Origin of the sequence: Tenacibaculum sp. 1_MG-2023, from assembly GCF_030547425.1 — a bacterium.
Lineage (GTDB): Bacteria > Bacteroidota > Bacteroidia > Flavobacteriales > Flavobacteriaceae > Polaribacter.
This window is the reverse complement of the sequence record NZ_JAUORH010000020.1, coordinates 1-53,911: the sequence shown is the minus strand read 5'-3', so window position 1 is coordinate 53,911 and position 53,911 is coordinate 1. Positions and strand designations below refer to the sequence as shown.

Genomic DNA, 53,911 nt, shown 5'->3' with positions numbered 1-53,911 from the left:
TTTACCTTCAAATTGTTCCATTTATCAGTATTTTAAAGCAAAAAAATACAGATTTTAAATTAATAAGTCAATAAAATGATTTTTGGAGGAAAAGGGAGAATTGTAGCTTTAAAAAGTATTGAAAGAACAGGTAGAGCTGCTTTTTCTTTTGGAGTTAACAAAATTAGAGACGGGAAATTAAAAAAAACTAGATCTTCTAGATATATTTATTTACACAAACCAAAAGGAAGTGACAAATTAGAAATTATAAGGTAATGCACAAAGCGTTTTTATATAGTGTTTATTTGTTTTGTATGTTACTGGTGCTTACAGCTTGTGGGCAAACAACAGAAATGAGACCCATAGACAAACTATACAGCAACATAAAACCTTTACAATACAAAAGCATGCCTCAATATTTTATAGAAGCAGACCAAATAGGCTGTTTTTATGAGCTGTATGTAAATGGAAGATTGATGTTTGAACATTTTGAACAAACTGGTTTAATGGGGCATGCCACCTGTATTAACGATGCCATTTTAAAAAGTGGAGAGCAAGAAGTTACTGTAAAGCTATACCCTTTAGGACAAACCGAAGTAGAAAGGTTTGATACTTTTACTAAAAATGCAAAGATAAATATTGAAATAACTAAATGGGATAAAGCATTGGAGGATAAGCCGAATAGTAAAGAATACGAAAATTACGATGATCATGTAGCTACGTTTAATATTCCTAATACAGAAGATAAAAATAATAGCATTCGTATAAAAGGGTTACCTTATTATGAGCATACTTTTACGTTTTATGCAGAAGTTCCTTATGAAGTAACAGGCTGGAGCGAGTCGCAAGATTTAACTAAAATGAATCAAAAACAGTTAGAAAAAGAAGTAGTAGCTTTTTATAATAATTTATCTGATGTTATTTATAATCAAGATGAAGCTAAATGGGTAGAGCTAATTAAAAACAGAGAACGAGAAGTATTAATTTCTGAAGCATATTGCGATGTTAAAGAGAAAAGCATTAAGGATAGGAAAAGGAAATTTAAACAAGTTTTTGATTCTAAGTTCAAAAAGAAAGAACCATTAGACGAGTATAAAATAGTTTTTGGAGGAAATGGTAAAATTATAGCTTTGAAGAATTTAACTAAAGATGGCTACAGTGCTTTTTCTTATGGTTATGAGAGAACTTATGATGATGGACGTAAAAGAAAGATTAGAAATTACGCTTATATCTACCTACACAAACCAAAAGGAAGCAATAAATTAGAAATTATAAGGTAATGCACAAAGCGTTTTTATATAGTGTTTATTTGTTTTGTATGTTGTTGGTGTTTACAGCTTGTGGGCAAACAAAAGAAATGAGACCCATAGACAAACTATACAGCAACATACAACCCCTACAATACAAAAGCATGAATAGATATTTTATAGAAGCGAACCAAAGTGGTTGTTTTTATGAGCTGTATGTAAATGGAAAATTGGTTTTTAAGCATTTTAAACAAACTGGTTTAATGGGGCATACTACCTGTATTAACGATGCTATTTTAAAAAGTGGAGAGCAAGAAGTTACCGTAAAGTTATACCCTTTAGGACAAACAGAAGTAGAAAGGTTTGACACGTTTACCAAGAATGCAAGAATAGAAGTAAAAATAGAAAAATACGATATACAGGTAGAAGACAGTGATGAAAAAGTAGTAACATTTAAAATTCCGGAGGCAAGTACTAGAAGTAAGAATGATATTAAAATAGAAGGGTTGCCTTATTATGAACATACTTTTACGTTTTATGCAGAAGTTCCTTACGAAGTAACAGGCTGGAGCGAATCGCAAGATTTAACTAAAATGAATCAAAAACAATTAGAAAAAGAAGTAGTAGCTTTCTATAATGAGCTTTCAAATATAGTAGATCAAAGAGATGAAGAGAAATGGATTAAGTTAATAAAAAATAGAGAAATAGAGTATTTTAAATCAGTAGCTTACAATAATATAAAAGCCTCTAGTATAAAAGGAAGAATAGAAGAACTAAAAGAAATTTTTGATTCTAAGTTTAAAAAGAAAGAACCTCTAGACCCATATGAGATGATCTTTGGAGGTGATGGTAGAATAGTTAGCTTAAAGAGTACCAGATCAAAAGGGAATTCAGCTTTTTCGTTTGGAATTGAGTCAAAAGAAGATGGTGAATTCATTAAATATAGGTATTATTATTATGTCTACCTACACAAACCAAAAGGAAGTAACAAATTAGAAATTATAAGGTAATGAACAAAGCGTTTTTATATAGTGTTTATTTGTTTTGTATGTTGTTGGTGTTTACAGCTTGTGGGCAAACAAAAGAAATGAGACCCATAGACAAACTATACAGCAACATACAGCCTTTACAATACAAAAGCATGAATAGATATTTTATAGAAGCGAACCAAAGTGGTTGTTTTTATGAGTTGTATGTAAATGGTAGGATGGTATTTAAGCTTTTTAAACAAGTTGGTTTAATGGGGCATACCACCTGTATTAACGATGCTATTTTAAAAAGTGGGATGCAAGAAGTTACTGTAAAGCTATACCCTTTAGGACAAACAGAAGTAGAAAGGTTTGACACGTTTACCAAGAATGCAAGAATAGAAGTAAAAATAGAAAAATACGATACACAGGTAGAAGACAGCGATGAAAAAGTAGTAACATTTAAAATTCCGGAGGCAAGTACTAGAAGTAAGAATGATATTAAAATAGAGGGTTTACCTTATTATGAGCATACTTTTACGTTTTATGCAGAAGTTCCTTACGAAGTTACTGGCTGGAGCGAATCGCAAGATTTAACTAAAATGGATCAAAAACAGTTAGAAAAAGAAGTAGTAGCTTTTTATAATAATTTATCTGATGTTATTTTCAATCAAGACGAAGCTAAATGGGTAGAATTGTTTAAAAACAGAGAGTTAGAGTTTTTAAAATCTGAAGCCTATAATGATGTTAATGAAAAAAGTATTAAGGATAGAAAAAGGAAATTTAAACAAATTTTTGACTCTAAGTTTAAAAAGAAAGAACCTTTAGATAAGTATGAAATGATTTTTGGAGGGAATGGTAGAATTGTAGCGTTAAAAAGCATAATAAAAAAAGGTTATGGAGCATTTTCTTATGGATATGAGAAAACTTATGATGATGGGAGTAAAAGTAAAATAAGAAATTACTCTTACATATACCTACACAAACCAAAAGGAAGTAACAAATTAGAAATTATAAGGTAATGCAAAAAGCGTTTTTATATAGTGTTTATTTGTTTTGTATGTTGTTGGTACTTACTGCTTCTGGGCAAACAAAACAAATGAGACCCATAGACAAACTATATAGTAACATACAGCCTTTACAACACAAAAGCATGCCTCAATATTTTATAGAAGCGAACCAAAGTGGTTGTTTTTATGAATTGTATGTAAATGGTAGAATGGTATTTAATCTTTTTAAACAAGTTGGTTTAATGGGGCATACCACCTGTATTAACGATGCGATTTTAAAAAGTGGAATGCAAGAAGTTACCGTAAAGCTATACCCTTTAGGTACAGTATAAGCTGAATAATTAAGAATTTATTTCATGCTCTTTCAGTTTATTATACAAAGTCTTTCTAGTAATATTTAAAAGCTTTGCAGCTTTAGTTTTGTTGTTTTTAGCCTCATGTAAAGCCCTAATAATAAGTTTTTTTTCATTTTCCTTGGTAGAAAATTCATTAGGGATGCTGTATTGATCTTCAGTGTTTTTTAATTCTTCAGGCAACACTTCTTTTTCTATAATTTCTGTCTGAGATAAAAGTGTAGCTCTTTTGATAACATTAGATAACTCTCGTAAGTTTCCTGGCCAGCTATATTGTTGAAATAAAGTGAGTACTTCATGAGAAAAGCCAGCGATTGATTTATTGAGTTGTTTGTTGGCTTTTTCTAAAAAGAAATCGGCATAAAGAATTAAATCGTCTTTTCTATCATTTAGATTAGGGACTTTAATAGAAAACTCATTTAAACGATGATATAAATCTTCTCTAAAATTACCTTTTTCAACAGCAGATAATAAATCTTCATTAGTGGCAGTAATTAAACGAATATCTACCATAATTTCCTTACTGCTTCCTACAGGTTTAATCTTTCTTTCTTGTAAAGCACGTAAAAGTTGTACCTGACTTTCGTAATTTAAATTTCCAACTTCATCTAAAAAAAGAGTACCTCCATTAGCTGCTTCAAAATGTCCTATTTTATCATTTATAGCTCCTGTAAATGATCCTTTTTGATGCCCGAAAAATTCACTTGAGGCAATCTCTTTAGGTATAGCTCCGCAATCCACGGCAATAAAAGGCTTGTCTTTACGTAAACTTTGGGTATGAATTGTGCTAGCAACAACTTCTTTACCTGTACCACTTTCGCCTGTAATAAGAACAGACATGTCAGTTGGAGCTACTAAATGGATATGCTCATAAAGGCTTTTAGAAGCCGCACTTATACCAGTAACAATATTAGAATTAGAAACCTTCTTGTCTTCTTTTTTAGGTTCAGTAATTTGTTCGGTTTTAACTTCTAGAGCATTACTAATTACTTCTAAAACTTCATCAGGATTAAAAGGTTTAGAAATATAATCAAAAGCACCTTGTTTCATCGCTTGAACTGCTGTTGAAACTTCAGCATAACTCGTCATTAAAACAACAGGGATGTTACTATTAGTGTTTTTACTTTGTTTTAATAAATCAATACCATTACCGTCAGGAAGACGTAAATCAGTAAAAATTAAATTGTATGAATTTTCCTTCAATAGGGTAGAGGCATTTTTAATGGTATAGCTAACCTCAACAACATATTTGTGTCGCTCTAAAAAATGTTTTAGCATATTAGAAAAAGTAACATCGTCTTCTACCAATAAAATATTTTTCATAAAAATGGCTGCTCTAAATTGTTTGTATAAAAATTCTCTGTAAAAATAAAAAGAGCGTTTTAAATGAAAACGCTCTTTTGTCAATAAAATTGAGGAGGGAAATAAAAAAATTACTTTTTAGTATTGTTTACTTCTTTTTCTTCTAACAAGTTACCTTCTTTGTCAGTATAAATAGTCTTACTTACTTTTTCTGCGCTAATTTCTAATTTGTACTGCTCTTTTTCGTTTACAAAAGCTTTGTTTACAGTAGCTTTTGGAAAGCTTTCTTTAATAGAGTTTACTAATGCTGCAGGTAATTTATCTAAAGAGATTTCTTGAAACCCATCAGCTACAACTGTATGAATTGGAGTAATAGGAGAAATAGTATTGTTTACTGTTGCGTAAGTTGAAACACCTGCTAAGATTGCTACTGCTAAGATTAATTTTTTCATGATATTAAGTTTTTAAGTTATAATTATTTATTATTGTAATACTACAAGGGAAATATGTGTAAGTTATTTTACTTCTTTTGCATCTAACCAATTCCCTTCTTTGTCAGCAAAAAGAGTTTTACTCTCGTTTTCTAAAGTAATTTCTAATTTGTACTGCTCTTTTCCGTTTACAAAAGCTTTGCTTAATTTACCTTTAGGAAAACTCTCTTTAACAGATTTTGCTACCGCTGCAGGTAACTTATCTAAAGAAATTTCTTGAAAACCGTTCTCTACAACTGTATGAACTGGAGTAATAGGAGAAATAGTGTTGTTTGTTGTTGCGTAAGTTGAAGCTCCTGCTAAGATTGCCGCTGCTAAAATTAAATTTTTCATGATATTAAGTTTTTAAGTTATTTACATATTTGCTTGTTGTATTGAAATAAATATGCCATCAACTTTAATTAAAACACTAAAAGGTATAACTTGCTGATTGTTAAGTGATTGTTGTTTTGTAAAGGTTAAAAGGATAATGTTTTTATGTGTAAAAAGTGTGTAATTAAAGAGTAAAAGTGTGTAAAAATTACACTATTTACCCAGAAGAGGAACAACAAATAAATCTGTTATCTTTGAAAAAAATCATCCCTAATGAAGTTATTAAAGAAATCTTTAAAAATTGTTCTACTACTTTTAGTGTTACTAAGTGTTGGAATTTGGCTATTTACAAAAACTCTGCATCCAACTTATGAAGGAGAGTTAGAACTTAACTCAATTTCAGATAAAGTTACGGTATATTATGATGAGGTTGGAGTGCCGCATATCAATGCCGAAAATCAACTAGATGCTTATACTGCTTTAGGATACGTGCATGCTCAAGACCGATTGTGGCAAATGGAACTCATCAGAAGAATTGCTGCTGGAAGATTAGCAGAAGTTTTTGGTAAAGACTTGGTTAGAGTCGATAAATTTTTTGCTGGATTAGGAATTGAAGAAGCTGCTGAAAAAACGATTCAGGAATTAGATAAAAATTCAGAAACGTATAAATTAACGGAAGCGTATTTAAATGGAGTTAATCAGTTCATAGAAGAAGGGGCAACCCCGTTAGAATTTTATTTGGTAGGGCTGGATAAAGAAAATTATACAATTAAAGATGTGTATAATGTTTTTGGTTATATGGCATTTAGTTTTGCAATTGCGCATAAAACCGATCCGTTGTTAACTGAAGTAAAAGAAAAGTTAGGCGAGCCCTATGTAAATGAGTTGTTGAATTCTTTCGATAAAAATTTAACACTGAATAAGACAACAAATAAAGGTACAATTAAAGCAGAGATGTCTATAGCGGTAAGCAAGATTATAAATCAGTTGCCAGTTGCACCTTTTATAGGAAGTAACTCATGGGTAATTGCACCACTTAAAACCAAAAACGGTAAGGTAATTTTTGCGAACGATCCACATATCGCATTTTCTCAACCATCGGTTTGGTATCAAAATCATATAAAAACTCCTGATTTTGAAATTTACGGATTTAATCTAGCTTTGATGCCGTTTCCGTTGTTAGGACATAATAAGGACTATGCTTACGGATTAACAATGTTGGCAAATGACGATTTGAACTTTTATGTAGAAGAAAATAACCCAGAAAATTCAATGGAGTACAAAACACCTAATGGATACCAGAAATATGAGTTATGGGACAAACGTATAAAGGTTAAAGGGGGAAAAGATACCACATATCAAGTTAAAGTTAGTAAACATGGTCCGATTATGAACGGATTAATAGAGCATGTAACAGATGAAAGACCAATTGCAATGAACTGGATTTATACGCAGTTGCCTAATCAATTGTTAGAAGCGTCACACAAAATGTCACATGCAAATTCGTTACAAGACTTTAAAACTGGAACTGCAAAGATTCACGCACCAGGATTAAATGTAATGTATGGAGATGCGAAAGGAAATGTAGGTTGGTTTGCATCAGCTAAACTATATAGGTTAAGAGATAGCCTATCTTCTAAAGTGTATTTAAACGGAGCTTCTGGGAACGATGAGATTGTAGCGTATTTACCTTTTGAAGAAAATCCGCAAGCTGAAAATCCTAGTTGGAATTATGTGTATTCAGCAAATAATCAACCCGATTCCGTGAGAGGTAAATTATATCCGGGATATTATCAACCAGAAGACAGAGCGAAGCGAATTGTTCAGTTATTAGAACCTAAAAATGATTTTACAAAAGAGGATGTAGCTGAAATGATTTATGATGTTACTTCACCTGTTGTGCCAGAAATAGGAAGAGAGTTGTTAGCAAGTGTAGATAAGTCGTCATTATCTCCTTCAGCTAAAAAAGCATATTCGGTGTTAGAAAAGTGGAATGGAGAATATTTAAAAACCAACGTAGCTCCGACTATTTATAATCGATTTTTGTATGAATTTTTAACTGCTACTTATAAAGATGAGTTAGGAGATAGCTTTCAGTTGTTTATTGATACGCAATTACAAGATCAAGTATTAGCACAACAAGCTAAAAGAGAACAATCAGTTTGGTGGGACGATATTTCAACAACTAATAAAGTTGAAACCAGAAATGAAATAATTACCACAGCTTTTCAAAAATCCATCACATTTTTACAAAATCAATTAGGAGAAAATGTAGAAAATTGGACGTGGAATCGCGTGATTTCAGTGGAGTATGAACACGCTATTGGTAAAGCGGGAGGTTTGTTGCGTAAATTCTTTAATGTAGGTCCGTTTGAAACCATTGGAGGAAATGAAGTGATAAACAATCAGATTTTTAAGTTGGATAGTACAGGAATGTATAAGATTCACGGAGGGCCTTCAACACGTAGAGTAATTGATTTTTCTGATGTTGAGAATAGCATTGCGATTTTACCTACAGGACAATCAGGAAATGTGTTTAGTCCTTATTACAAAGACCAAGCACAAAAATATGTAGATGGTGAGTTTGTAAAAATGCTTCTCAATGAAGCAGCTATAAAGAAGAGTAAAAATAAATTGGTGTTTTTACCGAAGTAGTACAATTGTTTATGCGATAGCCGAGTATCTTACTAGTGACAGTACGAGTAAGAAAGAGTATAAAGGAAAAAGAGATAGAAAAATATGTTAATAGAAAGGAGTTTAAATTGCAGAGCTGTAGATAGCACAAGCGAGACACTTGCGCCAGCAGGGGTTGAAAAGGCAATGAAAGTTTATTATGTTGATTTTAAACAAATTTAAAAGAATGAAACGTATCAAGCCTAATGAGATTTCAGAAAATTTAAGTGAGGAACAGTTAGAAACTTTAGCGAAAATGGCTAATGAAATCACAGTTTCAAATGACTGGATTGAATGCTCTAAAAAACTAAATGAAAGACAAAAGTGTCTAATTTATAATAAACGAAGAGAGTTGAGAGATGAAAAGGAGAAAAAGAGGTCGATGGAAATGACGAAAGAACAAAGAGCAGAAGAGGATAAAAAATGGCAATTATGGTATAGTAATATTGATGCTGATAGTTTTTATGGAAACATGGGGCAACCTGAAACTCCTGAAGAATTTAGGAGGAGATATGGGGTTTGGCCATCAGGATACGAGGAAGAATGAATTAATTAATGAGGTCTAGATATGAAATTTATAGATTACATATTAAAGTTTAGTTTTGGGATTACTTTAGGGGTGGTACTTGTCTTTAAAGGGAGTCCAAAACTTTTTAAACAAGCAAAAGAGTTAAAAAATGAGACGTTAAAAGAAGAGAAGCTAGAATTTTTTGCTTTGGAATGCTTAACCCCTAATGATTACAGTTATTTAAGACTTAGAATTGTTTTTTCAAGTGGTATGGATATTAAACAAATCTATGATGTCTCGGAGAGCACCTCTTATCATAATCTAATCAATTTATTGGAAACAAAAAATATAGTAAATAGTAGGGATTTAGAAAGGGAATTACCCATTGATTTGACTGTTAGTGATTTAAAAGGGTTAGGGAAAGTTGAAGCAAAATTCAATAAAAAAAATAACGATATAGAAAAATTAGTAATTAATAATATATATATAATTGGTTCAAAACCTTCAATTATAAGAATATGTTTGATTTACTTTTTAGGGGGAGTGATTTTTATTTTAGGCTTTTCAAGCCTAATTGTAACATTAATTATGTTGTTCAAAAATCTAAATATTTATAATAAAACGGATAAGTTACCAGAGTTACCTAATACTATAGAAAGTAAAATTAAAGGATTAAAATTTTAGCCAAATGGTTCAGAAGAAATAATGGGCAGAAAATATAAATTTCATAACTAATCAGTAGCATGCTTTATAAATTTTGGACTATTCACAAAATTTGATATATTTTTTGATACTACCCAGGTTTTTATTAATCAACCTAAGATAGTTGGTTTTTACACTTTCCTATAAACCTCTTCAAAAGGAATTCTAAAACGTTCTCCATACACTCCTTCGGGTTTACGAATACCACAAGAAACAATCATATTAATTTCTGCACCAAAAGGTAACCCCAGCAAACGTTTTACACGCCAAGTGTCAGAACCTTCCATAGGGCAAGTGTCGTAACCTTCAGCAGCCATAGAGAGCATGAATGTTTGTGCTGCTAATCCACAGGTTTTATGTGTCACTACGCGCATATCACTATTGCGAACTTCACGATACATAGGTCGAAAAAGTCCAACAATAAGAACCATTAAATATTTAAGCCAGCCAAAAATTCCTAAGAAATCAAAATATGTGAAAGGAATTAACTTTCCGTAGTAGTTACGAGCTACTTTTTCTCTACTTCGTTGCTCCGATTTCGGATTGTTTTTTCCAAAAACTCTATCCATAAAAGCTAAGTTGGCTTTAGCACGTTTACGCCATAAATCTTTACGAACTACAAAAACAACCAATTGTTGTGCAGTTTTAGCAGCATTTTGATTAAAACATAAAGGAGCTATTTTATCGATTGTTTCTTTTGAGGTGATATGATAAAACTCCCACAGTTGCATGTTGCTACTGGTAGGAGCTAAAATAGCTTGCTCTAAACATTTTTTTACAACAGCAGTGTCTATCGGTCTTTCAGGATCGTATACTCTTACTGAACGACGATAGTTAACTGCTTCTGATACGGTTTTTTCACTCATTTATAGGTGTCTTGATTCTTGTGTCTATTTGTCTTTTATCTAATTTATCCTAGTTTCATTAAGGTTTTTAATTGTTGTAGTTTTCCTTTGTATGGAGCATATCGAGTAGGAACATCTAACCAAGTACCGCGAGAAACCACTCCTTTATGATGAGAAAACGTATCAAAAGTTTTTTTCCCATGATAACTGCCTATACCGCTTTCACCCACGCCACCAAAAGGCAACCTATGATTAGCAAAATGTACAGTGGTATCGTTTATGGTTCCACCTCCAAATGAATAACGTTGAGTTATCTTTTTAGCAAATGAATTTCTATTAGTAAATACATATAAAGCTAGAGGTTTGTCGTATTTAGTAGTGATTTTTTCAATGTCAGCTTCATTTTCGTAAGAAATTAATGGGAAAATAGGTCCAAAAATTTCACCTTTCATTACTTCACTATCCAAACTAGGTTCGTTAATTAATGTTGGGGCAATGTAGCGATCGTTTCTATCAGTTTGTCCGCCAATTACACATTTTTCATTTTCAAGCATCAAAGCTAAACGATCAAAGTTTTTAGTGTTTACGATACGTGGGAAGTCAAAGGAATTTTGAGGATTTTCGCCGTAAGCTCTAAAAATTTCCTCCTTAAACTCTTGTATAAACTGCTCTTTTACTGATTTGTGAATTAATAAATAATCAGGAGCAATACAAGTTTGACCACCATTAATGAACTTCCCCCAAACCAAGCGTTTTGCAGCTAATTTAATATTGGCAGTTTCGTCAACAATACATGGACTTTTTCCTCCCAATTCTAAGGTAACAGGAGTTAAATTATTAGCAGCGGCTTTGGCGACAATTTTACCAACAGGAACACTACCTGTAAAGAAAATATAATCCCAACGTTGCGCTAGTAATTCTGTAGAAATATCAACGCCACCTTCAACTACAGCGACGTGTTTTTTGTCAAAAACAGCTTCAATAATTTCTGTGGTAATTTTACTCGTATGCGGTGTTAATTCTGAAGGTTTTAAAACAACCGTATTTCCTGCTGCAATAGCACCTAGTAGAGGGGCAAATGCGAGTTGGTACGGGTAGTTCCAAGGAGCAATAATTAAAACTGTACCATAAGGCTCTTTATAAATTTTTGCAGAGGAAGGAAAGTTTAATAAAGATGGTAATACACGTTTAGGTTTGCTCCAGGAATGAATGTTCTTTATTGCCATTTTTAATTCAGCTAAAACAATAGAAGTCTCAGTCATCACCGCTTCATATTCTGGTTTTTTAAAATCATCATGTAAAGCTTTGATAATATCTTGTTCTCTTGTAATAAGCTCTTTTTGTAGTCTTTTTAAAGCACTTTTTCTAAAGGAGATACCTTTGGTTTGTTGTGTTGCAAAATAGTTTTTTTGCGACTGAACCAATTCGGGAATATTCATAAGTTATATATCTTGTAATTTTTTATTCATTATTGAAAACCATAAAGGAGGCACCAAAGCTACGAGCATCATACCTGGATATCCTGTTGGCATTTGCGGACTTTCAGGTAGGGATTTTAAGAGTTGATAATGTTTACTTCCGTTATAGTGATGATCAGAATGGCGAGATAAATTAAACAGCATTAACATGCCAATTCTGTGATCAGAATTCCATGAATGAGTTCTTTTTACACGTTCATAACGACCTTTTTCGTTTTGTTTACGTAGTAGTCCGTAATGTTCTATATAGTTTACAGTTTCTAGTAATAAAATTCCAAAAATAGCTGCTGCTGTAAAAGCAAGTAGAGCATTTAATCCAAAGAGAAAGAAAGTACCTGCTAATAACAGTATGTTGCAAATCGTATATATGAGCATTCTGTTTTGTAGATGAAGCCAATTTCTACCAGAATTTTGTAGGCGTCTGTTTTCTGTTTCCCAAGCTTGATAGTAGCTTTGAAAATGAGAACGGATCCAGAATAGATATACTATTTCATTTTTTCTTGCGGTTGCAGCATCTTTAGGTGTAGCTACATTAAAATGATGTCCGGCATTATGATAGGGTAAAAAGTGAGTATTTAAAGATGTTAATAATAAAACCTCACCTAAAAACTCATCAAAACGGTTGTTCCGATGACCTAATTCATGTCCTACATTAATGCCAATTACACCACATAGTAAGCCCATAGCAGAGATTCTTCCTATATATTCTATGGTGGTTAATTGTGCATCTTTCATCATCCATAAAAACCATCCTAAAAAAAGTAATTGAACAGGTACTGTTGTGTATAAGATATAAGTATAAATCTTGTTTTCTTTTTCTTGCTCTTCCTGTTCTTTACTAAGGTTTTCTTTGTCTGGGTTAAAAAGCAGTTCAAGTAGAGGAACAAACCCAAAAAATACGACTAAAGGTAATAATGTTAACCAACCCATACTTGTAAACGAAATGTATACGGTTATAGGGAGTATTAAGATAGTTAAAAATTTAAGAGCTTTCATCTTATGTGAAATTTGTCTAAATATACAAATTACAAGCAAGCATCCCAAACTGGTTCAGAAGGAGTTGGGGCAGTGATTTTAATAAGTTCTTTACTAACTGGATGTGTAAATTCTATTTTTCGAGCATGTAAATGAATACTTCCATCTTTATTACTTCTTTTAGCGCCATACTTTAAATCACCTTTAATAATAGCACCAATGTTAGAAAGTTGTACGCGAATTTGATGATGACGACCTGTTTCTAAGTCAACTTCAAGTAACGAATAGTTGTCTAATTTTTTTAGTGTTGTGTAATGTAAAATAGCTTTTTTACTGCCGTTAACTTCTTTGTTGTAGGCTGTAGACTTATTGTTCTTAGGATTCTTTTTTAAATAATTTGTTAAAGTGTCAGCAGCTTTTTTAGGTTGTTGTTGCACTACTGCCCAATAAGTCTTTTTTATGGTTTTGTCGCGCAACATTTTATTTAAGCGCTCCAAAGCTTTTGAAGTTCGGGCATAGATAACAATACCTGAGGTAGGTCTGTCTAAACGATGAACAGTTCCTAAAAAAACATTTCCTGGTTTGTTGTGTTTTTTTTTGATGTACTCTTTAACTACGTCAGAAAGTGGTTTGTCACCAGTTTTGTCACCTTGCACAATATCACCTGCACGTTTGTTAACAACTATAATATGGTTGTCTTCATGTAAAACTTGTAAGTTTTCTTTAGTAGAGTGCATAATAGGTGTTACCTTAAGCTCAGAAAGATTATTTGAAGTTTTCTGCTACGTCCTCGTTTACTTGATCAATAAAGTTTAAAAACTCATCACGTCCCATTCCTGTAGATGAAGAAGTAACGAAGCTCATTGGTAATTCCTCCCAATAATTTAATAGCTTTTTTTTGTAAGTAGTAATTTGTTTGTTTAACTTAGAGCTACCGAGTTTATCAGCTTTTGTGAAAACAATACAAAAAGGAATGTGATTTTCTCCTAAAAACTGCATAAACTCTAAATCTATTTTCTGTGGATCGTGGCGGGAGTCAATTAAAACAAAGGTGCAAACAAGTTGCTCACGTTCTTTAAAGTAATTCTCAATAAAATATTGAAAGATAGTGCGTTTCTTTTTTGAAACCTGAGCATAACCATATCCTGGTAAATCTACTAAAAACCATTCACCGTTAATTTTAAAGTGATTGATAAGCTGTGTTTTTCCTGGTTTTCCAGAGATTTTAGCTAAATCTTTACGCTCCATTAACATGTTGATTAAAGATGATTTACCAACATTTGAACGCCCAATAAAAGCATATTCAGGTATTCTGTCTTTAGGAGCTTTGGTAACATTGCTGTTACTCATTACAAATTCAGCAGATTTTATTTTCATACTATACTTAAGCTAGTTTAGCTGTTATATTTCTCGTTTGGAAAGCCAGTTTTCTAAAATTTCGTTAAACTCTTCTGGAGTTTCCATCATAGCTGCATGTCCACATTTGTCAATCCAGAATAAATCAGCGTCAGGTAAGAGCTTTTTGAAGTCTTCAGCAACTTCTGGTGGAGTAACACTATCTTGTTTTCCCCAAATTAGACAGGTAGGTTGTTCCATGTTGGGTAAATCTTTGGCCATGTTATGACGAATAGCACTTTTAGCAATGGCTAAAGTTCTAATCAAAGTATTTCTATCGTTAATAACATCATATACTTGATCAACAAGTTCGTCTGTAGCTATAGCTTTATCATAAAAAACATCTTGTGCTTTTTTTCTAACAAACTCCTTATCTCCTCTTTTAGGATAACTGTCTCCCATGGAATTTTCGTACAGTCCTGAACTACCTGTTAAAACTAATGCTTTAACATCTTCAGAATAATGTTTTGTATAATATAAAGCAATGTGTCCGCCTAAAGAATTTCCTAATAAAGTAACATTTTTAAGTCCTTTGTATTCTATGAAATCATGTAAAAATTTGGCTAAATTTTTCACGTTAGTTTTAAGGAGAGGTAAGGTGTATAAGGGCAATTCTGGTATAAAAACTTGATATCCTTTTTTTGAAAGATGATTAAAAGTGGAACCAAAATTACTAAGAGCTCCCATTAATCCGTGAAGGATGATAATTGGGCTTCCTTCTCCTGCTTCAGCATATGTAAATTTGTCTTCTTTCTTTAAAAATTCAGTCATATATGTTTCTGATTTGACTTTACCACAAATGTAGTTCTTTTTTATCACTTTTTCATTTTTATTATTTCGTGTATAAGGGTAGTGTTGAAGTGTTTTAGTATCAGTTTTTTAGCTTGAAAAACAAAACTTATTAACAAAGTGGTAAAAAGTGGTAAAAAGTGGTAAATATTTTTTATTTTTGATGCAAACTATAGTTTCTTTACGTGGTAAATTTAATTGGAACATATGAGTGTAAGGTAGATGCTAAAGGAAGGTTGATGATGGCATCAGCGTTCAAGAAGCAGTTGTCTTCTGTGTTGCAAGAGGGTTTTGTGATTAAACGGTCTGTTTTTCAGTCTTGTTTGGAGTTGTATCCGATGCAAGAATGGAATTTGATGATGGCAAAAATCAATAAACTAAATCGATTCGTAAAGAAAAATAATGATTTTATCAGAAGGTTTACAGCTGGTGTAAAAGTAGTAGATGTGGATGCTTCTGGAAGGATATTGGTTCCGAAAGATTTATGTCAGTTTGCAGGGATTGAAAAGCAAGTAGTGCTTTCTTCTGCAGTGAATATTATTGAGATTTGGGATAAGGATAAGTACGAAAAAGTAATTGATGATGCTGTTGTTGATTTTGCTGATTTAGCAGAGGAAGTGATGGGTAATACAGAAGCAGATGAGTTATCATAATCCAGTTTTGTTGAAGGAAAGCGTAGATGCGCTAAATATAAAAGAAGATGGTGTGTATGTGGATGTGACCTTTGGAGGAGGAGGGCACTCTCGAGAAATATTAAGTCGTTTAGGAGAAAAAGGAAAATTGTTTGCTTTTGATCAAGATCCGGACGCACAGCAAAATAAAATTGACGATTCACGCTTTGTGTTGATTGGTGAGAATTTTCGATTTATATCTAGGTTTTTGCGTTTTTATGGTGTAAAGAAGGTTGATGGTGTGTTGGCTGATTTAGGAGTGTCGTCACATCAGTTTGATGAAGCAGAAAGAGGGTTTTCAACTCGTTTTGATGCAGATTTAGATATGAGAATGGATCAAAAGTCTAATCTCTCAGGAAAAAAAATTATCAATACATATAGTGAAGAAAATTTGGCGGATGTGTTGTTTTTATATGGGGAGTTACGAAATGCGCGAACCTTGGCGAAAACTATTGTTGAAGCAAGGGTTGATAGAGAAATTAAAACAAGTTTTGAGTTAAAAGAAGTGTTACAGAAGTTTCTTCCAAAAGCAAAGGAACATAAAATATTAGCACAAATTTTTCAAGCAATACGTATTGAGGTAAATCAAGAGTTGGAAGTATTGAAAGAGTTTTTAGAGCAAATGCCAGGTTTATTAAATGAAGAAGGAAGGCTAAGTGTGATTTCATATCATTCGTTAGAAGATAGGTTGGTGAAGCGATTTATAAGAACAGGGTTGTTTAGTGGAGAGCCAGAAAAGGATTTTTATGGTAATACTAGCGAGCCGCTTAAAAAAGTTGGTAAAATGATTATACCAACAAAAGCAGAGATAAAAGAAAATAATAGGGCACGAAGTGCGAAATTAAGGATAGCAACATTGAAATAATGTCTAAAGTAAGAAATAGTATATATGATCTTTTAAGAGGAAGTTTTCTTACGGATGAAAGTTCGTTTAAAAATTGGCGGATTCTGATTTTTGTGGTGCTGCTGTTGTTGGTAATGATTTATAGTTCGCATAGTGCAGATGCAAAAGTGGTGGAAATAGCAGCACTGAATAAGAAAAAAAGAGAGTTGCGGGCTGAAGATGTAGATACGAGTACTCAGCTAATGCGAATGAAGTTAGAAAGTAGTATTCGAGATAAAGTAAAGAGTAAAGGGTTGTACCCTGCAAAAAAACCGCCTCAAAAAATAAAAGTAACATATAATAAAGAGTAATATAAAATGGTAATAAAAAAAGGCATATTAAACAAACTCTATGTGATAGTTGTTTTAATGACGCTTTTCTTTGTAGTTATCATTTTTAGACTTTTTAAACTTCAATATGTAGAAGGGGATAAGTATAGAAAGCTTTCTGAAGAAAAAACAGTTAAAAACGATACTATTTTTGCGAATAGAGGAAATGTATATGCAGCAGATGGAAATTTACTGGCAACTTCTATGTCAAAATTTACCATTCGTATGGATGTGGTGTCGGTAGACTCTGAAGTTTTTGAAAAAAATATTCGAGCACTTTCTGAATCACTTTCTGGGTTGTTAGGAAAACCAGCAGGCTATTATCAAAAGAAATTACGTAATGCAAAAAAGCGTAGAAACCGATATTTGTTAATAGCTCGTAATGTAGGGTATAATGACTATGTGAGGATGAAAAGCTTCCCGATTTTTAACCGAGGAGTATATCGAGGAGGTTTTATAGCGGAACAAAAAACAGTTCGTGTACATCCTATTGGTAAAATAGCAGAACGTACTATTGGGTATGATGACTATAGGGGAGGGGCAGGAATTGAAGGTGCTTTTGCAGATTATATGCAAGGAGAAAATGGTTGGCGCTTAAAGCAAAAAATTGCTAAAGGACAATGGAAGCCAATTAATGATGTAAATGAGAAAGAACCAATAGATGGAAGTGATGTAATTACTACAATAGATGTAAATGTTCAAGATATTACGCATCATGCTCTGTTAAGACAGATGGAGTATTTTGAAGCTGACCATGGTTGTGCTGTAGTGATGGAAGTAGAAACAGGAGAGATTAAAGCGATCTCTAATTTAGGGAGGACTTCTAAAGGGAGGTATTACGAAAAAAGAAATTATGCTGTTTGGGAGAGTCACGAACCAGGGTCAACCTTTAAGTTAGCTAGTTTAATGGTGGCTTTAGAAGACAAAGTTGTAGATACTTCAACAGTGGTAGATTGTGAAAAAGGTAGAATTTATATTAATAACCGTAAAGTAGAAGACAGTAAAAGAGGAGGGCACGGAAAAATATCATTAGGAAGAGTATTTGAGGTTTCTTCAAATGTTGGAATTGTAAAAACAATCCAAAAATACTACGATAAGAACCCAAAAAAATTCACGGATAGAATCAAATCTTTTGGATTAGATCAATTAACAGGTGTTAAAATAAAAGGAGAAGGGAAGCCTTATATACCAGAGCCAACAGAGAAAAGTTGGAGTCCGATTTCGCTAGAATGGATGGCTTGGGGGTATGGGATTCATCTTACGCCATTACAAACATTGGCGTTTTATAACGCAGTTGCAAATGACGGTAAATTGGTGAAACCATACTTTGTTAAAGAGTTAAGAGTTGGAGGTAAGGTAGAAGAAAGCTTTGGAACAGAAGTGTTAAAAGAAAAAATAGCATCACAAGAAACTATAAATAAAGTTCGAAAAGTGATGGAGAATACTATAAAATACGGAACAGGTAAGAGGATATATTCACCAAACTTTTCTATGGCAGGAAAAACTGGAACAGCAAAAAAATATATTCCAAGAACTAAGAATGCTAAAGGAGAGTACGAAGGAGGGTATTACTCAAATCAAAAATATGTAGCTTCTTTTGCAGGGTTTTTTCCCGCAGATGAACCAAAATACTCTTGCATTGTAGTAGTTCATAGTCCAAAAAAAGAAAAAGGATATTATGGTGCAATAGTGGCGGCACCTATATTTAAAGAGATAGCTCAAAAGATTTACACATCAACAGCAATTAATAACCAATTTGTATCTGATGAGATTTCAGAAGAAGCTCTTGGTAAAGAGTATCAAGAATACTATCAAAAATTAAGAAAATATAAAACAATCATGCCGAAAGTAATAGGTATGAGTGGAATGGACGCAGTTGCACTGCTAGAGAACATGGGGCTAAAAGTTAAATTCTCAGGAGTAGGAAAGGTAACGGAACAATCTGTAGATAGAGGACTGAAAGTCTCAAAAGGTGCAACGATATATTTAAAACTATCATAGTTGAAAAGATTAAAAGACATATTATATAAGGTAGCTGTAAAAGAAGTTTACGGAAATATAGATATTACTATAGGAACAATTCATTTTGATAGCAGAAAGGTGGGGAGTGGAGATGTTTTTGTAGCTCAAAAAGGCGTAACGGTAGACGGACATCAGTTTATAGAGAAAGCAGTATCGTTAGGTGCTGAAGCTATTATTTGTGAAGAAATGCCGAACGATAGAAGTGAAGAAGTAACTTATATTATAGTAGAAGATTCAAATGCTGCTTTAGCAATAATGGCAGCAAATTATTATAACAGCCCGTCAAAGAGCTTGCGATTAGTAGGAGTAACAGGGACAAATGGTAAAACTACTATTGCAAGTTTGTTGTATCAACTGTTTAAAAAAGCAGGATATAAAGTAGGGCTGTTGTCAACTGTGAAAGTGATGGTTGATGAAGAAGAATTTAAAGCGACACATACAACGCCAAATTCAGTAGCGATAAATCAATATCTATCAAAAATGGTTGAAGCAGGAGTTGACTATTGTTTTATGGAAGTAAGTTCTCATGGAATTCATCAAAAACGTACGGAAGGGATGGAGTTTTCAGGAGGAGTATTTACAAATTTATCACACGATCATTTAGATTATCACGAAACATTTGCAGAATATCGTGATGTAAAAAAATCGTTTTTTGATTCGTTACCAAAATCAGCATTTGCCTTGGTGAATATTGATGATAAAAATGGGCAAATAATGCTACAAAACACAAAGGCGAATAAACAAACTTATGCGCTTAAAACATTAGGAGATTTTAAAGCAAAAGTGTTAGAAAAACGTCTATCAGGAACCTTGTTAACAATCAATGGAATAGAAGTTTGGACAAAGCTAATAGGTGAGTTCAATGCTTATAATTTATTAGCAATATATGGGGTGGCTGAGTTATTAGGGCTAGAGAAAATAGAAATTTTACGAATTGTAAGTGAGTTAGAAAGTGTAAGTGGACGGTTTCAGTACACGGTTTCAGATGATGGAGTTACGGCCATAGTAGACTATGCACATACACCAGATGCATTAAAAAATGTATTACAAACCATTAATGATATCCGAACAGGAAATGAAACAGTAATTACAGTTGTAGGTTGTGGAGGAGATAGAGATAGATCAAAGCGTCCAAAAATGGCGTTAATTGCTTCTCAATTAAGTGATCAAGTTGTTTTTACTTCAGATAACCCTAGAACAGAAGATCCGCAGTCAATAATTGATGAAATGGAAACAGGAGTTGCGGCAGAAAATTATAAAAAAACACTATCAATTGTAGATAGAAGACAGGCTATAAAAACAGCATGTAAGCTAGCAAAATCAGGAGATATTGTACTCATTGCAGGAAAAGGACATGAAACCTACCAAGAAATAAATGGTGTTAGGCATCATTTTGATGATTTAGAAGAAGTAACCAACTATTTTAATCAACTAAAAAAATACTAACGAATGCTGTATTATTTATTTCAATATTTAGAAAGTGAATTTAGCTTAACAGGAGCAAGTGTGTTTCAATTCATCACATTTCGATCTGCAATGGCATTCATATTATCTCTGTTGATTTCGACCATTTTTGGTAAAAAAATTATCAATTATTTAAGAAGGCAACAAGTTGGAGAAACAGTAAGGGATTTGGGTTTAGATGGGCAAGTGCAAAAAGCAGGAACACCTACTATGGGAGGTGTAATTATAATTCTTGCCACATTAATTCCTGTATTATTCTTAGCCAAACTAGAAAATATATACATTATCATTCTATTGATAACCACTGTTTGGATGGGGCTTATTGGTTTTACGGATGATTATATAAAGGTCTTTAAAAAGGATAAAGCTGGATTAAAAGGGAAATTTAAGGTTTTAGGGCAAGTAGGACTTGGTGTAATTGTAGGTTCTATGTTATATTTTCATCCAGATGTAACTATAAAAGAACAACTACCAGTTTCAGAGCAAGTTGTACAAGTAGACGGTAAAAAGAAAGTGTTTGGAGAAGCACATAAATCAACAAAAACAACAGTTCCTTTTTTAAAGAATAATGAACTAGACTATGCAAAAGCATTAAGTTTTTTAGGAGATGGATACCAGAAATATGGATGGATAATCTTCATTTTTGTTACTGTTTTTATTGTTACAGGAGTTTCAAATGGGGCGAACTTAACAGATGGGATTGATGGTTTAGCAGCGGGTTCATCCGCAATCATGGTAATAACGCTGGCAATTTTTGCATGGGTATCTGGTAACATCATTTTTGCAGATTATTTAGATGTAATGTACATTCCAAAGTCAGGAGAAATGACAGTGTTCATCTTTGCTTTTGCAGGAGCGTTAATAGGGTTTTTATGGTATAATACCTACCCAGCACAAGTATTCATGGGAGATACAGGGAGTTTAACCATTGGAGGTATCATAGCAGTAATAGCAATTGCTATAAGAAAAGAATTGTTACTACCAGTTTTAGCTGGAATATTTGTAGTAGAGAATTTATCAGTAATACTACAAGTTTCATGGTTTAAGTACACAAAGAAGAGGTTTGGAGAAGGAAGACGAATATTTAAAATGTCACCTCTACACCACCATTATCAAAAACTAAACTATCACGAAAGTAAAATTGTAGTACGCTTTTGGATTGTAGGAATTTTATTAGCAGTATTTACCATAGTAACATTGAAGTTAAGATAAAGGAGATTTTGGAGTTGTGATTTAAGATATAAGATTGAATGAAAGAACAGATTAAAAATAGAACTAAACAATTTGCTATTGATTGTTGGAGGTTATGTGAAGAATACCCTAAAACAAGAGAGTTTGATGCTTATTGTAGACAATTGATAAGATGTTCTAGTTCGGTTGGAGCTAATTATAGAGCTGCTTGTAGAGCAAAATCTTCAGCCGACTTTATTCATAAATTAAAAATTGTTGAAGAAGAAGTAGATGAAAGTATGTTTTTTTTAGAGATTTTCATGTCGATTCATGAAAATAATCAAGAAGAATTGAAAAGACTGCATAAAGAAGCGAATGAGTTGACCTCAATTATAGTAACTTCCATAAAAAAAGTAAAAAGTAAATCATCTATCAATAAATCTAAAGTCGTTAATTAAAAAATGAAAAGATTGGTTGTGCTTGGTGGGGGAGAAAGTGGTGTAGGAACAGCACTTTTAGGGAAACAAAAAGGATATGAAGTTTTTGTTTCAGATAAAGGAAGTATAGCAGAGCGATATAAAAAAGTTCTTTTACATAATTCAATCGATTTTGAAGAAAATCAGCATACAAAAGATAAAATCCTAAATGCTGACGTGGTGATGAAGAGTCCTGGGATTCCAGAAAAAGTAGCATTGGTGCAAAAGTTAGTTTCAAAAGGAATTAAAGTGATTTCAGAAATAGAATTTGCTTCAGAATTTACTAATGCAACTATTGTAGGTGTTACAGGTTCAAACGGAAAAACAACTACAACCATGTTACTACATTATGTATTAAAAAAAGCAGGCTTAAATGTAGGGGTTGGAGGAAATATAGGAGATAGTTTCGCTGAACAAGTGGTTGATGATAAGTATGACGAATATGTGTTGGAATTAAGTAGTTTTCAGTTAGATGGAATCGAAAAATTTAAACCACATATCGCAATAGTAACAAACATAACACCAGATCATTTAGATCGATATGAATATGAATTTGATAACTATATAAACTCAAAATTCAGAATTACAAAAAATCAAACAAAGGATGATTTTTTAATATACGATGCCGATGATGAAGCAATTCAAAATTGGTTAAAAAATAATAAAACAAAAGCAACGCTAGTGCCATTTTCAGTAGAGAAAGAATTGGAATACGGGGCTTTTTTAAGACAAGATACGATAATAATGAAATTTAATACAGAAGAAAAATTAATGAAGGTTTCTGAGCTAACATTACAAGGAAAGCATAACACTAAAAATGCAATGGCTACATCAATGGCTGCAAGGTTGTTAAAAGTAAGAAAAGAAACAATTGCAGAAAGCCTATCTGATTTTGAAGGTGTAGAACACCGTTTAGAAAAAGTGCAAAAAGTAAATGGAATTGAATTCATTAACGATAGCAAAGCTACGAATGTAAATGCGGCTTTTTACGCATTAGAGTGTATGGATAATCCGACAGTTTGGATTGTAGGAGGAGTTGATAAAGGAAATGATTATACTGATTTATTGCCTCTAGTGAGAGAAAAAGTAAAAGCGATAGTTTGTTTAGGGTTAGATAATCAAAAAATCATAGACACTTTTGCAAATGTAGTAGATGTTATGGTAGAAACTGCTGGAGCAGAAGAAGCAGTAAAAGTAGCTTATAAAGTGGCACAAAGAGGAGATACAGTACTGTTGTCGCCAGCATGTGCTAGTTTCGATTTATTTGAAAGCTATGAAGATAGAGGAAGAAAATTTAAAGAAGCTGTAAGAAATATATAAAGCACACTAAAGATTGATGAAAAACATCTTTCGACATATAAAAGGAGATCGAGCCATTTGGGCTATAGTTGCAGTATTGGCGATATTTTCGTTTATGCCAATATACAGTGCGAGTACCAATTTGGTGTATGTAGTTGGTAACGGTTCTACCTTAGGGCATTTGGTAAAGCACATTGTATTATTAATTACAGGGTTTGCAGTAATTTATGGAGTGCATAAAATTCCATATAGGTACTTCAGTGGAGGTTCCGTTTTAATGCTGCCTGTTGTTGTTTTGCTGTTGGTTTTTACCTTAGCGCAAGGAACTACCATTGGAGGGGCAAATGCGAGTAGGTGGATTCGTATTCCATTTGTAGGTATTGGGTTTCAAACCTCTACACTAGCAGGTTTAGTGTTAATGGTATATGTTGCACGATACTTAGCAAAAAATAAAGAAAAAGTAATTTCTTTTAAAGAAAGTCTATTGCAGTTGTGGCTTCCGGTAGGTTTAGTACTGGTGTTAATTTTACCAGCAAACTTCTCAACGACAGCTATGGTGTTCTTTATGATTTTAATGGTTTCTTTTATAGGGGGATACCCGTTGAAATATATAGGCTATATATTAGGAATAGGACTTTTTGCTTTCCTTTTTTTTATTTTAGTAGCGAAAGCATTTCCAGATGCAATGCCCAACCGTGTAAACACTTGGAAAAGTAGAATTGAAAGCTTTTCCCAATCAGACGGAGAAGAAGATTACCAAGTGGAAAAGGCCAAAATAGCTATTGCTACAGGAGGAGTAATAGGTAAAGGACCAGGTAAAAGTGTACAGAAAAACTTTTTACCACAATCTTCATCCGATTTTATCTATGCAATTATTGTTGAAGAATACGGTTTTGCAGGAGCGATAGTGGTAATATTTATTTATTTCTTATTGCTTTTCAGAATTTTAATAACCGCCAAAAAAGCTACCACCATATTTGCAACTTTATTAGTCGTGGGGGTGGGAATTCCCATTGTTTTTCAAGCAATGATAAACATGGCAGTAGCAGTGAATATTTTACCAGTAACAGGACAAACACTTCCGCTAATTAGTAGTGGAGGTACCTCTATTTGGATGACATGTTTCGCATTAGGAATGATTTTAAGTGTAAGCGCTTCTAAAAACGAAACTGAAGAAACAATTTTAGATGATAACCCTTTAGATATTTTACATGAAACGCTGGACTAAAAATACAGATATACGGGTTGGAATTATTATGAGTGTTACATACAACACTGTTAACATAAAAAAGACTGTATGAAACAATCGATTAATATCATAATAAGCGGTGGAGGTACAGGAGGTCATATTTATCCTGCAATAGCAATTGCTAACGAAATAAAAGTTCGTTACCCGGAAGCTAACATTTTGTTCGTTGGAGCAAAAGATAAAATGGAAATGGAAAAAGTTCCACAAGCAGGATATGAAATCAAAGGATTGTGGATTTCAGGAATCCAAAGAAAACTAACTTTAAAGAACTTAATGTTTCCTTTTAAACTAGTAAGTAGTTTATGGAAAGCATATCTAATTATACGAAAATTTAAACCAGATGTTGCTGTTGGAACAGGAGGTTTTGCAAGCGGACCAACATTAATGGTTGCTAATAAGAAAGGAATACCAACCTTAATACAAGAGCAAAATTCATATCCTGGAATAACCAATAGATTATTGGGGAAAAAAGCACAGAAAATATGTGTTGCATACGATAATTTAGAGCGTTTTTTCTCTGAAGATAAAATAGAAAAAACAGGGAACCCTGTTCGTCAAGACTTGTTATTTATCCATACAAAAATAGAAGAAGGCAAAGAGTTTTTTGAGTTAGATACGTCTAAAAAAACAATTTTAATATTAGGAGGAAGTCTTGGAGCTCGTAAGATAAATCAATTGGTAGAAGAAAATTTAAACTTCTTTAAAAAGCAAGGAGTTCAATTAATATGGCAATGTGGTAAGTTGTATTTTGAAGAATATAAAAAATATGATGAATTAGAGAATGTACAAGTGCATCAGTTTTTAAATAGAATGGATTTAGCCTATGCTGCTTCAGATTTTATTGTATCAAGAGCAGGAGCAAGTTCAGTATCAGAATTATGTATAGTAGGTAAACCAACTATTTTTATTCCTTCACCAAACGTTGCCGAAGACCATCAAACAAAAAATGCAAAATCTATTGCAGATAAACACGGAGCATTAGTAGTTAAAGAGAATGAACTAGATACCTTTCCTGTTGTGTTAGAAACCTTGTTGAAAGACAAAGGAAAACAAGAAAGTTTAAGTGAAAATATTAATGAGTTAGCGTTGCCAAATGCAACAAATCATATCGTTAACGAAATAGAAAAATTAATCAATTAGTGAATTTAAAAACGATACATAACGTTTATTTTATAGGTATTGGCGGAATAGGAATGAGCGCCATAGCACGATATTTTTCTGTGAATGGAAAAGTAGTTGCAGGGTATGATAAAACACCAACACCTATCACTAAAAGTTTAGAAGAAATAGGAGTAGAAGTCCATTTTGAAGACGCTGTAAAGAATATTCCTATTTCATTTTTAAATAAAGAAAAAACATTGGTGGTATATACACCAGCAGTTCCTAAAAATCATCAAGAATTAAATTATTTTATAGATAACGGATACACAGTTTTAAAAAGAGCAGAAGTGCTGGGAGAAATAACCAAGAGTACTTTTTGTTTAGCAGTGGCAGGAACTCACGGAAAAACAACAACATCTTCTATTTTAGGGCACATTATGCAACCTGAAAAAGCTACTTCGTTTTTAGGAGGCATTGCAGAAAATTATAATTCTAATTTAATTTTAGGAGAAGATAAAGTTTCGGTAGTTGAAGCAGATGAGTTTGACCGTTCGTTTTTAAAGCTATCACCCAATATAGCTTGTGTAACCTCTATGGATGCTGATCATCTAGATATCTATGGAGAAAACGAATTTTTACAACAATCATTTAGAGATTTTGCAAGTAAAGTTTCTGATACTTTGATCGTAGCAAAAGGATTGCCCTTAAAAGGTTTAACATACGCAGTTAATGAAGAAGCAGATTACAAAGCTTATAATGTAAAAATAGAAGAAGGTAAATATGTTTTTGATGTAAAAACACCAACATCAGAAATTAAAAATGTAGCATTTCATTTACCAGGAAATCATAACATGATGAATGCTTTAGCAGCATTAGCTATTGCGGATGTTTATGGAGTGTCTTTAGAGAAAGTTAAAAAGCAATTAAGCAGTTTTAAAGGGGTACAACGCAGGTTTTCTTATAGGTTAAAAACAGAAGATATTGTGTTGATTGATGATTATGCACACCACCCAACTGAAATAAAAGCAGTAGCGCAATCTGTTAGAGAGATGTACCCCAAAGAAAAGGTGTTGGCTGTATTTCAACCACATTTGTTTAGTAGGACCAGAGATTTTGTGGATGATTTTGCAAAAGCCTTATCGTTGTTTGATGAAGTACTTTTATTAGATATTTATCCAGCCAGAGAATTACCAATAAAAGGAATTACCTCTAGTTGGTTGTTAGAGAAAATTACCATTGATGATAAAAAGCTAATATCAAAGGAAAAATTAAGTGACGAAATCATAAAATCTGAGTCAAAAATTGTAGCAATGTTAGGTGCAGGAGATATTGGTTTATTGGTTGATGAAGTAAAAGATAAATTAAAAGAAAAACACAAAAAATAGAATGAAAAAATTAGCAACATATCTGTCTTTTTTCTTGCTGTTGATGTTTTTGGTGTTTTTGTATGGTTTTACAACCAATAGAAATGGATTAAAAAAGGTGAAAAATACGGTGGTAGAATTTGCTGCTGGAGATAATAACTTTTTGACACACAGTATGGTTGATAAATTGTTAATACAAAATAATGAATTTGTTAAAAATCAACCAAAAAGATTGGTAGATTTACACTTTCTAGAGGCTAATGTTTCGGCGAATCCGTATGTTGAAAAAACAGCTGTGTTTTTAACTGTAGATGGGGTGTTAAAAACTACGATAAAACAACGAACACCGATAGCTCGAATTGTTGATAAAGATACATCTTTTTATGTTGATAAGTATGGAGTTGAAATTCCGTTATCAACAAATTTTTCAGCAAGAGTACCATTAGTTTTAGGAGTAAGGGGGGCAAAAGAAATCAAAGAATTAACGACGTTAATAAAGAACATAAATAGTAATAGTTTTTTTGCTAAAGAAATTATTGCTATTCAAAAAGACGCCCAAAACGAATATACATTTACAGTTCGTAGTGGTGATTATAAGATAATTTTTGGAGAGTTAACAGATGCCTCAATAAAGTTTAAAAAGCTAACAGCATTTTATAACAAAGCATTTACAGACAAAACCATTAATAACTATAAAGCGATAAATGTAAAATACCACAACCAAGTTGTGTGCACAAAACAAAATCAAGATGGAAAACAATAAAATAGCAGTTGGTTTAGATATTGGTACAACCAAGATTGTTGCCATGATTGGTCGTAGAAACGAATACGGTAAGCTTGAAGTTTTAGGTATTGGTAAAGCGAAAAGTTTAGGTGTAAAGCGAGGAGTAGTTAATAACATTACGCAAACTATTCAGTCTATTCAGCAGGCAGCTGAAGAAGCAGAAAGTATTTCAGGGCATAAAATAGAAAATGTTGTAGTAGGTATTGCTGGTCAACATATACGTAGTCTACACCATAGTGACTACATAACAAGAGAAAAATCAGAAGAGGTAATTGATGCAACAGATATTGAAAATTTAGTAAGTCAGGTACATAAATTGGTTATGCTACCTGGTGAGGAAATTATTCACGTATTACCACAAGAGTTTAAAGTAGATAGCCAGCCAGATATAAAAGAACCTATAGGGATGTATGGAGGAAGATTAGAAGCTAACTTTCACGTAGTAGTAGGTCAAGTTTCTTCTATTCGAAATGTAGGCAGATGTATTAAGAGTGCGGGGTTAAATCTATCAGATATTACTCTTGAACCTTTAGCGTCAGCATCAGCAGTATTAAGCCAAGAAGAAAAAGAAGCAGGTGTAGCATTGATTGATATAGGTGGGGGAACTACAGATTTAGCCATATTCAAAGACGGAATTATTCGTCATACAGCAGTCATACCTTTTGGAGGCAATGTAATTACTGAAGATATAAAAGAAGGTTGTTCAATAATTGAAAAACAAGCTGAATTATTAAAAATTAAGTTTGGTTCTGCGTGGCCTGGAGAAAATAAAGAAACAGAAATTGTTTCAATTCCTGGGTTAAGAGGAAGAGAACCTAAAGAAATTACGCTAAAAAATTTATCAAAAATAATTCATGCTAGAGTTCAAGAAATTATTGAACATGTGTACTTAGAAATTAAGAACTATGGGCATGAAACTCAAAAAGGAAAACTAATTGCAGGTATTGTATTAACAGGAGGTGGAGCTCAATTAAAACATTTACGCCAGTTAGTAGAATATATTACTGGAATGGACGTTCGTATTGGGTATCCAAATGAACACTTAGCGGGAGATTCAGATGAAGGATTATCAAGTCCAGCATTTGCAACTGCTGTAGGGTTGTTAATGGAAGGTTTACAAAAGGAAACTGAAGAAAAAGTAATTGTAAAAGAAGTGCCAGAAGCGTTAGTAGAAGAAGCTATTGAGGAAGAAAACGAGATTGTAGAAGAAGTTCGAGAAGAGAAGGAACACAAAGCGAAAAAATCTAAATCATTTTTTGACAAGTTTACTGAACGATTCAAAGAATTTTTAGATAACGCAGAGTAATTAGTATATATAAGAAAACTCCTGATTAATCCCCTAAAAAGGAGTGTAAAATTGAATAAGAATTAATAAAAAAGAAAAGTTATTATGAGCGCAGAATTTGATAACATTTCATTCGACATGCCAAAAACACAATCGAATGCCATTAAAGTAATCGGTGTTGGTGGGGGAGGAAGCAACGCAGTAAACCACATGTATAGTAAACAAATTCACGGAGTAGATTTCGTAATTTGTAATACAGACGCACAAGCATTAGAAAACAGCCCAATACCTAATAAAGTTCAGTTAGGAGCACATTTAACTTCAGGGTTAGGTGCAGGCGCAAATCCAGAAGTTGGAGCACAAGCAGCGGCTGAAAGTATACAAGAAATTCAACAAATGTTGAGTACACATACCAAAATGGTTTTTATTACCGCAGGTATGGGGGGAGGTACTGGTACAGGTGCGGCTCCAATCATTGCTAAAATAGCTAAAGATATGGATATTTTAACGGTAGGTATCGTTACAATGCCATTTCAGTTTGAAGGAAGAATGCGCTCAAAGCAAGCTCAAAAAGGGATTGATGAGCTACGTAATAATGTAGACTCATTAATTGTTATCAACAATAATAAACTGCGCGAAGTTTATGGTAACTTGGGGTTTAAAGCAGGGTTCTCTAAAGCAGACGAAGTATTAGCAACAGCAGCAAAAGGGATAGCAGAGGTAATTACACATCACTACAAACAAAATATTGATTTACACGATGCAAAAACGGTATTGTCAAATAGTGGTACAGCAATTATGGGATCTGCAAAAGAAACTGGAGCAAACAGAGCTAAAAATGCCATTGTAAAAGCATTAGATTCACCATTGTTAAACGATAATAAAATTACAGGAGCTAAAAATGTATTATTATTAATCGTTTCTGGAGGAAATGAAGTTACACTAGATGAAATAGGTGAAATAAATGACTACATTCAAGATGAAGCAGGGTACGATGCCAATATTATTATGGGTATTGGAGAAGATGAGTCATTAGAAGATGGAATAGCAGTAACAGTTGTAGCTACGGGTTTCGCCGCTGATCAGCAAGGGAATATTACCAATACAGAAGTAAAAAAAATAGTTCATACTTTAGAAGATGAACAAAAGGCAACGTATAACTTTGGTGATCAGAAAGTGCAAACGTCTCCAGCAATTGACGAGCCAATAAAAAACAAGCCATCAAATAAGGTTGTTCATGTTTTAGAGGAAGAAAAACCTGAGTCAAAACCGAAAACTATTCCTACAACAGAAGCAATAAAAAATATTGATGTAACGTATGATGAAATAGAAATAGAAACTGTTTCTGAAGATGATTTTATCATTACCAATATAGCTGAACCTAAAGTTGAAGAAAGAAAAATAAAGGAACAACCGACACAACAAGATTTGTTGTTTGATTTGCCGTTAAACTCTTATGAAGAAATAAAGCCAACCTCTCATTTAGTAGAAACTACTAATGAGATTAAAAATATAGAAGTAAAAGCTGAAGAAGTAAAGAGTCATAAAGTTGAAAAACGATATGTGTTAGACGATTTTAGTGCACAACCAACAATTGGCAAAAGTTCTACTCCTACAATTAAAGAAGAGGTAGAAAAAGAATTACAATTTGAGGTGAAATCTAAAACACAAGAAGAAATTAATGGAATAGATACTTCAAGTGAGGAAGTTTCTCCGTTAGACTTAACAATTTCTGAGTTGCAAAAAAGGGCACAGGAAAGAAGGGAGAAGATGAAAGGTTTTAACTATAAGTTTAACGATCAAGTTAGTAAAAATATAGATGAAATTGAACGTCAACCGGCCTATAAAAGATTAGGAGTTGATATTGAAGCAGGATCGGATATTAGTAAATCAGATACGGCATTAAATACTGATAATAACGATTTATTACGTTCTAATAATTCGTTTTTACACGATAATGTAGATTAATAAAAGAATAACACTTATTTTTAAAATCCCGATTTATCGGGATTTTTTAATATTTTAAAAATATAAGATTATGAGTTTGCAAAAACAGGTAATGGATAAAATGAAAGAAGCTATGAAGTCTAAAGACACGGTAGCTTTAACGGCTTTAAGAGCATTAAAGTCAGCATTTATGTTGGCAAATACTGAAGCTGGAGCAGGAGAATTGTCTGAAGCAGAAGAGTTAAAGATTATTCAAAAACAAGTCAAACAACGTAAAGATAGTGCAACTGTGTTTACGGAGCAAGGACGTAATGATTTAGCGGAACCAGAATTAGCGGAAGCGGCTATTTTAGAACAATTTTTACCAGAAGCTTTAAGTGAAGAAGAAATAGGTAAAATTATAGAAAAAACTATTACAAATGTAGGAGCAGAAGGAATGAAAGATATGGGGAAAGTAATGGGAATTGTTTCTAAACAGTTAGCAGGACAAGCAGATGGAAAAACAATTTCAGCAATTGTAAAAGCAAAGTTAGCTTAATAGAATGTAACGGCTCAGTAGTTCAACTGGATAGAACATCAGATTTCGGCTCTGAGGGTTGGGGGTTCGAGTCCTCTCTGGGTCACAAAAACATAAAGCAGCAGATACAATTGTATCTACTGCTTTTTTTTGGGAAAATGATTAGAAAAAGTTGCTTAACTGAGGCAATATTACAAAACGGAAATTTGAAGTAATGTAACTAAAGTTACATAAGCCATATTTGAATTTTAAAAATTAAAATGAAACCTTTTTTTCTTATAAAATATACCGCTTTCTTTTTGGGGTTTATAGCTGTTGGAGTTAACGTAATAGAATCTATTTATGTGTACATATTTAATAAACCTATTTTTGTGCACTTTTATCTTGTAAAGAAGAAGTTGCCTAAGAAGAAGAAAGAGTTTTTAGTTGAAAATATAGCTTTTTATCAGAGGTTAAATGAAAAGCAAAAAGTATATTTTGAACATCGATTAACTAAGTTTATTAGAACCTATGACTTTATTGAAAGGGATGATTTTGAGTTAACCCCAGAAGCAAAAGTTTTAATAGCTACATCGTATGTCAAATTAACTTTCGGTATGCGAAGATATCTCACAGCTACATTCGATAAAATTATCGTATACCCAACCAGTTTTTATTCAACAATAACTAAACAATATCACAAAGGAGAGTTTAACCCTAGGCTAAAATCTATAGTGTTTTCTTGGGAAGATTTTTTGTTAGGAGATATTGTGTTAAATGATAACATAAACTTAGGAATTCATGAGTTTTCACATGCGTTAACTTTTCATGGAAGAAAATCGAAAGATGTAAGTTCTCGAATTTATTATAGATTGTTCGGAGAAATAACAAGTTTTATGAATGACAAAGCAAATATTGAAAGAATCAAAACATCAAGTTATTTTAGAGCATATGCATTAACAAATAAATTGGAATTTGTTGCTGTAATTATGGAGCACTTTTTTGAAACTCCAGAAGACTTACAGCAACAATTTCCACAATTGTATAATAAGATTCAACTCATGTTGAATTATTCCATAGAATAAATTAATCTTTTACTTTAAAAACCTTGGTTAAAATATCATCTAGTAAACACCATTTGGTTAATGATGATTGTAATAAGTTGGCTCCTACAAAAGCAGTGAACCATAACCAATTACTATTTACTTTGATTGCTAGGGTTAAACTGATAAGTATAAAAGCTCCTGCAATACCGCGTACAATTCTATTTTTCATGTTACTTATAATTTTTACGTTCAATTAAATAATATACCAAAGGCACTACTAATAAGGTAAGTACTGTAGCTGTAATTGTTCCTCCCATTAAAGAGATAGCCAATCCTTGGAAAATAGGATCGAATAAGATTACAAATGCCCCAATAACTACAGTACCTGCAGTTAGTAGAATAGGAGTAGTACGTACTGCACCAGCTTCTATAACAGCTTGTTTTAACGGAATTCCTTCTGCTAAACGTAAATTAACGAAGTCAATAAGTAAGACAGAGTTTCGTACCATAATTCCTGCTAGGGCAATCATTCCAATAAATGAAGTAGCTGTAAAATAAGCCCCCATCATCCAGTGTCCTAAAATAATTCCTACCATAGATAATGGAATTGCAACCATCATTACAATTGGAGCTTTAAAGTTTTGAAACCACCCTACAATCAACATATAAATAATAATGATTACTCCTAAAAAGGCAATACCTAAATCTCTAAACACCTCTAAGGTAATTTGCCATTCACCATCCCATTTTACGGTGTAATCATCTTCAAAATCGGGTTGTTTAATATATAATTCGTTCAATTCATATCCCTTTGGAAGTGGAATTTCTTTTAACTTTTCTTCCATTCCTAAAATAGCATAGGCAGGACTTTCCAATTCACCAGCCATGTCTGCCATCACATAAACTACACGCTTTTGATTTTTTCGATAAATACTTTTTGCGCTGTTTTTTTCTTCCACAGAAACTAAATCGCTTATAGAAACCATAGTGCCGTGTTGCGATTTAATTTGTAACTGAGCAATATCTTGAACAGAAGATTTCTCTTTTTCATCCAAAGCAAACACAATTCCTACTTGATTAGAGGCGTCTTCATCATATAAGGTTGAAACCGTTCTGTTAGACAATGCCATGTTTAATGTATAAGCAATTTGCTGAGGTGCCACACCATACAACATTGCTTTTTCTTTGTCGATTATAAACTCGTACTCAGTTTGATTGTCTTCTACCATCCAATCGATATCTACTACATCGGTTGTATTGTGTAAGATATTTTGAACTTCGCTGGCAATTTCAATTTGCTTTTCATAATCTGGCCCGTACACTTCTGCAACAATGGTAGATAATACAGGAGGCCCTGGTGGAACTTCTACTAATTTTACATTTGCTTTGAACTTTTTAGCAATGTTTTGAATGTCACCACGCATTGACTTTGCGATATCATGACTTTGTATGCTTCTATCTTTCTTGTCAACTAAGTTTACTTGAATGTCTGCCATATTATTACCACCACGTAAATCGTAATGACGCACTAACCCGTTAAAGGTAATAGGAGCAGAAGTACCCACATAACTTTGGTAGTTTACTACTTCTGGTCGTGTAGCTAAGTACTGTGCAATTTCTTTGGTTACTGCATCGGTACGTTCTAACGTGGTGCCTTCAGGCATATCAATTACTACCTGGAATTCATTTTTATTATCAAAAGGCAACATTTTTACAGCTACCGATTTGGTAAAGAACAACGACATAGAACCTAATAATAAAACAATCGTGATTCCTAAGAATGCCCAACGCTTGGTTTTGTTTTCAATCAACGGACGTTCGAATCGCTCATACAATTTATAGATTAGCGTGCTTTGCATAGCTTTGGTTTCGTCTTCTTCTGCCTTTTCCTCCGCACCGTGCTTGTCTTTTTCACGTAAGAAAATATATCCTAAATATGGAGTAATCGTTAATGCAACAAATAATGATAAAATCATAGCGATAGAAGCTCCAATAGGCATCGGACTCATATAAGGTCCCATTAATCCAGAAACAAATGCCATTGGTAATACCGAAGCAATTACGGTAAAGGTTGCCAATATGGTTGGGTTTCCTACTTCGTTAATAGCATATAAGGCAGCTTGTTTAAACGGCAGTCGCTTCATTTTAAAATGCCTGTGCATATTTTCGGCAATAATAATGGAATCGTCTACCACAATACCTGTTACAAATACCAAAGCAAACAAGGTAATTCGGTTTAAGGTATAATCTAACATGTAGTAACTTAACAAGGTAAGCGCAAAAGTGATGGGTACTGATAAGAATACAACTAAACCACCACGCCATCCCATGGCTAACATTACCACTAACGTTACTGCGATAATTGCACCGATTAAGTGTAATAATAATTCCGATACTTTTTGAGAGGCTGTTTCACCATAATTACGTGTAACTTCAACATGTACATCATCAGGGATTAAGTTGGCACGTAAATAATTAACCTTCGCTAAAATTACATCGGCAATTTGCATGGCGTCAGCTCCTTTTCGTTTTGCTACTGAAATGGTTACCGCTGGATATTCTGATTGATACGTGGAAGCATTTTTACTTGCTTGTCCGTACCCAAAACTTACATAGTTTTTAGGGATTTCTGGACCGTCTAGTACGTTCGCAACTTGTTTTAAATAAATCGGTTGATTTTGTTGTACACCAACGACTAAGTTTTTTACATCTTCAGCAGATTGTAAAAACTTTCCTGTAGTTACTAAAAACTCGATATCATTTTTATCATAACTTCCAGCACTTAGTTGCTGATTGCTGGCTTTTAGCATTTCAGTAACCGATAAAAAGTCTAGCCCACTAGCGGCTAATTTATCTTTATCTACGACCACACGTACTTCACGATTTCTACCTCCAATTTTTTGAGTAATCGCTACATCGTTTACCTTTTCGATTTCGTTGGTGAGTTCTTGTGCCATTTGTTTTAATTGATAGTCATCATAGTTTTCACTCCATAATGTCAACCCTAACATAGGTACATCATCAATTGCACGTGTTTTTACCAAAGGCATCGTAACACCTTTCGGCATTTGATCCATATGTTTGTTAATCTCATTGTATAGTTTTACAAACGAGCGTTCGATGTCTTCTCCCACATAAAACTGAACAATGACCATTCCTTGTTCTTTCATCGAAGTAGAGTATACGTACTCTATTCCTTTGATGTTAGAAATTATTTTTTCTAAGGGTTTGATAACTCTTGATTCTACTTCTGTAGGGCTCGCTCCTGGGTATCCTACAAAAATGTCAGCCATAGGCACATCAATCTGTGGTTCTTCTTCTCTCGGAATTAAAAAAGAACTGTACACACCAATTACCATAAACACTACCATTAGTAAGATGGTAAGTTTAGAGCCTATAAACCCTTTGGCTATTTTTCCTGCTAAACCTTCTTTCATTTTATATAATTTGAAAATTTGTTGATTTGAAAATGGGGTGATTGATTTATTTTCAAATTGATTTTATTGAATTGTAATGTTCGCTCCGTTGTAAAGTTTACCTTCAGAAGAAACAATGTAGCTTTCATTGGTTGATAAGCCTGATAAAACTTCTACTTGGTTTCCAAAAGTTCTTCCTAAGCGTAACCAACGCAACACAGCAGTATTACTTTGACTTACCGTATAAATTCCTGATAGTTGTCCTTTGTGTACTAAAGCTTCTGAGGGAATTAAAACCATATCAGTACTTTTTTGTGTTTTTTCAATAGGAAACTGTACCGTTGCAAACATTCCTGATAATAATTTGATATTGGTTTTATCTAGGTTAATTTTAACTAAGTATTGTCCACCAGTATTTTTTGCTGAGGTACTAACTTCCGATACGTTACCTGTAACTGTTTTGTTGATTGATTTGATAGTTACATCAACCTTTGTATCCTTTTTAATTTGAGAAATATCACTTTCTGGTACTAACGCAGTTACTTCAAATCCACCTTTTCCTTCTACAGAAATTAAGGGCATTCCAGGATTCGCCATTGCACCTTTATCAATAAATTTGTTCGTTACTACTCCTGAAAATGGAGCTCTAATATTAGTATAAGCAAACTGAGAGTTGATTTCATTTCTTAGCTGTTTTGCTGCTTCTAAATTCGCTTTGGCAATATTGTAATGAACAGTGATATCGTCAAATTCTTTTTGAGAAGCACTGTTCTGTTCAAATAAGTTTTTAAAACGATTGTAATCTTTTTCAGCACTTGAAAATCCTGCTTTTGCTTTAATAATATTGGCTTCTACTTGTGCTTTTTTGGCTTGTAAATCACTGTTATTGATAGATATTAATAATTGACCTTTATTTACCTTATCACCAACTTTTACATGTATGTTGGTTACATAGCCCATCATACGAGTACTTAATTCAGCACTATTGGTAGCTTCCACTTTTCCGCTTGCTGTTATAAATGGATTGGTATCATTAGCGGTTACTTTAGTAATTTTTACAGCTACCGTTGGTTTGTTGCCATTATTTGTTGTTTCTTTTTTACCACAACTTATTGCTAAGAGTGATGTGGTAAGAGCGATTGTATATATGGTTTTCATTTGTTCGTTTTTACTATTGATTATTTTTTAGTTTACTACCTCAAAGCAAACCTACGAGGTGTCCAAAGGAAATTGATTTAAAAAAATCGACACAAGTGTCGGAGCATTTTAAATCTCACTTAGTGAGTTAAAAAATGTAAATAAGCTTTGGTATAGTTATATTGATATACAGTTTGGTAATATTCTAATTGTTTTTGAGCGTATTGTGTTTCAGCAGTTAATAAATCGGCCGTTTTCTCTAATCCTTCTTTAAATCTGTTTTTTCTGATTCGTAAGGCTTCTTCTGATTGTTTTAAAGCTAATTCGGTTAACTTTAATTGTTCCTTAGCATCGTTTAACAATCGTTTAGTGTTGTTTAACTCTAATTGACTTTTAGATTTGTACTGTTCGTATTCTAATCTTGATTTTTCATACTGAGCTTTACTTTTTTGTGCTTTTCCGTAGCGTTTAGAGCCTTTGAAAATATCCCAAGTTAATTGTGCTCCAACTACATAACCACTTGCATCTGCATTAAAAATTTTATCATCGTATAATTCGTAACTACCAAAAGCATTTAAGCGTGGAAGAAAATCCATTTTATCGGCTTTGTGCATTTTTTGATAAGCCTCAGAAGCTAATTCCATAGCTTTAATATCTGAACGTTTTTCAGAAATAGTAACGTCAGCTAGTTGATTCGTTAAGTGTACTTGCAAACTATCTGAAGGTTCATAAATGTTGTTTTGTGTTTCATTCATTAAAAAAGACAAATAGTTAGAAGCATTTAGTACATTGCTTTTTGCTGTTTGTAACTGGTTTTTTACTTCAGTAACTCTAACTTCAACAGCTAGTACATCTGCACGTTGTAAATATCCCTGCTTAAAGCTGTTTTCTGCCATTTGTTGGTTTGCTTCTGCAGCTTTTAATGCTTTTTCTAATACTGAAACTCCCTTGTGAGCTAATTGCAATTGCATGTATGCTTTTTCTACTTCAAGTAATAAGTATTCTTGAGTACGTTGTGTTTGCAAGTTGGTTGCTTCCATTTTAGTTTTAGCAGCCTTACGTTGGTAAATACCGTCTAAATTCACTAAAGGTTGTTGTACTTCAATTTTAGTAGCGAAGTTTTGTGTTCGTTTCGGGTTATTTAATAAATCAGGATTGAAATCTGCCTGTGTTAAAATTTCCTGATTCAACTTACTACCAAATGTCATTAGCGGATTCGTAGTTATAATTCCTGTATGAGAAGCAGTAATATTTGGCAAGAACACAGCGTTGGTTTGCTTGTAATCGGCACGTGCTTGCTGATAGTTTTGTTCAGCTATTTTTAAAGAGGTATTATTTTCCTGAACTCTTTTCAAAACCTCACTTTTGGAAATGGAAGTTTTAGTTTGAGCTAGGGTAGTAGCAGTTATAAAAAGTGCTAGCGTAAATAAACGAATATATGATGTTTCCATTTTTACTGTTTTATAACAGCAAATTTAGTGGGAACATATACGGTAGTCAGTAACTTTAGTTACAGAGTCGTATGGTTTTAAAAGGTATGCCTTAAGTAAGCTTATGTTAAAATAGGCTAATGTTCGCCATAGTCTACATCATCCATTTTTCCTTTAAAAACTTTATACTGAATAACAAAATAAACAACTACTAGTATCGCAGCTATAAAAAACCAATTTAAACCTACAGACAAACCATACTCGTTAGCAGCTACATTGTAAATTGTTAAATCAGGATTGATGCTATTGGTTGAAGGTAAAACTTTAGGGAAAATTGATGCTACTGTAGTTGCTAAACCTCCCAATAAAAACAAAGAAGAATATAAAAATCCAGTGATGTGTTTTGTGTACTTTTTTACGTTGAATAAACCAAATAACCCTACAAAAGTTAGTAGAGGGAAAATCAATAGAAAAGGGTGCTCTATGAAATTATGAAATGGTTTAGGTTCTATAACATGCCAAGCGATTAATGAAATAATTACTAAGCCTAATAAAACAAAAGAAAGAGCAAAAATAACTTTCTTTAGCTGGTTGTTAATACTAGCATTGGTTTTGAAAATAACCCAATTGGCACCATGGATAGTTAGTGATACCACTGCAATAATTCCCAGAAGTAAAGTAAACCAGTCTATAACACCAAGTGTTTCAGAATGAGGAGAGAATTCAGAATTCCATAAAGGGAGGAAAAAGTAATGTGCCTCATGAGTAGAAACACCATTTACAACGTTACCTAGATTAACACCACGTACAACATTTCCTAGTGCCACTCCAAAAAATAAGGCGAGAAGTAGACTGGCAATTCCAAAAGCTTTGTCCCAAATGCTTTCCCATATTCTATTGTGTATTTGTCCGCGTAACTCTAAACCAATAGCTCTAAAAATTAGTAGCCATAAAACCATCATTAAAGGAAGATAAAAACCACTAAATGAAGAAGCATATAAAGTAGGGAAAGCAAAAAAGAGGACACCTCCCGCAGCGATTAACCATACTTCGTTCGCATCCCAAAAAGGACCTATTGCTTTTACGACTTTCTTTTTATCTTCTTCTTTTTTAGCAAAGAATAAGTGAATAATTCCTGCTCCAAAATCATAACCATCTAAAATAACATAAATGGCCAACATCGTAACTAATACTATATACCAAAAAAGTTCCATAATTTAATGTGTTGTTTGAGGTCCTTTGTTAATGATTTTTCCTACTAAAATTAGAAATAACATTCCTAATAGTAGATATAATCCGATAAATCCTAAAAGAGTAAATAAAGTGTTTCCTGAGGATACTGTAGGAGATGCTCCAGCAGACGTTCGTAGTAAATTATAAACTAACCAAGGTTGACGGCCAAGTTCAGCAGTATACCAACCAGTAGTGTTGGCAATATATGGGAATGGAATCATGAAGAGTAAAGACCATAAAATCCATTTTGTTTGATATAATTTTTTTCTGAATAATTGTACAATGCTAGCTAACATTAATGCAATAAAAATAGTTCCTAAACCTACCATTATATGATATGCATAATACAAACCCGGTATGTTTGTTGGGTAGTTTTTTTCATCAAACTCATTGAGTCCTTTAATCTCTGCATTCCATTCTTGATAGGTTAAAAAGCTCAGGATGTTAGGCACGGCTATTTTATTATCTAATTTTTTTTCCAGCATATTTGGTTGTCCAATTAGCACTATTTCAGAGCCTCCTTTTTCTGTTTCAAATATTCCTTCCATAGCGGCAAAGGTTATAGGTTGATATTTGACAACATTTTTAGCGGCTAAATCACCTGTAGGAAAAGCAACCAGAATAGATGCTATAACTCCAAAAATAACTCCAGTTTTTAAAAATAATTTTCCAAATTCAACATGCTTTTTATTTAAAAGATAAAGAGCTCCAATACCAGCTACTACGAAAGAACTTGTTACCAAGGAAGCAGCCTGATTGTGCAAATAAGAAGGCCATAACCATGGGTTTGAGAATAAGGCTGAAAAGTTATTTAATACAAACTTACCGTTGGCCAGTATTTCATATCCTACAGGGTTTTGCATCCAAGAATGTGTAGCTATAATTAGAAAACCACTTGCCCAAGAGCCTAAAAAGACAAGGAATCCAGTTAAAAAGTGAAGTTTGTGTCCTAGTTTTTTCTCTCCAAATAAAAATAGCCCTAAAAAGGAAGATTCTAAGAAGAAAGAAAACATTCCTTCCATGGCTAATGTTTGACCTATAATACCACCAGTAAGTTCAGAGAATTTTGCCCAATTAGTTCCAAATTGAAATTCCATAGGGATTCCAGTGACAACTCCCATAGCAAAGTTTAATGCAAATATTTTCATCCAAAATTTAGCAGCATCGTTGTATTTTTCAATTTTAGTCCTTAAAAATTTCCATTTGAAGAAAACGATCATGAGTGATAGTCCCATGGTTAATTGCGGAAATAAGTAGTGAAAGGTAATGGTAAAAGCAAATTGCATTCTATCATAAAAGAGCATGTCTTCCATTTTGAAGATAGTTTATGAGATTATTAAATAAGAACGTTTTTTGTAGTAGATAAAGTGTTATAAAAATAACGATATTATTTCATATAACCGTTAATAATAGTACCCAAATCGTTTTATATAACATTCCCGATTGTTGCCATAATAGCTTATTTTCTTTAAAAAAGTATAAAAATGGGAACTCCTTTGTTTATTTTAGAAAATTTACTCATCGTTTTAATATTTACCATAAAGGTAGAACGATCCTCTTAAAAAAAATGTAACTTAAGTTACAAGATTAAAGTTCTAACACTTTAACTTGATTTCTATTTAGTTCTATTTTATCTTGCTTTTCTAAGGCTTTTAAAAGTCTTGAAATAACTACTCTAGAAGTGTGTAAATCGTTAGCTATTTGTTGGTGTGTTACGCTAATTGTTTCATTTTGATTTACTAAGGCTTTGTCTTTTAGGTATTTTAATAAACGTTCATCCATGTTTAAAAAAGCAATAGTGTCAATAGCATCAATGAACTCTTGTAATCTACTATGGTAGCTATGCAAAATAAATTCTTGCCAGTTTTTATACTTGCTTAGCCATTCACTCATTTTTTGTTTAGGAATCATCAATAGTTTTACATCGGTTTCAGCCACAGCTTTGATTTTACTTTTAGTTTGCCCCATACAGCACGAAAGGGTCATGGCGCAAGTGTCTCCCTTTTCTATATAGTATAAAACTAAGTCGTCTCCTTCTTTATCCTCACGTAAAATTTTTATGGCACCACTTAATAACAGAGGGATAGAAGTAATGTAACTGCCAATATCAATAATAACTTCATTAGCTTTTACTTCTTTAGCTATAGCAACATCAGCTATTTCTTTTAATAATGCTTCCTCAAATAAATAACCGTAGTATTTCTGTAAATCTTCTATCAAGATAAAATGTTTTTGTAAAAATAGTTAAATAATTACATTTTTAGATAGAAATAAAATAGATGAAAATCTATGATTTTAATCAGGTTTATACTTGTTTTTATTACTGAAATTTGAAGTAAATAATAACATAAAACCTTACAAAGATGAAAAAAAGAATACCAGTTTCAGTTATAATGACTAAAGATGTAATTACATTAAGTAGTACTGATGATTTAATGACGGCAGAGAAAATATTTAAAAAAGAACATATACGACACATTCCAGTAGTTAGTGGAAATGAAATAAAAGGAATGTTAAGTTATACAGACTTATTACGAATAAGTTTTGCAGATGCAGTTGATGGAAATGAAACCGACGTTGATACTGTAGTGTATAACATGTTTACAATAGACCAAGTAATGGCAAAAAACCTGGAAACTGTAAATTCTAGTACTACAATTAAAGAAGTTGCAGAGATTTTAGCAAAAAAAGAGTTTCATGCTTTGCCAGTTGTTGATAATAATGAATTAGTAGGGATTGTAACTACCACTGATTTAGTTTATTACCTATTAGAGCAGTTTTAGCTTTGGTAGAAGGAGATTAGTAAGGTTAAAATTATGGATAAACCTTACTTTTATTACGGTTTTTTATGAGTTAAATCCTGATTAAGGTCTTGTTTTTTGAGAAGATTAAAACATTTTGTTGTGTTGAAAAATATTACAAATTTAGGTTTGATTCTAAATAAGTCAGAGCAAAAATCCATTCAAGGTGGATGGACTTACGTAATGTGTACTAGATGTGAACCTCTTCCTTCAGGTTATATTTGTATGAATGAGATTTTTTGCGAGCCTAATTAAAAAAGTAAAAAGCTATATAATTTATGTTATATAGCTTTTTTAGTTAAAAAATAGTGTAGTTTAGACACGATTGTTTTTTAAAAGTAGTCTTAATTTATAATAGCTTTTAAATTTTCAATTGTTTCGGTAGGGTTATCACTTTTGAAAACAAAACTACCAGCAACTAACACATCAGCACCAACTTCTACAAGTTTATTAGCGTTTTGGTCAGTTACACCACCGTCAATTTCAATTAGAGTAGAAGATTCACTAAATTGAATTAAGTTTTTTAACTGTTGAATTTTTTTGTAAGTATTTTCAATGAATGATTGTCCTCCAAATCCTGGGTTTACACTCATAATACAAACTAAATCTAAATCTTTAATAATATCTTCTAAAACTGCGATAGGTGTATGTGGGTTTAAAGCAACCCCAGCTTTCATGCCAGCTGCTTTTATTGCCTGAATAGTTCTGTGTAAGTGTGTACAAGTTTCATAGTGTACCGTTAAAATGTCGGCACCCAAATCTGCAAAAGTCTGAATGTAGCGATCAGGATCTACAATCATTAAATGTACATCAATTGTTTTAGTAGCGTGTTTTGTAATTGACTTTAAAACGGGCATTCCAAAAGAAATATTTGGAACAAAAACACCGTCCATAATGTCAATATGAAACCAATCTGCTTTACTATTATTAACCATTTCAACATCACGTTGTAGGTTTCCAAAATCAGCCGCTAAAATTGATGGGGCTACAAGTTTTTCCATTAATATATAAGTTGTTGTGTTGTTATTATGTGCAAATATAGTTAAAACTAAGGGCATTAAAATCAAAAAGAAAGCTCTCATATTTGAGAGCTTTCATTCATTAATCAAAAACTAATAGTTACGATAACTATTTGTTGTTGTTTATATTATTAGCCTAAGTAGGTCATTAAAATCTTACTACGTGATGTGTGTTTTAATCTTCTGATAGCTTTTTCTTTAATTTGACGTACACGTTCACGAGTTAAATCAAATGTTTCACCAATTTCCTCTAAAGTCATTGGTTGGTGCTCTCCTAAACCAAAGTATAATTTTACTACATCAGCCTCACGAGGTGTTAACGTTTCTAACGCACGATTAATCTCAATACGTAAAGATTCGTGTAGTAAAGTTTTATCAGGATTTGGTGATTCACCCGAGTTTAATACGTCATATAAGTTAGAATCTTCGCCCTCTATTAAAGGGGCATCCATTGATACGTGACGACCTGAGTTTTTCATTGACTCTTTAACATCATTAACAGTCATGTCTAATTTCTTAGCAATTTCCTCAGCACTTGGTGGGCGCTCGTTTTCTTGCTCTAAGAAAGCATACATCTTATTAATTTTGTTTATGGAACCAATTTTGTTTAATGGTAAACGTACAATACGAGATTGCTCAGCTAAAGCTTGTAAGATAGATTGACGAATCCACCATACTGCGTATGATATAAATTTAAATCCACGAGTTTCATCAAAACGTTTCGCAGCTTTAATTAATCCTAAGTTACCTTCGTTAATTAAATCAGGTAATGTTAATCCTTGGTTTTGGTATTGTTTTGCAACTGATACAACAAAACGTAAGTTAGCCTTGGTTAGTTTTTCAAGGGCTCTTTGGTCACCAGCTTTAATTCTTTGTGCTAATTCAACTTCTTCATCAGCAGTAATTAAATCTACCTTTCCTATTTCTTGCAAATATTTATCTAAAGACGCGGTTTCTCTGTTGGTAACCTGTTTTGTAATTTTAAGTTGTCTCATCTACTTCAAGTGTATTTTTAATTTATCAATCAGTCTACATTATCTTATACGTATGCAATTAAAATAATGTTACAAAGTTTTTTGTATTTCTTGAAAAATTTCGTCTCTTTGTTAAAGAAATGTTAAAATCTGTTGTTTGAGCAATAATTGAGTGACCATCTGGTAGAGTAGGTGTCTAAATTAATGTGTAACTAAGAAGGAAACTAACTGTACTGCCCCTTGGAGAGTATTGATGTAAAAAAAATAAGCGACGAAGATTTAGTTCGTAAAATAGTAGAGAAAAATGATACTCATTTGTTTGCTGTTTTATACGATCGTTACGCTGGTGTGGTGTATAATAAGTGCTATGGGTTTTCCAAAAGTAAAGAAGAGGCTCAAGATTTAACACATGATGTATTTATTCGTTTATTTGTTAAATTGAGAACTTTTAAAGGAAAATCTAAGTTTTCTACTTGGTTATATTCTTTTACTTACAATTTTTGTGTTAATTATGTACAGAGAAATAAAGAGAAGAAAAAAGAAAGAGTAACGGTAGTAACAGATGAAATAAGAGAGGAAAGTAATATTGATGATATAGATGACGCTACACTGTTCGAGTTAAAGTCAGATAAATTAGCTAAAGCACTAGAAATGATTTCTCCTTTAGAGAAAATGATTTTATTAATGAAGTATCAAGATGAAATGAGTATTAAAGATATTTCAATAGGATTAGATTTAGGGGAAAGCGCAGTAAAAATGCGATTAAAAAGAGCTAAAGCGAAAGTGGTGAAAGCGTATAACGAATTGTAATAAATTATGGATAATCCATTTAAAAAAATATTACATAACGAAGAATTGCCAGAAGTACTAAAAGATAAGGTGCTTAATGATGTGGCAATGATAAAGCTATCAATAGATATGGCTGATTTATTCGTGGTTAAATACCCCAGTGCAATTGTTGATTTAATTGGGGGTACAGAACCAAACGGAAAAAAGAAGTGAAGTAATCCAGACTAACCAAATATACCACTATACATAAAAGTTATGAGTTTTTTAAAGATAGATTTTTTAACCCCTTTTAAGAATATTTTTCAAGATATAGTAGATTCACTACCAACAGTAGCGGGTTTTTTAGCTTTTGTAATCCTCTCTTGGCTTATTATAAAGGTCTTTTTATACCTTGTTAGAAAAGCATTAGCAAAAACAAAAATAGATGAATGGTCAAAGAAACTTAGACAGACAGAAATTTTTGGAAGTAGTACGATAAACATCGTGCTTACCAATGTTATCTTGGCTGTGCTAAAGTGGTTTTTGATTTTTGTTTTTGTAATGGTCGGTGCCGAAATGTTTGGTTTAACTGTAGTATCCGATGGAATTAGAAGTTTTTTTGCGTATTTACCAAACCTATTAACAGCGGTAGGTATTTTTGTAGGTGGAACTTACTTAGGAACTATGGTGAAAAAAGCTATTCAATCCATGTTTAAATCTATTGAAGTTTCTGGAGGAAACCTAGTAGGCAATATTGCTTTTTATCTTATTGTTGTATTTTTATCTATAACAGCACTAGATCAAGCAGGAGTAGATACATCAGTAATTAAAAGTAATTTAACTCTTTTAATAGGGTCTGTGCTATTAGCTTTTACCTTAGCTTTTGGGTTTGGTGCAAGAGATGCTGTTTCAAGATTACTTTTTGGTTATTATTCTAGAAAAAATATTTCAATAGGAGAAAAAGTTATAATTAATGATATAGAGGGAGTTGTTGTAGCTATAGATAATATATGTATTACAATAAATACAGAAGCAGGAAAGGTTATTTTACCTATTAAAGATGTGGTTAACAATAAAATAGTTGTAAAAAAGTGATGAGATTAACATTTTTTTATATCTTTGAAAACGCTAAAAACAATGTTTTTAACAGTACGATAGATTTCGGGGGACTTCTATCCAACTAATAAAGAGTAATCTTTATGAAACAAGACCGCATTTTGCGGTCTTTTTTTGTGAGTTTTTTTTAAAAAAAATGTGACCTTAAAAAATAAAGTGTGTCTAATAGGTATAGAGTAATAAGATTTCGGGGGACTTCATATTATTTTTAAATGTAAAAAGGCTTTCTAAATTTAGAAAGCCTTTTTTTATTGTATGTGTTTTAGATAAAAATATTACTCAAAAGCTAAATGTAAAAACACTCCTCTAGTTCCTAGGAAATTAATAGGATCCGTCCATTGAGAAGAAGGTTTGTTGTCATATTTAACTTCATTGTTAATAGCAAAAACACCTCTTATTGAAGGAGAAAACTTAAAATAACTTAAATAAAAATCTACACCAATGCCAACTTCATACATAAAATTATTTGTTGTAGTCCTGAACTCACCAGCAAAGTTGTCATCACTATTTCTCTCATTGCTTGAAAAGTTATGGTCGTATGAAAGCCCTCCAATAACATAAGGTCTCATGTTATTAAGTCTGTTTGTGCTTAATTTTAAAAGGAGAGGTAAATGTAGGTAAGTGGCGCCTACTTCACGAGTGTTTATGTTATCTGCACCAGGAATATGTTTAAAACGCAATGTTTTCGTGTTAGACATTAATCCAGGTTCAAAACGAAGGTTAATGTTGTTATGTAGTCTTAAATCGGCAATTAAACCTACATTAAAACCAATAGATGACTCAATTTCAATTTCGGCATCGTCAAAATCACTAGGAGCATAGGAAATTTTGTAACCATTATTATTTGCACCTAGGTAGAAACCATAATGAAAAAGAGGTTTATCAAAACTAGGAAGTTTTAATATTTTTTCTCTTTGAGCTTGTGATGATAATGACACTACTAAAATTCCGAAAAGTAAAAGCTTTTTTAACATACTATTTTAAAGCGGTATAAATTGATGCAACACCAAATGTTACAGGTATATTCTTTGCATTCTTAAACCCGTTTTTTTGTAAAATATTGTTGAAAGCCTTTCCAAAAGGAAAAGTATTTGCTGTTTCTGATAAATATGAGTATGCAACTTTATCTTTTGAAAAGAGTTTACCAATAATAGGTAAAATATAATTGGTATACAATTTATATCCTTGCTTAAAAGGAAATTTGGTTGGGTTAGAGGTTTCTAATACCACAAATTTACCTCCAGGTTTTAATACCCGTAATATTTCGATTAAACCTTTGTCTAAGTTTTCAAAGTTTCTAACTCCAAAAGAAACAGTAATTGCGTCAAAAGTATTATCAGGAAAAGGGATGCTTTCACTATCACCAACAATCATCTTAATTTTATTTGATAAGTTAGCTTTAGCTATTTTTTGTCTTCCTACTTGCAGCATTCCTTCAGAAATATCTAAGCCTACAATCTTTTCAGGGTTTAATTCAGACATCATCAAAGCTAAATCACCTGTACCAGTTGCTATATCTAAAATTTGTTGCGGATTATTTTCTCCTACTAATTTTACTACTTTTTTACGCCAACTAACATCAATTCCTAAAGAAATAACACGGTTTAATCCGTCGTAATCTTCAGAAATATTGTCAAACATTTGAGCAACTTGCTCTTTCTTTCCTAATTCAGAATTTTTATATGGTTTGATCTTTTCAGACATGTGTTTTATTTGGTTTACGGTTAACTACCCGTTAATAGCAACGACTTCATTAATTTGGTTAGGTAACATTTCTTTAAGCATGGTTTCAATACCATTTTTTAATGTTACTGTTGATGATGGACAACCACTACAAGCCCCTTGTAAAACAACACTTACTCTTTTGTTGTCGGCATCGTATGATTGAAATGCGATATTACCACCATCAGAAGCTACTGCAGGCTTTATATACTCATCTAAAATATCAACAATTTTAGCTTCAGTATCGGTTAAACTCTCTTTAGGAACTTCAACGTTTTGCGTAGTTTGTTGTTTAGGTAGTTCAGTAATGATTTTTTTACCTTCTTGTATATAGCTGCGAATAAAGGTACGTACTTCTTGGTACACTTCATTCCAATCAATCATGTCATACTTTGTGATTGATATGTAGTTTTCAGAAATGAAAATTTCTTTTACAAAAGGAAAGCTAAATAATGCTTGTGCTAAAGGAGAAGATTTGCTTGCTTCTTCAATGTTTTTGAATTCAACATCAGTTTGTGTTAAAGCTTTGTTGGTTCCAAATTTCATTACTGCTGGGTTTGGAGTAACCTCTGCATATACTTCAACAGCATCTTTCTTAGTAGTTTCTTCTTTTACTACAGAACTACCACTTTGTATATAAGCTTCTATTTGCTCGCGAACCTCTTCTTCAACATCGCTCCACTCAACAATATCATATCGTTGAATAGCAATGAAGTTAGCTGTAACTAATACTTTTTTCACAAAAGGAAGATGAAATAGCTGTTGTGCTAACGGAGAGTTTTTAGCCTCGTCTATATTATTGTATTCATAACTACCACCATTGACTAAAATTTTGTTACTAACAAACTTTAGAATGGTTTCGTTATTGGTTTCTTGTATGTTTATTTTTGTTGAACTCATAAGTTGTAAATAAGAAGCAAAATTACGGTAAAAAACTGAGAAATGGATATATAAAAAGTCCTGCATATAGCAGGACTCTTCTTCTATGTTTTTTATGAATTATAAACTGAAAGTAATTGTTCCAGAAATTCGTGATGTATCAGTTGTTAGTTCGATAGGATTCACATCAACAGCTGGTGAGTTGTATATATGATACGGACTGTTGTTTTCTGAATTAGTGTAAGATAAATCAAATTTAATGTTTCCAAAGTTATAACCAAGTCCTAATGAAAATCCAGAAATGTTATCATCGTCTAAAGCATTTTTATAAGGACTTTGCTCATAATGATAACCACCACGAACACTCATTTTGTCAAAACGCCACTCAGTACCAATATTTAAGGAGTGGGTACCTTTAAAGTCATTATCAAAGTTTTGATTAGTTTCTGTAAAAAAAGGATCGTTTTCTCTATATTTTGTACCACTGTAGTCTTTGTATGTATAATCAGCACTTATTAAACCTTGTTTGCCAAAAACAAATGCTGTACTAGCTGTAAGTTTACTTGGAGTTCGTAGTCTGAAAATGTTTGAGTTAAATTCTTCACCGCTATCTACATCAGTGTTTTGGTTTGTTGCTGAAATTTCTGTATAGCCTACCCAGTCATCATATCTAGAATCATTTGGGTCGAAAACATTCAAATTACTATCTTCAAAAACTTCGTTGTACCATGTAGGTGTTTCATAAGCTAATCCGAAACGGAAGCTTTGATTTACTTTGTATATAAAACCAGCACTAAAAGAAATTCCGCTACCTTCAAAGTAACTATCTTGAATGTTAAGAGCTGTTAAGGTGTTCCCATTATCATCCTCATTAACCTCTCTTAATTCGGTAACTTGACCAAAGCTAAAGTTATGAAACTTTATACTAGCTCCTGCATATAATTTGTTTAGATGTACAGCAGAGAATCCCATTTCAAAAATGCTACTCTCTCCATAGGTAGAATTAAAAAAACGTTGCTCTTGTCCATTGTCGTACTGATTTGTAATATCATCAGGGTGTTCATTGAATAATGCTTGACCACTATTACCTTGTGTAGAGAATAAACCTTCAAAATCACTTTTTAATCTATAATTAAAAGTTAAAGCAAAACGGTTCCAATCAGAGTTATGAGCAGAGTCGAAAGATAAAATACCACCAGCTTGGGTAATATTAAAAAAATCATCCTCGGTTTCTACCGTATTTCCGTAATATTTAGCCGAATAGGTGGTGTTTCTGTTACCTAGGGTTACTCCAAAAGTACTCTTAATAGCAACGGCACTACCAGCTGGGTTAATTCCAAAAGAAGATATGTCTCCACCTAATGCTCCAAAGGCTCCACTCATTGCTTCAAAACGAGCAGTTCCGTAATTATCGTCTTTTGAAAATAAAATTCCTAAATCATTGTAGCCTAGTGATTGTGAATAGGCAGTATATGTACTGGCGATAATTATCGCGAAGGTTAAAATTTTTTTCATTTTTTTCATTAATTCGTTAAAAACTTATCTTGAAATCTGACAGTAAGATTATCTTTTAGAACTTCTTGATGAGCTTCTGCTACTTCCTCTTGAGTTACTTCTTGCAGAAGAATTACTTCTAGTGCTTCTTGATGGAGCTGAATAGCTACGAGAGCTTCTAGAAGGTTTAGAGTAACTTCTAGATTTTCTTGAATTATTGCTTTTGTGAGAAGCATAGTTTTTTCTGCTATTTTTGGTTGACTTTGAATAGCTTCTTGGGGAAGTCGATTTTCTAACAGATCTATTAGAGTTTTGATTTCTTTTAGTATAACTTCTAGAATTCCTTACAGATGTTGATCGACGAGCACCACTATTACTGGAAGCTCTAGAGTTTCCTCTTGAGCTTCTTGTAGAACGTGGTGTGCCTTTGTAGCTACGAGTAGATCTGCTATTACCATTAGAGTTGTACCTTCTTGTTCTAGTTGATCGTTTGATGCTTCTATTGTTAGAACTGTTTCCTCTTCTTGTATTATAGCTTCGCGTATTTCTTGTAGAGCGAGTGTTATTGCGGTAGGTTCTACCATTACTTCTTCTGTAAACATTAGAAGAACGTCTTGAAGTTGTAGTTCCTCTACGACCAGAAGTGTAACCTCTTCTAGAGGTTGTTGCAGTTCTGTGCCCTCTGTAATAGTTAGCGCCTCTATAAGGATGTTTATAATAACGATTGTTATAGTATCTATATGGTCTATAATGGTTGTACCTGTAATAAGGAGAGTTCCAGTAAGAGTTATAATAAATCCCACCTAAACCAACATAAAGACCAGAGTTCCAATGGTAAGGGTGCCAGTAAGAGTTATATCCCCAACCGCCATAGTAGCGAGACCTCCACCAAGGTCTATGATAATTGTATCCATAGCCATAATCCCAATCGTTGTAATAACCCCATCTTGGATAAGTATTGATATTTATAACCACATCATTATTATCAGAATAACCCCAAGGTTCATTTCCATTATATGTAATTCTTGTTTCAGGCTCTTCTTCATAAATAATATCTTCATCATCATAAGAGTCCACACTTTCAGACTTATAATTTTCTATATCAGTGAAAATGTCGGTACCATTTAAAGCATCTAAACGTTCTACTTCTTTGGTGAAATAATTTTCTTGATATATGTCATAAGCACGATCATCGGTAACAATCACTCTACGTTGAGGTTGCTCTATCTCATCAGCATAAATACCATCATCACTACCAGTAACCGTTTGTGCAGAACCACAAGATATAAATGTAGCTGCCATTAAAAATGATAGGATATAAAAAGGGAGTTTGGTTTTGGTGTAATATAGCTTCATGACTTCTTTTATTTTAGGTTAAAGCAAATTGTTTTTTTATGAGTTGCAAAAAATTAGTTCTTTGTTGGGCTTGTTACCTTTTTAATGTAGTTTTGCAGACACAATTTACGCATAAAAAATAACAATATTTATGCCAAACTTTTGAATATGAGCAAACATTTAACAAAAAGAGCCGAAGATTACTCGAAATGGTATAACGAATTGATTGTAAAAGCCGATTTAGCTGAAAACTCAGCAGTAAGAGGTTGTATGGTAATTAAGCCCTACGGATTTGCAATTTGGGAAAACATGCAGAAAGAATTAGATAGAATGTTTAAAGAAACAGGACATCAAAATGCTTATTTTCCCCTTTTTGTGCCTAAAAGTTTGTTTGAAGCAGAAGAAAAAAATGCAGAAGGTTTTGCAAAGGAATGTGCGGTAGTTACGCATTATCGTTTACAAAATGACCCAGATAATGAAGGTAAATTACGTGTAGATCCTGAAGCTAAATTAGAAGAAGAATTGGTAGTTCGTCCTACTTCTGAAGCAATTATTTGGAATACTTATAAAGGTTGGATTCAATCGCATAGAGATTTACCTTTGTTAGTTAATCAATGGGCAAATGTTGTACGATGGGAAATGCGTACGCGTTTGTTTTTACGTACTGCAGAATTTTTATGGCAAGAAGGTCATACAGCACATGCAACAAAGGCAGAAGCAATAGCTGAAGCAAAGCAAATGCAAGAGGTGTATGCAACTTTTGCTGAGGAGTTTATGGCAATGCCAGTTGTTAAAGGAATAAAAAGTGAAAGCGAGCGTTTTGCAGGAGCAGACGATACCTTAACAATAGAAGCATTAATGCAGGATGGTAAAGCATTACAAGCTGGAACTTCACACTTCTTAGGGCAAAATTTCGCAAAGGCTTTTGATGTTAAGTATACATCTAAAGAAGGAAAGCAAGAATATGTATGGGCCACTTCTTGGGGGGTGTCAACACGTTTAATAGGTGGACTGATAATGACACACTCTGATGATGCAGGTTTAGTATTACCTCCAAAATTAGCACCAATTCAAGTTGTAATTGTGCCTATATACAAAGGGGAAGAGCAACTAAATGCTATTTCTGAGAAAGTTGAAGTAATTGTAAAAGAATTACGTATTAAAGGAATTTCTGTAAAGTTTGATGATAGAGATACTTACAGGCCAGGAGCAAAATTTGCTGAATATGAATTAAAAGGAGTTCCTGTACGAATTGCAATGGGAAAACGTGACTTACAAAATGGTACTGTTGAGGTTGCACGTCGTGATACTTTTGAAAAGCAGACTATTTCTAGAGATGAGGTGATAGATGTTGTAACAAATTTATTAGAAGAGATTCAAGAAACCCTTTTTAATAAAGCACTAATGTTCAGAGATGAGCATATCACTGAAGTGAACTCTTTTGATGAGTTTACAGAAGTGATTGAAAACAAAGGTGGATTTGTTTCTGCTCATTGGGATGGTACTATTGAAACTGAAGACAAGATTAAAGAATTAACAAAGGCTACCATAAGATGTATTCCTAATGATACAAAAGAAGAGGAAGGGGTATGTGTGTTAACAGGAAAACCTTCAGCAAAAAGAGTGCTTTTTGCAAAAGCATATTAAAAAAATAAAAAAAAGCTTTGCGCAATAAAAAACAGTTTTTATATTTGCACCCGCAATCGTAAAAAAGATTGTTTTGGTCCGTTCGTCTAGGGGTTAGGACGCCAGGTTTTCATCCTGGTAACACGGGTTCGATTCCCGTACGGACTACAAGTTCTTTTGTTTCTTTTTAGTGTGAAAATAAAAGAAATAAAAAAATAATTTTTATTGCAAATAACAAAAAGAATTGTATATTTGCACCCGCAATCAGAATGATTGTTTTGGTCCGTTCGTCTAGGGGTTAGGACGCCAGGTTTTCATCCTGGTAACACGGGTTCGATTCCCGTACGG

The 53,911-nt window shown here is 32.8% G+C and carries 52 protein-coding genes and 2 tRNA genes; 31 read left to right on the top strand and 23 right to left on the bottom strand.

Features of this window, described 5'->3' with window-relative positions:
* The first annotated feature begins 75 nt into the window (after nt 1–75).
* The 5 genes from Q4517_RS12890 to Q4517_RS12870 all read left to right on the top strand — a co-directional run bounded on the left by Q4517_RS12890 (nt 76) and on the right by Q4517_RS12870 (nt 3,536).
* Nucleotides 76–255: a hypothetical protein gene (locus Q4517_RS12890; protein WP_303510114.1), complete on the top strand. Its 180-nt coding sequence runs from the start codon at nt 76–78 to the stop codon at nt 253–255.
* Nucleotides 256–293: 38 nt separating this feature from the next.
* Nucleotides 294–1,259, top strand: a complete 966-nt coding sequence (locus tag Q4517_RS12885; protein ID WP_303510113.1) for a hypothetical protein — start codon at nt 294–296, stop codon at nt 1,257–1,259.
* A gap of 131 nt (nt 1,260–1,390) precedes the next feature.
* Nucleotides 1,391–2,236 (top strand): hypothetical protein, encoded by an 846-nt coding sequence (locus Q4517_RS12880; RefSeq protein ID WP_303510112.1) that lies wholly within the window; start codon nt 1,391–1,393, stop codon nt 2,234–2,236.
* Nucleotides 2,236–3,216 (top strand): hypothetical protein, encoded by a 981-nt coding sequence (locus Q4517_RS12875; RefSeq protein ID WP_303510109.1) that lies wholly within the window; start codon nt 2,236–2,238, stop codon nt 3,214–3,216. Before Q4517_RS12880 ends, Q4517_RS12875 begins: the two co-directional genes overlap by 1 nt.
* Nucleotides 3,216–3,536: a hypothetical protein gene (locus Q4517_RS12870; protein ID WP_303510107.1), complete on the top strand. Its 321-nt coding sequence runs from the start codon at nt 3,216–3,218 to the stop codon at nt 3,534–3,536. The genes Q4517_RS12875 and Q4517_RS12870 overlap by 1 nt, the downstream gene beginning before the upstream one ends.
* Nucleotides 3,537–3,545: 9 nt before the next feature.
* Here Q4517_RS12870 and Q4517_RS12865 read toward each other — a convergent pair whose 3' ends face one another.
* The 3 genes from Q4517_RS12865 to Q4517_RS12855 form a co-directional block, all read right to left on the bottom strand.
* Nucleotides 3,546–4,880, bottom strand: coding sequence for a sigma-54 dependent transcriptional regulator (locus tag Q4517_RS12865; protein WP_303510105.1), 1,335 nt, complete (start codon nt 4,878–4,880; stop codon nt 3,546–3,548).
* 110 nt (nt 4,881–4,990) lie between these two features.
* Entirely contained in the window at nt 4,991–5,311 is a 321-nt protein-coding gene (locus Q4517_RS12860; RefSeq protein WP_303510103.1) for a hypothetical protein, read from the bottom strand.
* A 63-nt stretch (nt 5,312–5,374) separates the two neighbouring features.
* Complete coding sequence (locus Q4517_RS12855; RefSeq protein ID WP_303510102.1) at nt 5,375–5,683, bottom strand: hypothetical protein; 309 nt, start codon at nt 5,681–5,683, stop codon at nt 5,375–5,377.
* Between the two features lie 252 nt (nt 5,684–5,935).
* Between Q4517_RS12855 and Q4517_RS12850 the strand changes: the two genes are divergently transcribed.
* From Q4517_RS12850 to Q4517_RS12840, 3 genes are all read left to right on the top strand, one after another.
* Nucleotides 5,936–8,317, top strand: coding sequence for a penicillin acylase family protein (locus Q4517_RS12850; protein ID WP_303510101.1), 2,382 nt, complete (start codon nt 5,936–5,938; stop codon nt 8,315–8,317).
* A 205-nt stretch (nt 8,318–8,522) separates the two neighbouring features.
* On the top strand, nt 8,523–8,882 hold the full coding sequence (locus tag Q4517_RS12845) for a hypothetical protein (protein ID WP_303510098.1): 360 nt from the start codon (nt 8,523–8,525) through the stop codon (nt 8,880–8,882).
* Nucleotides 8,883–8,903: 21 nt separating this feature from the next.
* The gene (locus Q4517_RS12840; RefSeq protein WP_303510096.1) at nt 8,904–9,527 is read left to right on the top strand and encodes a hypothetical protein; all 624 of its coding nucleotides are present in this window, start codon (nt 8,904–8,906) and stop codon (nt 9,525–9,527) included.
* Between the two features lie 149 nt (nt 9,528–9,676).
* Here the strand turns inward: Q4517_RS12840 and Q4517_RS12835 are convergent, their stop codons facing one another.
* From Q4517_RS12835 to Q4517_RS12810, 6 genes are read right to left on the bottom strand one after another with little or no spacing between them, the layout of a single operon-like run.
* Nucleotides 9,677–10,411, bottom strand: coding sequence for a nitroreductase family protein (locus Q4517_RS12835; protein ID WP_303510095.1), 735 nt, complete (start codon nt 10,409–10,411; stop codon nt 9,677–9,679).
* A 44-nt stretch (nt 10,412–10,455) separates the two neighbouring features.
* Nucleotides 10,456–11,829, bottom strand: a complete 1,374-nt coding sequence (locus Q4517_RS12830; protein WP_303510092.1) for an aldehyde dehydrogenase — start codon at nt 11,827–11,829, stop codon at nt 10,456–10,458.
* Between the two features lie 3 nt (nt 11,830–11,832).
* Nucleotides 11,833–12,864, bottom strand: coding sequence for an alkane 1-monooxygenase (locus Q4517_RS12825; protein ID WP_303510090.1), 1,032 nt, complete (start codon nt 12,862–12,864; stop codon nt 11,833–11,835).
* Between the two features lie 29 nt (nt 12,865–12,893).
* On the bottom strand, nt 12,894–13,580 hold the full coding sequence (locus Q4517_RS12820) for an RluA family pseudouridine synthase (RefSeq protein ID WP_303510087.1): 687 nt from the start codon (nt 13,578–13,580) through the stop codon (nt 12,894–12,896).
* Nucleotides 13,581–13,608: 28 nt separating this feature from the next.
* On the bottom strand, nt 13,609–14,220 hold the full coding sequence (gene yihA, locus Q4517_RS12815; RefSeq protein ID WP_303510085.1) for a ribosome biogenesis GTP-binding protein YihA/YsxC: 612 nt from the start codon (nt 14,218–14,220) through the stop codon (nt 13,609–13,611).
* Between the two features lie 24 nt (nt 14,221–14,244).
* On the bottom strand, nt 14,245–15,009 hold the full coding sequence (locus Q4517_RS12810) for an alpha/beta fold hydrolase (RefSeq protein WP_303510083.1): 765 nt from the start codon (nt 15,007–15,009) through the stop codon (nt 14,245–14,247).
* Nucleotides 15,010–15,212: 203 nt separating this feature from the next.
* On the opposite strand from Q4517_RS12810, the gene mraZ reads away from it, so the two are divergent.
* From mraZ to Q4517_RS12725, 17 genes are all read left to right on the top strand, one after another.
* Nucleotides 15,213–15,680 (top strand): division/cell wall cluster transcriptional repressor MraZ, encoded by a 468-nt coding sequence (gene mraZ, locus Q4517_RS12805; RefSeq protein WP_303510079.1) that lies wholly within the window; start codon nt 15,213–15,215, stop codon nt 15,678–15,680.
* Complete coding sequence (rsmH, locus tag Q4517_RS12800; RefSeq protein ID WP_303510078.1) at nt 15,667–16,563, top strand: 16S rRNA (cytosine(1402)-N(4))-methyltransferase RsmH; 897 nt, start codon at nt 15,667–15,669, stop codon at nt 16,561–16,563. Before mraZ ends, rsmH begins: the two co-directional genes overlap by 14 nt.
* Nucleotides 16,563–16,892 carry an FtsL-like putative cell division protein gene (locus Q4517_RS12795; protein ID WP_303510076.1) on the top strand — a complete coding sequence of 110 codons (330 nt, stop codon included), beginning with the start codon at nt 16,563–16,565 and terminating at the stop codon, nt 16,890–16,892. Before rsmH ends, Q4517_RS12795 begins: the two co-directional genes overlap by 1 nt.
* 6 nt (nt 16,893–16,898) lie before the next feature.
* Nucleotides 16,899–18,911: a penicillin-binding protein gene (locus tag Q4517_RS12790; RefSeq protein ID WP_303510075.1), complete on the top strand. Its 2,013-nt coding sequence runs from the start codon at nt 16,899–16,901 to the stop codon at nt 18,909–18,911.
* Nucleotides 18,912–20,378 carry a UDP-N-acetylmuramoyl-L-alanyl-D-glutamate--2,6-diaminopimelate ligase gene (locus Q4517_RS12785; RefSeq protein ID WP_303510073.1) on the top strand — a complete coding sequence of 489 codons (1,467 nt, stop codon included), beginning with the start codon at nt 18,912–18,914 and terminating at the stop codon, nt 20,376–20,378.
* A 3-nt stretch (nt 20,379–20,381) separates the two neighbouring features.
* A complete protein-coding gene (mraY, locus tag Q4517_RS12780; RefSeq protein ID WP_303510072.1) occupies nt 20,382–21,608 on the top strand; it encodes a phospho-N-acetylmuramoyl-pentapeptide-transferase in 1,227 nt (408 codons plus the stop codon).
* 38 nt (nt 21,609–21,646) lie between these two features.
* A complete protein-coding gene (locus Q4517_RS12775; RefSeq protein WP_303510070.1) occupies nt 21,647–22,024 on the top strand; it encodes a four helix bundle protein in 378 nt (125 codons plus the stop codon).
* Nucleotides 22,025–22,027: 3 nt separating this feature from the next.
* Complete coding sequence (murD, locus tag Q4517_RS12770) at nt 22,028–23,362, top strand: UDP-N-acetylmuramoyl-L-alanine--D-glutamate ligase (protein WP_303510068.1); 1,335 nt, start codon at nt 22,028–22,030, stop codon at nt 23,360–23,362.
* A 16-nt stretch (nt 23,363–23,378) separates the two neighbouring features.
* On the top strand, nt 23,379–24,569 hold the full coding sequence (locus tag Q4517_RS12765) for an FtsW/RodA/SpoVE family cell cycle protein (RefSeq protein ID WP_115901785.1): 1,191 nt from the start codon (nt 23,379–23,381) through the stop codon (nt 24,567–24,569).
* Between the two features lie 69 nt (nt 24,570–24,638).
* Nucleotides 24,639–25,730, top strand: coding sequence for an undecaprenyldiphospho-muramoylpentapeptide beta-N-acetylglucosaminyltransferase (gene murG / locus Q4517_RS12760; protein ID WP_303510067.1), 1,092 nt, complete (start codon nt 24,639–24,641; stop codon nt 25,728–25,730).
* On the top strand, nt 25,730–27,076 hold the full coding sequence (murC, locus tag Q4517_RS12755; protein WP_303510066.1) for a UDP-N-acetylmuramate--L-alanine ligase: 1,347 nt from the start codon (nt 25,730–25,732) through the stop codon (nt 27,074–27,076). The genes murG and murC overlap by 1 nt, the downstream gene beginning before the upstream one ends.
* 1 nt (nt 27,077) lies before the next feature.
* Complete coding sequence (locus Q4517_RS12750; protein WP_303510065.1) at nt 27,078–27,818, top strand: cell division protein FtsQ/DivIB; 741 nt, start codon at nt 27,078–27,080, stop codon at nt 27,816–27,818.
* Nucleotides 27,805–29,145, top strand: coding sequence for a cell division protein FtsA (gene ftsA, locus Q4517_RS12745; RefSeq protein WP_303510063.1), 1,341 nt, complete (start codon nt 27,805–27,807; stop codon nt 29,143–29,145). Before Q4517_RS12750 ends, ftsA begins: the two co-directional genes overlap by 14 nt.
* A gap of 84 nt (nt 29,146–29,229) precedes the next feature.
* Complete coding sequence (gene ftsZ / locus Q4517_RS12740; protein ID WP_303510061.1) at nt 29,230–31,092, top strand: cell division protein FtsZ; 1,863 nt, start codon at nt 29,230–29,232, stop codon at nt 31,090–31,092.
* A gap of 70 nt (nt 31,093–31,162) precedes the next feature.
* Nucleotides 31,163–31,609: a GatB/YqeY domain-containing protein gene (locus Q4517_RS12735; RefSeq protein ID WP_303510058.1), complete on the top strand. Its 447-nt coding sequence runs from the start codon at nt 31,163–31,165 to the stop codon at nt 31,607–31,609.
* An 11-nt stretch (nt 31,610–31,620) separates the two neighbouring features.
* Nucleotides 31,621–31,694, top strand: a tRNA-Arg gene (locus Q4517_RS12730).
* 154 nt (nt 31,695–31,848) lie between these two features.
* Nucleotides 31,849–32,652, top strand: a complete 804-nt coding sequence (locus Q4517_RS12725; protein ID WP_303510055.1) for a zinc-dependent peptidase — start codon at nt 31,849–31,851, stop codon at nt 32,650–32,652.
* Between the two features lies 1 nt (nt 32,653).
* Here the strand turns inward: Q4517_RS12725 and Q4517_RS12720 are convergent, their stop codons facing one another.
* The 7 genes from Q4517_RS12720 to Q4517_RS12690 all read right to left on the bottom strand — a co-directional run bounded on the left by Q4517_RS12720 (nt 32,654) and on the right by Q4517_RS12690 (nt 42,049).
* Nucleotides 32,654–32,842: a DUF2892 domain-containing protein gene (locus Q4517_RS12720; RefSeq protein WP_303510053.1), complete on the bottom strand. Its 189-nt coding sequence runs from the start codon at nt 32,840–32,842 to the stop codon at nt 32,654–32,656.
* A gap of 1 nt (nt 32,843) precedes the next feature.
* Nucleotides 32,844–36,050 (bottom strand): efflux RND transporter permease subunit, encoded by a 3,207-nt coding sequence (locus Q4517_RS12715; protein WP_303510050.1) that lies wholly within the window; start codon nt 36,048–36,050, stop codon nt 32,844–32,846.
* A gap of 63 nt (nt 36,051–36,113) precedes the next feature.
* Nucleotides 36,114–37,187, bottom strand: a complete 1,074-nt coding sequence (locus tag Q4517_RS12710) for an efflux RND transporter periplasmic adaptor subunit (RefSeq protein WP_303510047.1) — start codon at nt 37,185–37,187, stop codon at nt 36,114–36,116.
* Between the two features lie 119 nt (nt 37,188–37,306).
* Nucleotides 37,307–38,617, bottom strand: a complete 1,311-nt coding sequence (locus Q4517_RS12705) for a TolC family protein (protein WP_303510045.1) — start codon at nt 38,615–38,617, stop codon at nt 37,307–37,309.
* 116 nt (nt 38,618–38,733) lie between these two features.
* Entirely contained in the window at nt 38,734–39,810 is a 1,077-nt protein-coding gene (gene cydB, locus Q4517_RS12700) for a cytochrome d ubiquinol oxidase subunit II (RefSeq protein WP_303510043.1), read from the bottom strand.
* A gap of 3 nt (nt 39,811–39,813) precedes the next feature.
* A complete protein-coding gene (locus Q4517_RS12695) occupies nt 39,814–41,142 on the bottom strand; it encodes a cytochrome ubiquinol oxidase subunit I (protein ID WP_125345565.1) in 1,329 nt (442 codons plus the stop codon).
* A 274-nt stretch (nt 41,143–41,416) separates the two neighbouring features.
* Nucleotides 41,417–42,049 (bottom strand): Crp/Fnr family transcriptional regulator, encoded by a 633-nt coding sequence (locus Q4517_RS12690; RefSeq protein ID WP_303510037.1) that lies wholly within the window; start codon nt 42,047–42,049, stop codon nt 41,417–41,419.
* A gap of 143 nt (nt 42,050–42,192) precedes the next feature.
* Between Q4517_RS12690 and Q4517_RS12685 the strand changes: the two genes are divergently transcribed.
* On the top strand, nt 42,193–42,612 hold the full coding sequence (locus Q4517_RS12685) for a CBS domain-containing protein (protein ID WP_303510034.1): 420 nt from the start codon (nt 42,193–42,195) through the stop codon (nt 42,610–42,612).
* 362 nt (nt 42,613–42,974) lie between these two features.
* Here Q4517_RS12685 and rpe read toward each other — a convergent pair whose 3' ends face one another.
* Both rpe and Q4517_RS12675 read right to left on the bottom strand, forming a co-directional pair.
* Complete coding sequence (gene rpe, locus Q4517_RS12680) at nt 42,975–43,631, bottom strand: ribulose-phosphate 3-epimerase (protein WP_303510031.1); 657 nt, start codon at nt 43,629–43,631, stop codon at nt 42,975–42,977.
* A 149-nt stretch (nt 43,632–43,780) separates the two neighbouring features.
* On the bottom strand, nt 43,781–44,644 hold the full coding sequence (locus tag Q4517_RS12675; RefSeq protein ID WP_028891227.1) for an RNA polymerase sigma factor RpoD/SigA: 864 nt from the start codon (nt 44,642–44,644) through the stop codon (nt 43,781–43,783).
* 219 nt (nt 44,645–44,863) lie between these two features.
* On the opposite strand from Q4517_RS12675, the gene Q4517_RS12670 reads away from it, so the two are divergent.
* From Q4517_RS12670 to Q4517_RS12660, 3 genes are read left to right on the top strand one after another with little or no spacing between them, the layout of a single operon-like run.
* Nucleotides 44,864–45,433, top strand: coding sequence for an RNA polymerase sigma factor (locus Q4517_RS12670; protein WP_115901773.1), 570 nt, complete (start codon nt 44,864–44,866; stop codon nt 45,431–45,433).
* A gap of 6 nt (nt 45,434–45,439) precedes the next feature.
* Nucleotides 45,440–45,625: a hypothetical protein gene (locus Q4517_RS12665; protein ID WP_115901772.1), complete on the top strand. Its 186-nt coding sequence runs from the start codon at nt 45,440–45,442 to the stop codon at nt 45,623–45,625.
* Nucleotides 45,626–45,667: 42 nt separating this feature from the next.
* Nucleotides 45,668–46,486, top strand: coding sequence for a mechanosensitive ion channel family protein (locus Q4517_RS12660; RefSeq protein ID WP_303510019.1), 819 nt, complete (start codon nt 45,668–45,670; stop codon nt 46,484–46,486).
* Nucleotides 46,487–46,782: 296 nt separating this feature from the next.
* Here the strand turns inward: Q4517_RS12660 and Q4517_RS12655 are convergent, their stop codons facing one another.
* From Q4517_RS12655 to Q4517_RS12635, 5 genes are all read right to left on the bottom strand, one after another.
* Nucleotides 46,783–47,481, bottom strand: a complete 699-nt coding sequence (locus Q4517_RS12655; protein ID WP_303510016.1) for a porin family protein — start codon at nt 47,479–47,481, stop codon at nt 46,783–46,785.
* A gap of 1 nt (nt 47,482) precedes the next feature.
* Nucleotides 47,483–48,211 carry a bifunctional demethylmenaquinone methyltransferase/2-methoxy-6-polyprenyl-1,4-benzoquinol methylase UbiE gene (gene ubiE / locus Q4517_RS12650; protein ID WP_303510014.1) on the bottom strand — a complete coding sequence of 243 codons (729 nt, stop codon included), beginning with the start codon at nt 48,209–48,211 and terminating at the stop codon, nt 47,483–47,485.
* Between the two features lie 24 nt (nt 48,212–48,235).
* The gene (locus tag Q4517_RS12645; RefSeq protein ID WP_303510012.1) at nt 48,236–49,129 is read right to left on the bottom strand and encodes a NifU family protein; all 894 of its coding nucleotides are present in this window, start codon (nt 49,127–49,129) and stop codon (nt 48,236–48,238) included.
* A gap of 99 nt (nt 49,130–49,228) precedes the next feature.
* Entirely contained in the window at nt 49,229–50,623 is a 1,395-nt protein-coding gene (locus Q4517_RS12640; protein WP_303510009.1) for an OmpP1/FadL family transporter, read from the bottom strand.
* A gap of 48 nt (nt 50,624–50,671) precedes the next feature.
* Nucleotides 50,672–51,958: a hypothetical protein gene (locus Q4517_RS12635; RefSeq protein ID WP_303510006.1), complete on the bottom strand. Its 1,287-nt coding sequence runs from the start codon at nt 51,956–51,958 to the stop codon at nt 50,672–50,674.
* Between the two features lie 147 nt (nt 51,959–52,105).
* Here Q4517_RS12635 and proS point away from each other — a divergent pair, with 147 nt between their 5' ends.
* Nucleotides 52,106–53,584, top strand: a complete 1,479-nt coding sequence (gene proS / locus Q4517_RS12630; RefSeq protein WP_303510003.1) for a proline--tRNA ligase — start codon at nt 52,106–52,108, stop codon at nt 53,582–53,584.
* Nucleotides 53,585–53,659: 75 nt separating this feature from the next.
* Nucleotides 53,660–53,731, top strand: a tRNA-Glu gene (locus tag Q4517_RS12625).
* Nucleotides 53,732–53,911 lie beyond the last annotated feature (180 nt).

Excerpts from the sequence above, each read along its gene's own strand:
- Q4517_RS12890 (WP_303510114.1), top strand. The coding sequence starts at position 76 with ATGATTTTTGGAGGAAAAGGGAGAATTGTAGCTTTAAAAAGTATTGAA.
- Q4517_RS12885 (WP_303510113.1), top strand. The coding sequence starts at position 294 with ATGTTACTGGTGCTTACAGCTTGTGGGCAAACAACAGAAATGAGACCC.
- Q4517_RS12880 (WP_303510112.1), top strand. The coding sequence starts at position 1,391 with ATGAATAGATATTTTATAGAAGCGAACCAAAGTGGTTGTTTTTATGAG.
- Q4517_RS12875 (WP_303510109.1), top strand. The coding sequence starts at position 2,236 with ATGAACAAAGCGTTTTTATATAGTGTTTATTTGTTTTGTATGTTGTTG.
- Q4517_RS12870 (WP_303510107.1), top strand. The coding sequence starts at position 3,216 with ATGCAAAAAGCGTTTTTATATAGTGTTTATTTGTTTTGTATGTTGTTG.
- Q4517_RS12865 (WP_303510105.1), bottom strand. The coding sequence starts at position 4,880 with ATGAAAAATATTTTATTGGTAGAAGACGATGTTACTTTTTCTAATATG.
- Q4517_RS12860 (WP_303510103.1), bottom strand. The coding sequence starts at position 5,311 with ATGAAAAAATTAATCTTAGCAGTAGCAATCTTAGCAGGTGTTTCAACT.
- Q4517_RS12855 (WP_303510102.1), bottom strand. The coding sequence starts at position 5,683 with ATGAAAAATTTAATTTTAGCAGCGGCAATCTTAGCAGGAGCTTCAACT.
- Q4517_RS12850 (WP_303510101.1), top strand. The coding sequence starts at position 5,936 with ATGAAGTTATTAAAGAAATCTTTAAAAATTGTTCTACTACTTTTAGTG.
- Q4517_RS12845 (WP_303510098.1), top strand. The coding sequence starts at position 8,523 with ATGAAACGTATCAAGCCTAATGAGATTTCAGAAAATTTAAGTGAGGAA.
- Q4517_RS12840 (WP_303510096.1), top strand. The coding sequence starts at position 8,904 with ATGAAATTTATAGATTACATATTAAAGTTTAGTTTTGGGATTACTTTA.
- Q4517_RS12835 (WP_303510095.1), bottom strand. The coding sequence starts at position 10,411 with ATGAGTGAAAAAACCGTATCAGAAGCAGTTAACTATCGTCGTTCAGTA.
- Q4517_RS12830 (WP_303510092.1), bottom strand. The coding sequence starts at position 11,829 with ATGAATATTCCCGAATTGGTTCAGTCGCAAAAAAACTATTTTGCAACA.
- Q4517_RS12825 (WP_303510090.1), bottom strand. The coding sequence starts at position 12,864 with ATGAAAGCTCTTAAATTTTTAACTATCTTAATACTCCCTATAACCGTA.
- Q4517_RS12820 (WP_303510087.1), bottom strand. The coding sequence starts at position 13,580 with ATGCACTCTACTAAAGAAAACTTACAAGTTTTACATGAAGACAACCAT.
- yihA (WP_303510085.1), bottom strand. The coding sequence starts at position 14,220 with ATGAAAATAAAATCTGCTGAATTTGTAATGAGTAACAGCAATGTTACC.
- Q4517_RS12810 (WP_303510083.1), bottom strand. The coding sequence starts at position 15,009 with ATGACTGAATTTTTAAAGAAAGAAGACAAATTTACATATGCTGAAGCA.
- rsmH (WP_303510078.1), top strand. The coding sequence starts at position 15,667 with ATGAGTTATCATAATCCAGTTTTGTTGAAGGAAAGCGTAGATGCGCTA.
- Q4517_RS12795 (WP_303510076.1), top strand. The coding sequence starts at position 16,563 with ATGTCTAAAGTAAGAAATAGTATATATGATCTTTTAAGAGGAAGTTTT.
- Q4517_RS12790 (WP_303510075.1), top strand. The coding sequence starts at position 16,899 with ATGGTAATAAAAAAAGGCATATTAAACAAACTCTATGTGATAGTTGTT.
- mraY (WP_303510072.1), top strand. The coding sequence starts at position 20,382 with ATGCTGTATTATTTATTTCAATATTTAGAAAGTGAATTTAGCTTAACA.
- Q4517_RS12775 (WP_303510070.1), top strand. The coding sequence starts at position 21,647 with ATGAAAGAACAGATTAAAAATAGAACTAAACAATTTGCTATTGATTGT.
- murD (WP_303510068.1), top strand. The coding sequence starts at position 22,028 with ATGAAAAGATTGGTTGTGCTTGGTGGGGGAGAAAGTGGTGTAGGAACA.
- Q4517_RS12765 (WP_115901785.1), top strand. The coding sequence starts at position 23,379 with ATGAAAAACATCTTTCGACATATAAAAGGAGATCGAGCCATTTGGGCT.
- murG (WP_303510067.1), top strand. The coding sequence starts at position 24,639 with ATGAAACAATCGATTAATATCATAATAAGCGGTGGAGGTACAGGAGGT.
- Q4517_RS12750 (WP_303510065.1), top strand. The coding sequence starts at position 27,078 with ATGAAAAAATTAGCAACATATCTGTCTTTTTTCTTGCTGTTGATGTTT.
- ftsA (WP_303510063.1), top strand. The coding sequence starts at position 27,805 with ATGGAAAACAATAAAATAGCAGTTGGTTTAGATATTGGTACAACCAAG.
- ftsZ (WP_303510061.1), top strand. The coding sequence starts at position 29,230 with ATGAGCGCAGAATTTGATAACATTTCATTCGACATGCCAAAAACACAA.
- Q4517_RS12735 (WP_303510058.1), top strand. The coding sequence starts at position 31,163 with ATGAGTTTGCAAAAACAGGTAATGGATAAAATGAAAGAAGCTATGAAG.
- Q4517_RS12725 (WP_303510055.1), top strand. The coding sequence starts at position 31,849 with ATGAAACCTTTTTTTCTTATAAAATATACCGCTTTCTTTTTGGGGTTT.
- Q4517_RS12720 (WP_303510053.1), bottom strand. The coding sequence starts at position 32,842 with ATGAAAAATAGAATTGTACGCGGTATTGCAGGAGCTTTTATACTTATC.
- Q4517_RS12715 (WP_303510050.1), bottom strand. The coding sequence starts at position 36,050 with ATGAAAGAAGGTTTAGCAGGAAAAATAGCCAAAGGGTTTATAGGCTCT.
- Q4517_RS12710 (WP_303510047.1), bottom strand. The coding sequence starts at position 37,187 with ATGAAAACCATATATACAATCGCTCTTACCACATCACTCTTAGCAATA.
- Q4517_RS12705 (WP_303510045.1), bottom strand. The coding sequence starts at position 38,617 with ATGGAAACATCATATATTCGTTTATTTACGCTAGCACTTTTTATAACT.
- cydB (WP_303510043.1), bottom strand. The coding sequence starts at position 39,810 with ATGGAACTTTTTTGGTATATAGTATTAGTTACGATGTTGGCCATTTAT.
- Q4517_RS12695 (WP_125345565.1), bottom strand. The coding sequence starts at position 41,142 with ATGGAAGACATGCTCTTTTATGATAGAATGCAATTTGCTTTTACCATT.
- Q4517_RS12685 (WP_303510034.1), top strand. The coding sequence starts at position 42,193 with ATGAAAAAAAGAATACCAGTTTCAGTTATAATGACTAAAGATGTAATT.
- rpe (WP_303510031.1), bottom strand. The coding sequence starts at position 43,631 with ATGGAAAAACTTGTAGCCCCATCAATTTTAGCGGCTGATTTTGGAAAC.
- Q4517_RS12675 (WP_028891227.1), bottom strand. The coding sequence starts at position 44,644 with ATGAGACAACTTAAAATTACAAAACAGGTTACCAACAGAGAAACCGCG.
- Q4517_RS12665 (WP_115901772.1), top strand. The coding sequence starts at position 45,440 with ATGGATAATCCATTTAAAAAAATATTACATAACGAAGAATTGCCAGAA.
- Q4517_RS12660 (WP_303510019.1), top strand. The coding sequence starts at position 45,668 with ATGAGTTTTTTAAAGATAGATTTTTTAACCCCTTTTAAGAATATTTTT.
- Q4517_RS12655 (WP_303510016.1), bottom strand. The coding sequence starts at position 47,481 with ATGTTAAAAAAGCTTTTACTTTTCGGAATTTTAGTAGTGTCATTATCA.
- ubiE (WP_303510014.1), bottom strand. The coding sequence starts at position 48,211 with ATGTCTGAAAAGATCAAACCATATAAAAATTCTGAATTAGGAAAGAAA.
- Q4517_RS12645 (WP_303510012.1), bottom strand. The coding sequence starts at position 49,129 with ATGAGTTCAACAAAAATAAACATACAAGAAACCAATAACGAAACCATT.
- Q4517_RS12640 (WP_303510009.1), bottom strand. The coding sequence starts at position 50,623 with ATGAAAAAAATTTTAACCTTCGCGATAATTATCGCCAGTACATATACT.
- Q4517_RS12635 (WP_303510006.1), bottom strand. The coding sequence starts at position 51,958 with ATGAAGCTATATTACACCAAAACCAAACTCCCTTTTTATATCCTATCA.
- proS (WP_303510003.1), top strand. The coding sequence starts at position 52,106 with ATGAGCAAACATTTAACAAAAAGAGCCGAAGATTACTCGAAATGGTAT.